This window comes from Facklamia sp. P13055 (assembly GCF_050409445.1).
In the GTDB taxonomy this organism is placed as follows: Bacteria; Bacillota; Bacilli; order Lactobacillales; family Aerococcaceae; genus Facklamia.
On the sequence record NZ_JBNUPL010000004.1, the window covers coordinates 1 to 57671 of the forward strand.

A 57671-nucleotide genomic window follows, 5' to 3' on the forward strand; every position below is an offset into this window, starting at 1 on the left:
TTGTTTAAACAACGTTTATAGTGGTTTTTCGGTTTGAGACTTATGATACAGCCCCCTCCAATGAATTATTATTCTGCTTCAGCTTTTTCGTTTGATTCAACTTTCTTATCTTTACTATCCTCTTTGTGGATTGAATAAGTAATGATTACCGGAGTCCCTTCTTCTGGTAAAATCTCACCATTTCCTGAAAACGCTACTTCCCCTCTTTTTTCAACGGCCCCGTAGGTATAAGTAGCATTTGAAATAAGTCCGACTGGGCATGAATCTAAACAAGTGATACAACCTGTATGTTTATCATGGGCACGCCCTTTATTTCCACCAAAGCGGAATTCAAAGTCATTGCCATTAGAATCAATAATTGTTTCACTTAGGTTGTATTCTTTTTCAGCACCTTCCCAAGTTACTTTAATATCCATTAAATCCCCTGCAACATGCGTTTCTTCCGCATTTTCAGCCGTCATATTATCGCCTGGTTCTGCCCCGATTTCTATTAAAGCTTCATAGAATTTATTTTGATTAGCAGTTGTTCCGAATACCGATTTTCCACCAAAATTACCATCATCGAAGACCACGGCATGACGGGTAGATGTTTCTAAGTATTTTCCATTTACGTAAGCATATATCGAAATGGTGCCTGCTTCCTTATCGACCACCATCGGGTTTTCCTCTGTCGGTAAATTTGCAGGAGCATCTTCCTTTGCAAGTGTTGGGACAGATAAAGATAAAACGGTAACGAAGGCAAAGACAAGTGTCATTAATTTTTTAATCATTTTGTTCATATTATTCATCCTTTCAAAATTAAACTTGCTGACTTTTTAGCTTTCGATCTTTCAACCAAAAGTAAATCATTAAAAGAGTCATGACTATCATCAAAATTAAAGTAATCATTTTAATTTGACCTATCTTCATATCTAAAAAAAACATATCGCGAACATTATAATAAAAAATATTAGGTGATTTAACAAGCATTAAAGTAACGACACTAATAAGTCCTAGGAAGTAAGTTATTGGTTTTATCTTGAACAAAAAACTTACCATGATAAATAGAACAAAAACTATCCAACACAAAACCCAAGTATGCACTCGCATTTCTAACCATACCCAATATGACATTAAAGCGCTTGCTAGAAGAGCAAAAATAAACCCTGAGCAAATTGCTATTAGTAAATTATGCCATTTGAACATCCAAAAACCTCCTTTGCTATTTAATCTTCCAATTTAACATTTAGCCAGCGCTGAAATAAATTCTTTCGTATTTGATCTGCCTTTTTAACAACAGGGGTATTAATTAAAGCTTTTTTTAAAGGTCTAGAGCTTGAGTAAGGACTGAAATCAAAATCTTCCGCTATTAAAGAACCCATTGAGAGACTATTAACAGAAACATTAAAAGAAGTCCATTGATCCTCAAATAATTCAGGATTTACTAAATAGACCGCTGCTAATGAATCCCAATTATAAAAGCCTTTAATACCATACTCATCTTCATTATCGACAAACCAAGGTTCTGCATAGTTTTGAATTAAATGAGCAATGGCCGATTGTTGGTTAGAAAAAGCTTCTTCATATTCTGATCGAGTAAATAAAAGATCTAAACAGTGATTAGCTGTTAAAATAGAAACATTTCTTCCCTTAGTTAAAACGGTAAAAGCAGCCTGCGGATCAATGGAAAAGTTCATTTCTCGCATTTCTTGCTTGTCAAAGATCAACGGCTGAGTAATCCCACCCATTAAGACAAGTTGTTTAACTTTTTTGAAGAAATTACTGTCTCTTAGATAGGCCCCTTGCAAGTTGGTCATTGAACCGACTGCAATAATGATTAACTCATCTTTATATTTATTAGCCAAATCTACCAATAGCTGGCTTGCTGGTGTTAAATAATCAGCTGTTTCACTTGCACCTTTTGCATAAGGAATTGAATGAAGGCCAAGTTTGCTTATTAATTGACGGGTCGATTGGTCTACTTGCTCAATGGTCGAATTCCCAAATGTCGAAGTGATACCCACTATAGCGACTTCTGGACTCCCTAATAAATACATCAGCGCCAAACCATCATCAATGTCGCGATTGGGTGTGAAAAAAGTATTATCAAAATCAATTAAAACTTTCATTATCCCTTATTCCTCCTCATCTACTTCAAGCTTTTGGGCTACTTCTGGATTTTTCTTCTTAATAAATTTCCCTAAAAAGGCTGTGCCGAATACTAGTAAAGCCACTAATATTATTGATAGTGAAAAAGAGGCATCACTAGGTTCTAAAGCCTTATCGCCAACATTTACAAAAATAAATGTCCCCGGCAAAATGCATATGAGAGAAATCCAAAGATAGTCCCAGAATGAGATATCCGTTAAGCCAAAAGCATAGTTTTCAACATTATAGGGAATTACAGGCATAATTCGAGCCAATGCAAGAACTAACTTTAAATGTTGGTTATCGGTGGTCAATATCCCTTTGGAACTAGGATATCTTTTAAATAAAAATTTTTGTGCCGGTTGCCTAAATAAATAGCGCGAAATTAAAAACATGAAAGTTAGATTCAAAGCCGCACCTATAAAAGTCAAGATGGAGCCTAACCATAATCCAAATCCCATACCTCCAGCAAAAGCTAGGAAAGGAACAGGGAAAAACCCCATCGGTAAGAAAACCCAAAGTAATACATAAATCCATTTTGCAGAAGACCCTGATTGTAAGATTATTTCTCGTACACGCTCGGTTGAAAAATTTAAGGTCAGCCAGATAGTTAAAGCTACTAAAGCAATCACTAAGCAAACCTTAAACCATTTACTTAGCTGCTTTTTTTGCATGGCGTTCATTATAAATCGATTTAACAATATAAATGACAATTGTTACAGCAAATAGTGACATTAATCCAATAAATAATTGTTTACCGCCACCACCGAAGTTTTGTCCAATATAAGAATAAACAAGAGTAGCCGGTAATTGACCGATTCCGGTTGCTAAAAAGAATGGCCAGAATTTCATAGAAGTTAAACCAGCTGCATAAGAGACTAGGTCAAAACTAACAAATGGTAATAAACGGCAAACTACAATGGTGTACTTTCCATATTTTTCAAAAAACACATCTAAAGATTTCAAGGCTGTTTTACTGGTAATCTTGGCAACTGCGTCGCGTCCCAAAATTTTAGCAATGTAAAAGCATAAGGTCGCTCCAGCCATTGAAGATGTCCAAGACAATACCGCTCCCCAAAACCATCCAAAAATGGCAGCATTAGATAGAGTGATTAAGAAAGCAGGAATGGGTGAAAGAATCGATTGCAAAATCATCAAGAAAAAGGAAACACCAGCAGCAACATTTCCGTAAGAACGAATATAAGCAATTGTCTCTTCTAAATTAACTGCTTTCATGGCTGAAATAGACTCGTTAATAAATGACTGCACCGAGGGAATAAAGAGATAAGATAAAAGTGATAATACAAGTACAACAATCACTGCCAATTTATTTTTTTTCATAAGAACCTCCTAAATATTAAACTCCACCACCATCAAAATTTTACATTTTTATAACAATTCCTCGATTTGCTCTAGTAATTGCTTTTCATTGATTAGGCCAATATGATGGTATACTACCTCTCCTTCTTCATTTATAAAAATAGTAGCGGGCAAAAAGGTAGCTTGTAGGGACATCATGGTTGAAAAGTTAACATCATAGAATACAGGAAGAGTCAAATTAAGGTCTTCTAAATATTCGTTCACTGCTTCTTTAGTTTCGCCAGGTTGCGAATTAGTGGCATTGATCATATAAAAATCAATATCTTCTTGGTAATCTTCCCAAGCCGTTTGAAAATAAGGCATTTCTTTTTTGCATGGTGGACACCAAGTTGCCCAAACATTAACAACCATAGGTCGACCAAAATTTTCAGATAAAGTCATTGATTTATCTACTTGATCTTTAATCCTTACACTATCTACATTAAGATGACCATATCGATCTTGTTTTTCTTCATTTGTGCTATTAAGCTGACTACTTTCTTCCCTTGAAGTTTGAAGAGATACTTCTTTTCCTTCAATAACCTCTTCGCTTGTTTTGTTAAATGTTAAATCGATCTCATTGACAGTTTCCTGAATTGTTTCTTTTTTATCGATAGATAAACTTTGATCTTGAACTTTGTTATAAATAAAGCCCCCCAGACCTATAATAACGATTAAAAGCAAACCATACGTTAATAACTTTTTCATTGTATTCCTCCTAGACTAGTTGTAGTAAAAGCGTTTCTAAGATGCCTGATATTGTTAATAAACCGAAAAGGATTAAAAACCAGCCTGAAGATAGATTGACTAAGTGATAATGTTCCTTGATAAATGTAAGGACTTTTTTACTTTCATCTACCAATAATGCAGACAGAATGAAAGGAATACCTAAACCTAAACAATAGCTAATTATAAGCAAAAATGAAGTCCAGCTAGTAGCGACACTGGCTATATAAGTTAATGCAGAAGCCAAAAATGTTCCAACACATGGCGACCAAGAAATGGCAAAGACTAGACCAAATAAATAAGGATTGGCCACATAGGAACCTCGCGAATGAGGCCTTAACTTAGTCATTAGCTTTTGACCATTAAGATAATCGACACCCATAATAATCATAATGCTTCCTGCGATAAAGTTAACGACTTGTCGGTGCATCATAAAAAAGGATCCTACAGTGGACACAAAAAGACTTAATAAGATAAATATCGTAGAAAATCCTAACATAAATAAAATTGCTTTAATGAGGGTTTGTTTAGTAGAGCTCTCCCCTTCACTGCCTGCAAAGAATGCAATATAAAGTGGAAGCATTGGCAGTAAGCAAGGAGAGACAAAAGTCATTAATCCCTCGATAAATAATAATAGATAGTCCATATTTTTAAGCTCCTTTCTCACAAAGATTATCATGCCATTGGAGTCATTCAACTAAAAGTAATCACGCTAGTATAAATAAATTAATTATTTGAAAGTAAGCCGCTATTCGCATTATGTGATTGAATAATTAAGCTTTTTTAAAAGGTCTTATCTCCTCTGCCCCACCTGATACAGCAAAATCTAAGAATTGATCCATAACTTGCCAATGCTTAATAGAATCATTCGCCTCTCCAAAAGTTAAACCTAAAGGAAAATCAATGGTAAACATTCTAGGTGGTCTCGATTTGGCTGCCACTTTAGGTAAGTGCATAATTGAAGCGGTACGGATCCCTTGCTTTTCTACTTCTCTTTGGATTAGCCCAACGGACTGATGGCAAATATATCAGCCAGGAGAAAGGAGTACCAAATCTACTTGATCTTCAACTAACTGACGGGCAATCGCAGGTGCTGTTTCATCAATTAGTAAATTTACTTTTGGTATATAACCCATTAGGCCATAATGGCGCGGTGCAACAGAGCCGATTTTGCCCTTTGTTGCCATCTCTTGAAGCATCTGTATGGGAAAGACACAGTTTAAATCTTCATCTGCCGGTCCATGATCATAATGATCATGAGTAATCATAATATTTTCCACCCGACTATCCCCAGGAATCATTCGGAAAGTATGATCTCCCTTAATATTAAAAGGGGCATCGCTTTTCAAATGGGTTCCTGCTGTTGTGATAAATGCTACCCTACACTCTGAAAGAGGTTTAGTTAATTCAACATTAGAGGGGGCTTCATCGATGGTAACCACCATTCTTTTGGCTATGGCTGCAATGATATTTTCTTTAATACTTCTCTTTTTCATTCGAATCCCCTTCTACGAATAATAGACTTGAGTGATTGCTTTCATTGAGTAACCCTTACGAAATAGATACTGGCAATATTGCATCTTAAGAAGTGTTCTAAAGACACCTTTTTCTTTAAAACGACGGTCCGAGGTATAAATGAACTGATCTGCTACAACTAATTCTTCACCCTTAGCCTTGTTTCGTAAAAATAAATCATAGTCTTCCATTAAAGATAAAGCATGAAAACCTCCTAGTTCCCAATAGTAATCTTTTGTCATAAAAATCCCTTGATCACCGAAAGCTATCTGTCGATGTTTAAGTCGCCAATTTGATCCATAAGCAATCGCTCTTAGCCATAAATTATCTGTTTGAAAGTCTAATGGAAAAGCTCCAATCTTTCCTTTCAGCAGACTACTCAGGATGACCTTTTTTGGAGAACGTTTAAAGTAGCTATCTGCATGTAAGAATAAAAGATAGTCTCCTTTGGCCTTTTTAGCCCCTACAGCTAATTGACTACCACGACCCTTTGGACCATTCAGGACTTTATATTGATTTTCGCTAATAAATTCTTGAGTTCCATCTTCACTACCACCATCTACAAACAGAATTTCAATTTCTTCGTCCTTTAAATGCTGTAGATGCTTTAAAGTTTGAGGTAAAATTTTTCTTTCGTTATAAACTGGAATAATCACACTGATCAAATAATTCATAAGGTAATATCCTCCAACTTTTCAATATAAGCTTTAATTTCTTGTAAGAAAACAGGGCTAATAAAGCGGGAGATGGTTTCAAAAGAGTGGTCATTTGACTTAACTTTTTGTGCTTCTAAATATTGAACATAAGCCATCGAACACCAAGTGACTCCTCTTAAACAAGTAAAATGAAGATATTGTTTAAGCTTATCTTTATTAATTTTCACCTGGGAGGACTTATCATACTCTTTAATGAAAGCGGAGATTTGCTCATATGAAAGTAAGTGGTCTGTTTTCCATAATGTGGTTGTGGGAGCTAGAAAATGAGCGATATCTTGTTCCCTCTCACCAACCAAAGGCTTCTCCCAGTCAATTAAATAGGAATCACCTTTAGAATTAATCAAAAAATTGTGTGAATTAAGTTCTGTATTAATAACGCAAGGATTGCTTAATTTATTATTGAACGAATATTTTTTCAGACCTGCCATCAATGCATCGATTAGATCAATAACCTCAAGATCTCTGCCCTTCCATTTTTGATAATGACTATACATGTCAACAAATTCCTGATACATCAGTTGGAAGGGATTATTAGCCTTAATAAGATGAGGAATGGTCTGGCTATCTACACTATGGATTCTAGCCAAAATATTAGCAGCTTTGGATAAGTCCTTTTGATAGTCTAAGGGATGACCGGGGAGGTATTCTTCAATTAAATAACCCTTACCTAACAACTTAGTATGAGGCTGGCATTGATATACCTTCGGCACAACCCCTGAAGAAGCCAAACCCTTCAGTGCTAAGTATTCATATTCAATTTGATTGTCTAAATTCATTTGCGAACCTAAAGCAATCCTAAAAATCTTTCTGCCCTTATCAATTAGAAAGTTGGCATTATATTCCCCCTGATTAAAATAAACTGCATCTGGATCTCCTGATAGATAACGCACCACATCTTCCCGCGTGTCTAGGTCACGAATGGTTTCTGTCAACGCATAGGAAAGTTTTGCTGCAGAAACTTTATTGATCGTCCTTTGGCATACTTCATCGTGTGAATAATTCTCTAAATCAAAAAGAGACTTAGAGAACAAACGGCTGGCTATAATGCCATAACCTCCATCTAAGGTAGGAGCTAAAACAACATCTTCAGTGTCTAGCATGTCAATCATTTGCTCAACCAAAGATTGCTTGATGTCAACTAGATCACAGCCTAATAAAAGAACTTTATCATAGCCACGGTTAAAAATTTGCTGCATGGCTCGCGACATTCGTTCTCCTAAATGAGCTGTTTCAAGCTGGCCGAATATCTTATCACTATCAATAGCTAAGTATTTTTGAATGGCTAATTTTTGATCAGCAGGTGCTACAAAAAGAAAGATGTCTGCATCCACCTTACAAATTTCTTTGTAAGTTTGTTGTAAAAGGTGAATCGATAGATGGTGAATATCTTCCTTAGGTAAAAACCCTTGTAATCTAGTTTTGTTATATCCAATTAAAGGTAATTTGACAAAATAAATAATTGCAGTCGACATTATATGGCTCCTATCTTAATTTCGCATTCTTTAGTCTGAGGATGGAATAAAAAAATTAATAAACAACCTATCAAATTTCCAACTCCTAAAAGTGGTAATCCTACTAGGAAATACGGATACATAATTAAAAGACTTTTATCTGTAAAAAAGCTCATAATAATTAGTTCAGACAGAGAAACGATCAACAGTATCGCCCAATGTGTTTTCCAAGAAAATTGATAACAAAATTGAATCCAGCTTTTAGTTTTAAATAGAGCAATAATAGCAATTAAAATAATGAAAATAGCTACAACATACCAAATCCAATGATAGTTTTCAGCAAACCAAAACTGATTAAATTGAAATTCTCGATAATACACATGGCGATAGAGTCCTATCCGCTTACTAGCATATTCATTCACAAAAAAACCACCTGTGACTATTAATATTTCAATCGCCCAATATATTTTACTTAACATTTTGGACCTCCTCTTATAACCTTGCTCATTATAACATACAGCTACTTTTTTTGAATGAATGTTTTATTGATATTACTAATAAATAGCCCGTATTTATTTAATAAGTCTATTTGTGATTAGATGACCATTTTAATAAAATAAAGACATCAAAATAAAGGAGTGGGTATAATGCAAAAAACACTTTTAAAATCTTTAAAACTTATTGTCACTTTTGTAGCAGTTTTTGCTTTGGGTCTTTCGAACGTTTACGCCCAAGCTGAGATAATGACAGGCGAAGAACTTGAAAAAATCCAACTAGATAAAAAGAAAAAGGAAAAATATTTGGTAATTGATGTCCGACCTGAAGAAGACTATGCAGAAGGACATCTTTCACATGCCATTAATATCCCTTTAGATCAATTAGAAGAACAATTAGAACGATTAGAAGACTACCAAAAGATGCCAATTATTGTTTATTGCAACACAGGTAATAAGTCTGCAGAAGCTGCTAATCTTTTAATCGATAATGGCTTTGAAGATGTTAAAGATGCTGTAGGGGTTAAAGACTTTGAATATACTTTAGTAACTTATGAATCTATCTTGCCAGATACCTTCATTGAAGCAGCCGAAGCAGGCAAAACCATTTTCATTGATGCACGTGATCTTAAAGACTTTGAAAAAGCAAGTGTAGAAGGAGCCATTCATGCTTCAGTTGATAAGCCAGAAACTGTTTTAGAACAATTACCTGAAGACAAAGAAGTTGAAATTATTACTTTCTGTTATTCTGGTAATAAATCCGCTCAAATAGCTAACTTCTTAACCGAAAAGGGCTATACTAATGTCAAGAATTCTCTAGATGGTACAAAAGAAAATAAAAAAATTCCAATTATTGAAAAAGCTTCATAAACGATTGTAAGCAAAAAGCCCAACTTATAATTGGGCTTTTTCTATTTAAATCTATCATTCAAAACTAATAATATCTGCATGATTAACATAAAGCCAATATTTTTCGCCTACTTTATAATCTTTTAATGACTGGTGCAAGACATTGACACTCCATTGTTCACTTGAATTGATTAATTGAAATTTTAAATCTACATACTCTGGGTATTCAAAAAAATGGGTTAGTTTAGCAGGGAAAATGAGACTGGAAGAGGAAAATAAACGTTCTGTCTTAACTTCCACACGAATTGGTCTGACAAAAATTTCTTTGCCAATATAGTCTTTTAATTTAACATTAAAATCCATCTCTAACCAGTCTTTTCTACTTTCTTCAATAACTTTTAAACGGTTCAACACTCCAAAGAAACTACCCACATATTCATTTTTAGGATGATCAAAGACATTTTTAGGATAATCCACTTGCACTAAATTACCCTCATGCAGAAAAGCGATACGATCAGCAAATTGTACCGCTTCTCGCTTATCATGTGTCACTAAGATGGTTACCAGCCCTTTTTTAACATGTAAGTTATGTACTAACTGGCCCATCTCCCTTCTAAGAGGCTCATCGAGTCCGGAAAAAGGCTCATCCAACAAAAGAACCTGAGGTTCATTGGCTAAGGCTCTTGCGAGTGCTACCCTTTGTTGTTGACCACCTGATAGTTTATGGATGGAAGAAGCTTGTAAACCAGGTAAATGCACATCATTCAATAAAGATGCTACCCGCTCATCGATCTCTTTAGCTTTCATTTTCTTTAACCTCATAGGAAAAGCAATATTTTCTTTAACGTTATAATGCGGAAAAAGTCTTAAATCTTGAAAAACCACCGAAACTGGACGGGAATGACTTGGTTCTTTCATAATAGAAGTTTGATTAAGTAAAATATCTCCCTCAGCATTTTCAATTAGTCCAGCTAGTGTTTTCAAAAAAGTAGTTTTTCCAGATCCAGAAGGCCCAAGTAAAGCTAAATACTCTCCTTTTTTAACTTCAAGATTAAGATCTTTTAAGACTTTGTTATGACCCAAACTCACTGATATATTTCTAATGATTAAAGACACGGTTCACCTCCTAATAATAGTCGAATTTTTCATATTTACTTTGATATAAATTGGAAAGCCAAGAGAGTAGTCCCATAACTAAAAAGCTAATAATTAAAAAGAACAAAGCGTATATGCTAGCAATTGTACGATCGTTTCTTTGTAAATAAGGAAAAATAATTACTGATAGGGTTTGAATCTTCCCCCCACCTATCATTAAAGTCAGGAAATACTGACTAAAAGAAACAATGAATGACGTAGCCAAACTGGTCGCAAGAACAGGGAGCAGCAGTGGAAAAGTTATTTTCCAGAATGCTTTCAACTTATTTGCTCCTAATACCCATGCTTGCTCTTCTAAATGAAGGCCAACCGCATGGTAGGCATCAATCACTAAGTATGAAGCATAGGGTAAGGAATAAATCAAATGGGCTAATATCACGCCCCAAAGCTTATTAGCCCAGCCCCATTCAAACATTTTTTGATGAATACCTGTAGCAAAAACAATCACAGGAATTAGAAAAGGTAGGGCGATAGTCAACTGAATAAAATTCTTAAAGAAGCCTTTAGCCATTACCGTCGCTCTAGCAGTCATTAAGGCAATCAAAGATGACAGCATGGCTACACATGACGAAATAAATACTGAAGATAGTATAAGTGTTAGTAATTGATTAGGTTGCCGTACCAGATTTTCAAACCCTCTTAGGGACAAATTGTGCGGGATCAAATGAGGCCATGGCCAGCGAGCAGTAAATGCCCAGATTAATAAAATACTAATTGGCAAAAAAATAACTATAAATATTAAGAAATGAATAGTCTTACGATACATCTCGACCCACCTTTTCTTCACTGAATAGTTGTTTCTTTAGTTGTGGATAAAATGCTATCAGATAAATTACTACAACGGCCATCAAACTAATGAGTATTAAAATTCCATTATATGCCATTGCCAAAGGACGTTGGCTTAAATCAGGATGCATATATGCTTGATAAGCTGCAATTGGTAATGCCTTAGGTAAAGTTGGTCCTAATAAAGCTGCTAGCTCGTAGGAACCAAAAGCGTACATAAATATAATGAAAAAGGCAGCTAAGATTGTGTTTTTTGATAAGGGTAGCACAATCTTAATAAAACTTTGTAAGCGACTGGCTCCAAGCGTCTGTGCAGCTTCGCCAAGTTTATTATTGATTGAACTTATTATAGGATAACAATAAAATAAAACAAAAGGAATTTCTTTCCACATAAAAGAAAAAATAATGCCCCAACCATTTGGTTGAAACATTAATGCATCAAACCAAGCTTGGGCATTTGAAATTCCCATTGCAAATAAAATTCGTGCAAATATTCCGGTTCGTCCAAACAGTTGTAAAGTAAACAGTGCGACCACTAAATGAGGAACAATTATAGGAATTTTTACTAGCGTCTGTTGCCATCTACTTAATTTTTCTTGAACAAGCCAAAAGTAAGCCCAAGCTAGACCCATAATCGTTGAAAGAAAAGCTGAATAAAAAGCAATTTTCAATGAAAAAAACACTGATTGCTTAAATTGTTTATCATTTAATAAATCTTGATAGTAAGTCAGACTGAACTCATTTAAATTTAAAGAAGGAATGTATCCAAAAGACTGCACTATTCCAATCATTACACCTAACAGTAAAAACAAACTTAAAATGAACTGAGGCATAAATAAGAGAACTGCATAAAAACGCTTCTTCTTCGTAAGCTCCATTTTATTTTCCTGCCACTTCATCTAGCCAAATTTCTTCGATCAAAGGCACTAATTGTGCGGGCATTTCTGGCAGTCGCTTAGATAAAAGTTGTTCTTGTGGTATTATCCCCTCGCCAATTTCTACTTCCTCAAAGTCTGCTTTTAATTGATCATTTAATTTATCATTATCGATTACTGGAATTAGACCGAGGTGTTCGTATTTTGATAATTGCATTTCTGGCGATAGCATTTCATTTATTGCTACCATAGCGGCTGCTTTGTGTGATGCATTTTTACCAATTGCTATAAAGTTAGTATTACCTATTGTGCCCTTTTCAAAAACAAATGATTGGGCAGTCGATGGATACATTCCCTGTTCAATTGATCGAGCAATTTCATAAGCGTTATAGTTGATATGAAAAGCAACTTCTCCATCCATAAATAAATTGTTTAAGGCAGGACCATCGCTTGGATAAGTTTTCCCCTCACTCCATAAATAAGGAGCCAATTCATTTAAGTAATCCAAAGCCGGTTGAATGAGAACTTTCAGCTCTTCTTTATCTGTTTCCATCTTTTGAAATTCTTGATAATCAACAAATTCATAGATAATATTCCGAACAAAAGCGGAACCGGTAAAATCTGGCAATGCCGGATAAGTAAAGCTTCCAGGATTTTCTTTTACGTATGCTAACAAGGATTCAGCATCTGTAGGAGTTTCTTTAGTTACTTCTGAATCTTTAATTAAAACAAGCTGAGATTTTGAGTAAGGAGCTTCAAAACCTTCAATTGGATAGCCAAAATCCTGATTGTTTTCTATATCTTCTATATCTAGAAATTCTTGATAATTTGGTAAAATTTCTGTGAATGGACCATATAAGAGTTCATTTTCTCGAGCAGATTTAAAATTCTCGCCATTGATCCAAATCATATCCATTTCACTTTCGCTAGTTTGAGCTTGCTTCTCACTCACTAATTGACTCAAAATTTGATCGATATCCATCGGAATACGGTTTAACGTAATATCATATTTTTCTTTAAGTCTTGGTCCATATACTTCATCTAACCACTGGTTAAGCTTTTCATCGCCGCCCCATCCATAAAAATTAACTTCACTTCCTTTTGCTTGCTCTACTATTTCTTCAAAAGATAAGTTGTTTAATGGGCCTCCCTCATTGGCAAAAACATATGTAGTATTGACTATTAAACTGGTTATAACAGCTAAACTTAATAATTTTAGAATTTTTTTCATTAATATTCTCCTTAATAAAAAGCATGCTCGTCGTCAATGGCGAGCACGCTTCCTTGTATTTTTGAAGATGCTTTCTAATTGGTTTCTTTTCCTTCTTCTAAATCTCCAACTGTTTTATATTTTACCGAATCTGATTGAGGATCACCAATTTGAACTTCCAAATCATCATTCATTTGCCATTCATTCCATCCACCATCAAACATGGTAACATCTAAACCCCGCTCATACATCAACAAGAATGGAAGGCTAGATCTCCAACCAGTTCCACAATAAAAGGTTAAATCATTTTCAACATCAAAACCTTCTTCTTGCCAAAAAGCCAAAATCTCATCGAAGCTTTTATTTGTACCGTCTTCATTTTTAAAATCTTCCATTCCTGAACTATTAGCTTCTCCAGAGCCCCTCAATAATGGACGTCCCCAAACTGCTCCTTTAGGTTCTCCCGCTTTAGGAATATAAGAGTATCCTGATTCTATACCTAACCATTCATTTTCAGAACGTAGAGAGACTAAGCGAAAGTTGTCATTATTAGCTAAAGCATCCACAGTATCATCTAAAGATATAAGATATTCAGAATGAGCAGGCACTTCGACTCCAAATTCTTTAACAGCTGCAGGGACCACTTCACCTTCTTCTATTTCGTAACCTGCTGCTTCCCAAATAGCTAAGCCGCCATCTAGAATTTTAACGGATTCAACTCCTGTGTACAATGCAGCATAAGCTACACGGTCTACACCTGTATCAGGTCCATATAAAATCAACGTCGTATCTTTATCAATCCCATATTTTAATAAAGATTCTTCAATTTCTTCGGCAGATCGCAAATTCCATACAGGACCCTCTTCAACCGAATCCGTATTAATATGAATCGCTCCAGGCAAGTGTTTTCTCAAATAATCTGGACTTGCATCGGCTTCGCCCCAAGTGACTTCCGCCAATACATATTTTTCAATGTCTGAATTACCATCTAAGACATTTTTAATCCATTCTGCATCAACATAAACTTGTTTGGCCGGATCGACAGGGTATTGCTCCTCACTTGAAGCTTCGGTAGTGTTTTCTTCAACTTCATCTTCAGCATTAATTCTAGCAAATGGTTGCATAAGCCCAACAAATAATACAGTCAACATCAACCATGAAAACATTTTTTTCATAAGACACCTCCTTATATATATTTTTTTACTGGCTAATCATATCACTTCAAATATGCACCGACAAGCTTTGTTAGAACAGCCTTGAGCATTTATCAGAATAACTGATGAAAGCGATATCAATTCAAATTAACCATGAAGGCCCTTATCTATTAAGATATAATGGGAATGATAATATAAATTTTAAAGAGGAGAAGATCTTATGATTTATTTAGATAATGCAGCCACTTCCCTAAATAAACCTCAAGTAGTCATTGACGCGGTCATTGACGCCATTCAGCATTCTGGCAATGCTGGCAGAGGTTCTTCGGATTCAGCCATGCAAGCTTCTCGAAGCATTTTTCAAGCCCGTCAATCTTTGAATCAATTGATTAACGGCAAAGACCCTCGGCAAATAATTTTCACTCATAACGCTACAGATAGTTTAAATACAGTTATTAAAGGATTATTTAAGAAAGGTGACCATGTTATTACGACTGTCATGGAACATAATTCCGTTCTAAGACCTCTCTATGAACTAGAAGAAAATGGTCTTGAACTGACTATTTTAGGCATCAATTCGAAAGGAATTATTGATCCGGCAACAGTAAATAATACCATTCAAAGCAACACTAAAGGAATGGTCATCACTCATGCTTCCAATGTTACTGGTGACATTAATCCGATCAAGGAAATCACTCAAATTCTACACCAACACAATCTTTTAGGTATTGTAGATGCCTCACAGACAATTGGCTGTATACCTATCGACGTAGAAGCTTTGGACATAGATGTTCTTTGTTTTACAGGACATAAAAGTCTTTTAGGTCCGCAAGGAACTGGTGGTATATATGTTCACCCAGATGTAGAGATTCATCCACTAAAATCAGGTGGAACAGGCATTGATACCTTTAGTCATCATCAACCTCTTGATTACCCCTCACGCTTAGAAGCCGGAACTTTAAATAGTCATGGAATTGCTGGTCTTGCAGCAGGTGTAAATTATTTAATTGATTATGGAGTGAATAAAGTAAGAGATTATGAAAGGAATCTCTTAAACATCTTTTATAAGGAACTTCAATCCATTCCCCAAATAAAATTTTACGGTCATTTTAATCCTACTGTAGACCGCTGTGGAATTCTTTCAATTAATCTAGGCGATTTTGACTCGGCCATCGTAGTTGAAGAACTGATTGACCGAGCTGAAATTATAACACGAGGTGGTGGTCACTGTGCTCCTTTAATGCATGAAGCATTAGGAACCAAGGAACAAGGAGTTGTGCGATTCTCACTATCGCATTATACGAAAAAAGAAGACCTCATGGTCGCCGTTGAATGTCTTAAAGACATTCAAAAAGATCTATTTGAGTAATTTTAAACGATTCGACAATTATTTATTATTTTTTCTAATAAATACCTCTCTCACCTTAAAATCAAAAATAAATATTAAATCGATATCAGAAAGTAGTGACTTTTGTGGAATTAAAACAAATCCAAACCTTTATAACAATAGTAGAATGGGGTAGTTTTTCAGAAGCTGCTAACCAACTCTACCTCTCTCAACCAACTGTCTCTTTGCACATTAAACAATTGGAAAATGAATTAGGCATCGAATTAATTTCACGCACAACTAAAAGCCATGAATTAACTACCCAAGGACAGGAATTTTATAAGTACGCACAATCCTTATTAAAAATGTCACGTAACATTGAAACCACCTTTTCTCAAAGAAACAACCATGAAATCACAATCGGTGCCTCATCCATTGCTGCTTCTTATCTTCTTCCGTTAGCTCTTTCGGAATTTGCCAAAGATAATAAAGAGATGCGGGTCTCCCTTCACCAAAGTGATACCATTGATATTATTAATGATATTGCCCTAGGGTCTTTAAATATTGGTATTGTTGGCTCTCAATCGATGAATAGTAACTTGACTTTTGAGAAGCTCTTTTCGGATAAATTAGTCATTGTTACCCCTTATAATCAAGAATTCATACAATATAAAGAAACAGCTTATCCAATTAAGAAGATCTTAGAAAAACCTTTCATTACTCGCGAGGAAGGTTCAGGAACACTTAAAGAATCAGCATTGATACTGAGAGAGTTGGATATCGATCCACTCAAACTGAATAAAGTTTTTGAAGTAAATAATAATGAAACGATAAAACAATTTATTAAGTTGGGGGTTGGGATTTCCATTCTATCAGAGCTAGCTGTTCAGCCTGATGTGAAACATAAAGAAGTTTTAACCTTCGATATTGAAGGAGTGAATTCTATACGAAACTTTTACTTGGTTTATCGTAAAAATACACACCTTCCTGAATCCGTTAAAAACTTTATCAATTATATTCGTAACTATCAATTATCGGTTGAACCTTTTCAGTCCGATCAATCAATTAATTAAGACTTAAGTCTGTCTGATTTTGGTTAATTTTCATCTATGATTGTCATATCATCAACATATGTTAAAATGTTTTTGAGGAGTGTGACCCGATGGATGAAAAAAGACAAATTTTAACCCGAAAATGGATGCATTTCCTCAATATTTTGGGACTCATAATTACTTTCATATTAGTTATGTGGGGAATTCAAGCAGGTGTTTTTACCGACGAGAGAAAAATGCTAGTAATGATTAAAGGTTTTGGCTTTTGGGCGCCCTTGATTTTTATTATCATTCAGATAGCTCAAACCATTATTCCAGTTATGCCGGGAGCGATTACTATTCCCATTGGAATCTTAGCCTTTGGTCCCTTTTGGGGTTTCGTCCTCAATTTGTTACCCATCTATCTCGGATCTTGGGTCAACTTTTGGATTGGTAGAAGATATGGAAAACCTACTGTCCGAGCCATACTCGGTGATAAGTCTTATGGTAAAATGATCAGACTTTACGAAAGAAAAAACATGGGAAATTGGCTTTTTACTTTTTTAATGTTTTTTCCCTTCTCGCCAGCTGATATTCTCTGTTATGGAGCTGGAATCACTACTATGACTCGCAAGTACTTCATTTTATCCTTGCTATTTGGCAAACCTGTTTCCTTAGCTTGTTATGGTTTTGGAACAACTTATATTTTACATTGGTTAACATCATTCTTTTAAAAAAGAGGCTATCACTATATAGTTGATAACCTCTTTTTATGTTTTAAGCTTTGTTAATTTCCCACACTCGGTTAATTATTTTTAAATTAGAACCACTACTTGCCTTTTCTTTTTCAATTAAAAATGGTCTTTTAATTAGCATACCGTTTTTACTCATTAGCTTTAAAACTTCTTCAGAAGACATACTATCTAAACGGTCTTTTAATTTCATATCTCGGTAGACCTGTCCAGAAGTATTTAGCATTTTGCGAATATTGCCATCTGTCGATTGATAAGCCACTTTTAATTCCGAAAGAGAGGGGGGATTGTCGCGAATATCTTCTATCTCAGTCAATTCCAAACCATTTTCCTGCAAATACTTCATAATCTTGCGACAAGTTGAACATTGCTTTAAACCATATACTTTAATCATCATTTTCCCTCCGTCATTCATAAAAGAATACATAGCATAATTAGCTCACAGTATTATAAAATTGACTCTAATTTTTATCTCGTCCAAAAAATCGCCTTCCAATTTTGAAGACGAGTTCTTTTATTATTCATCGTAAAAACGGCGATTTTTATTATTAGGATTATAAAAAGTAAATCCTTGTCCAATAACTTCTTGAACATCACTAACTGTAACAAAAGCATTTGGATCAATTGAAGCAATATGTCGCTCTATTTTCACCACTTGCTGTTTAGATACAACAATATATAACACTTCTTTTTCCTTATGGGTGTAATAACCATAAGCTCTGAAAACAGTGATCCCTCTTGCAATTTCTTCGGTAATCATCTGACAAACTTGTTCTGGTTCTTTAGTAATAATTAACATTGCCTTCCGACGACTAAAGCCATCCGTAACAAATTCTAAGGCAGCTGAGGTTAAAAATTTCATAAAGATAGTAACAATAGTGTTTTCAGCACCTATAACAAACCCAGAAGCTAAGACAATTGACATGTTTAATAAAAAGGTAGCTGTGGCAAAATTAATCCCAAGGTATTTCTTTAAAATCATGGCGATAATATCTGTTCCGGCCGAAGAACCATGTCCTTTAAGAATTAATCCTAAACCAATACCCATTACAACTCCGCCTGCCATTGCCGAAATTAGCCGGTTTTCTGAAATAAAAACAGGTGGAAAGACAGTGTTTAAAGCCCAGGAGGTTACAATCATGGCATAAATTGTAAAAATTAACGTACGTTTTTCAAGAAATCGATAACCAATCAATAGAATAAAAGAATTTATAATGAGGTTTGTGGTCCCAGTAGGAATATCCTTGATATATTTTAAGATAATCGCGATACCTGCCACTCCACCATTACCAAAATGATTGGGGATTACAAAACTGTTTACCCCAGCAGCATAGACGAGACAGCCTAAAGTAACCATAAAGATGGAATAGGCAAGTGCCCATGGTTTCACCTGTAGCTGAAGTTTTGAAATTGACGGTTTCATTTATTCGCTCCTAATTTTATATTTCATTATCTATTATAGCGTTTATTCGATTTAAAAAACAGAACCTTCAGATGACTTTTTAATTAAATTTCTGTGGATAAAACCTCAGTCATTTCTCATCTTTTTTTATAAATTACTCCACCGTTACCGATTTAGCTAAATTACGTGGTTTATCTACATCAAGCCCCCGTTCAACAGTTGCTAAATAGGCAATCATTTGGCAAGCAACCACACTCACAATTGGAGTTAAGAGCGGATGCACAGATGGAAGAACAAAGTCTCCTTCACTTGCGTATGGTTCACTTGCTATTACAAACGTTTTGGCTCCGCGCGCTTTCACTTCTTCTAAACTAGACCGCGTAATGGAAGCTGTTACTGGGTCAGTTATTAATGCAGTAACAGGCGTTCCCTCTTCTATTAAAGCAATTGTTCCATGTTTTAATTCTCCTGAAGCAAAAGCTTCGGTGTGAATGTATGAGATTTCTTTTAGTTTAAGAGCTGCTTCCATGGCTACTAAATAATCCATATGACGCCCTAAATAGAAAGCATGCACTTTATCTGCAAGTCCATTTTTTACCCAAGAATTTAAAGCATCTTTTTGAGTAAGGACCCTTTCAATGGCTTGAGAAACTAATGATAACTCATGTTTCATTGAGAAATCCTTTTGGCTTGCAAGAACATCTGCTAAAATCGCTAAGACTGTTAATTGAGCTGTATAAGCCTTTGTAGAAGCCACAGCAATTTCCGGTCCTGCATTCAATAAAAGTGTATAATCCGATTCTCTCGAAAGAGTAGATCCCTTGACATTAGTTATAGTTAAAGATGGATAGTTTAATTCATTGACTTTCACTAAAGCTTGTCGACTATCAGCTGTTTCGCCTGATTGAGAAATAAATATAAAGAAAGGTCTTTGACTTAATAGCGGCAAGTGATAAGAAAACTCTGATGAAAGATGAACTTCCACTGGTGTTTTCGCCAAGTCTTCAATCATCACTTTACCTACTAAACCTGCATGATAAGAAGTCCCACAAGCTAAAATATAAAGACGATCCGCTTGCTTAATTTCAGATAAAAGGTCAGCTTCAATAGTAAATTCACTATCTTGATTCTGATAATAAAGAATATTTTTACGAACTACAGCAGCTTGCTCATCCATTTCTTTAAGCATATAGTGCGGATAAGTTCCTTTATCAAGATCACTAGCATCTAAGTCTGCAATATAAGAAGAACGGTCAATGACTTGACCCGATAAGTCCTCAATTAAAATGCCATCCGATTGAATCATCAATAATTCACCGTCGTGAATTTCAATATATTCACTGGTCAAATCAATCGTTGCCATTGCATCCGATGCAATTACATTGAAGTCGTTTCCCATGCCCACTAATAATGGTGATTTTTTCTTAGCAGCATAAAGAGTTGTGGGGTCTTCTTTATCAATTAATCCAATAGCATAAGAGCCTTCTATCAATTGAAGCACCTTTTTTAATGCTTCTTTGGTAGATATTCCTTCTTGTGAGAAGTAAGCAATTAAAGCAACAATTACTTCTGTGTCTGTTTGTGACTTTAATGATACTTCACTTAAGTAAGTTTTCTTTAAGTCTAAATAGTTTTCAATCACACCATTATGAACTAAAGTAAAGCGATCAGAATTAGATTGATGGGGGTGAGCATTTTCTCTATTAGCAGGACCGTGGGTTGCCCACCGTGTGTGACCAATACCAATACTAGAGTTAAATTCTTGATTTACTGCCCTTTCAAGGTCGGCAATTCTACCTTTCTCTTTAAAAAGATGACCCCTACCTTCTTGATCTAAAAGATAAAGTCCGGCCGAATCATAACCACGGTATTCTAATTTTGCCAATCCATCAAGTATAATTCTTTGTACATTTCCTTCACCAATAAATCCAACAATTCCGCACATAAAATACGCCTCATTTCTTTCAATATTTTATGCTTTCGGTGCATAGAATAGACTCTGTCCAAGTTCTCGCGATCTTGTTTTAACTATTCTTAAAGACTGCACAGCCTTGAGTCATCCGCCGAAAATTCGATAAACTCATCCTCGTCACCTATTTCAATAGGTCTGGCGCTATCCAATTTTAGTCTCCTTTTATATTTTCTGAAAGCCTATTAAACTTACACTAAGCACGACTAAATGTCAAAAACTTCACACAAAAAAGCGTAAGGATTAAAAGGATCTTCACGCTCTTTTGAATTATATTTATTTTGTTCTCTTTTTTAAACGTTTAATAACCGTCGTTGAATATGGAAGCAAATTAATCGATTTAATTTGATTAAGATATTCATTTTCTTCAAGATCAACAACATCATCGTAAACTAACATCGTATAATTGCCTAAAGGAACATTAAAGTGCGCATATTCTTCACCACCATTAAACATTAACAAGAGATCATAGCTTTTACCGGCATAACGAACCGCCATGATTTGGTCTGAAGCTTGAATTACTTCTGTCGAACAGCGTAAGCTCTCATAGCTAGTTTGGCGTAGAAGAGGCTCTTCTTTTCTTAATTGAATTAAACCCTTTACGAATTCCACCGTTTTACAATGTTGAGTCATTAGAGACCAATCGATTTGATTAATAGCATCTGGTCGGTTATAAGAATCTCTGACTCCTTGCTTGCTTCTTAAAAATTCTTGACCAGCATGAATAAAGGGAATCCCTTGGGCTAGCAAGACTAAAGCCAATCCTAATTGCTGTTTTTTTATAATAATTTCCGGTAGATGATAAGGGTCAGCCATCATTAACCGATCATAGAGTGTATAATTATCGTGTGCTTCACAATATTGAATCACTTGCATGGGATTATTAAATTTTTCAGAATCATAGCGAGCTAGAAAATTATTAACTAGTGGTTCTTCCATGTACCAAGCACCATTAATAAACCCCCTTGCCTCAGGATTAAAATCATTCCCTTTTATAGCCTCTCGGATCCCATCATTAAATTGAGCTATTCTAGGCATTTTATAAGCATTATTTAAATTAGCTTTTTGATCTGGTGGAATGGGACTAGCCATATCCCAACCCTCACCTAAAATAATTATACTAGGGTCAATTGCATCAAGAGCTTCTCGAACAGCTTTTAAACTCTCAATATCATGCAAACCCATTAAATCAAAGCGAAATCCATCGATATGAAATTCACTTGCCCAGTATTGAACAGAGTCTACGATGAACTTTTGCATCATCACACGTTCAGATGCTGTATCATTTCCCACGCCACTGCCATTAGTTAACTGTCCAGATTGGTCATAGCGAAAATAATAGTGCGGGACTGTTAAGTGGAGAGGATGGTTTTCAACTTGGTAGACATGATTATAAACAACATCCATAATGACACGCATCCCTTTTTGATGAATAGCATGAATCATTTGTTTTAATTCTTTAATTCTAACAATAGGATCATAAGGATCTGTTGCGTAAGAGCCTTCTGGAATATTGTAGTTATAAGGATCGTAACCCCAATTATATTCATTTGGTTGCTCAAAGGTTTCATCGATAGAGTCAAAATCGAAAAGAGGTAAAAATTCTAAATGGGTCACTCCCAACTCACTTAGATAGTCTAACCCTGTGGAATCCCCTTCAGGATTTCGTGTGTCGGTTTGAGTCAATCCTAGATACTTTCCTCTATCAGTAATGCCAGATTCGCCTTGAATCGTTAAGTCGCGTACATTCACTTCATAAATAACCATAGCTTCGTCTCGAGGAAAAGACGGCATCCTTTTCGACCAGCCTGCTGGATTGGTTTTTTTCAAATCAACTACGACTGATCTCCTACCATTAACTGTACATGCTCGAGCGTATGGATCGATTGTTTCCTTTTGGCTCCCGTCTTTGAAATCAATACGAAAGCGGTAGGTTGTTTGATGATGGTCCCCTGCTAATTCTATTTGGAATACAGGGCCTTGCTTAACCATGAGGTGTTCATCTTTAACTTGACCATAATAACCTTCAAAAACAATTAATTGGATGGAGCGAGCAGTTGGTGCCCATACTTTAAATACTGTTTTATCAGGTGAATAGATAGCTCCTAATGCACCTAAATATGCCATTTGATCTAATTCTTTAATCCTCTCTTTTGTATACATACCTTCACTCTCTCATCCTTTATTTTAAAAAAAAGCAATAGAATAACGATTTACTATCGCTTCTATTGCGTTTTACACAAAATCTCTCTCAGTGAATTCTACTATTAACTATTTATAACGTTTGCGATGTGACAATTGACAATAACGTTCATACCAAATATCGATAAAGGCCGGATTAAAAGGACCTTTTTTTTCCTCAATCCAACGGACCAGCTCTTGAATGTTATATTTCAAAATGCGATCAATTTCGACTGGATAATTATAACGTCGACTATGTACTTCATACTCATCTAAATCCAACAATCGCTTCTCACCATCTGGAAACATTTTAATATCAAGATCATAATCAATATATTTTAACGCTTCCTTGTCCATAACATATGGAGAGGCAAGATTACAATAATAAGTGACACCTCTTTTACGAATCATCGCTACAATATTAAACCAAAAATGTTGATGGTAATATACAATTGCTGCTTCTCGTGTCACCCATCGACGACCATCTGATTCGATCACTAAAGTATGATCATTGCACCCAATAATAGACTGCTCACTGGTCTTTAAAACCATCGTATCGCGCCATGTTCGATGCAAAGAACCATCGTGTTTATAACTTTTAACAGTAATGAATTCACCTTCTCTGGGCTGCTTCATCACTGAACCTACTTTCTATTGTGTAAATAATTAGCCATTCGGCTATCAACTTTTCCTTGAATATTATATCATACTCGCTTGTCTTTATGGGAGCAAATTTCATTTTATAAGAGAAAGCTTATTCTCTCCTTAAAATAAATTATTTCCTAAAATTCGAGATTTATGCTATAATTTGTTCAATAAAAAAAAGAAAGGAAGCTTATTATGAATTCAAGCACTTCCCCCAAAAAACCACTAGAAATTGGTATATATACTTTAGGTGATCATGTACCTCATCCAATTACTGGCGACCGTATTTCACAAGAACAAAGAGTCAATGAAATTATTCGTTATGGTATTGAAGCAGAAGCGGCTGGCTTAGATCTTTTTAGTGTCGGTGAAAGTCACCAACCTTATTTTACTAGCCAAGCGCATACAGTTATCTTAGCAGCTATTGCTCAAGCAACTTCTAAAATTAAACTTTCTTCTGCTGCAACCATCGTTTCAACTTCAGATCCCGTTCGCATCTTTGAAGATTTTGCTACCCTGGATCTTATTTCAAAAGGAAGAATGGAGATCATTGCAGGACGCGCTTCACGTGTAGGTCTTTTTGATTTATTAGGCTATAATATGCGCGATTATGAAGCCTTATTCGAAGAAAAATTTGAACTTTTACGTCAGATTAATGAAGATTTAATTATAAATTGGGAGGGAGAATTTAGAGCACCTTTGAAGAATGCTTCCATTCTACCTCGACCTTATCAAAATCGTAAACTGACAATTTGGCGCGCAGTTGGTGGCCATCGCACATCTGCTATTCAAGCCGGACGTCAAGGAGCCCCTATCTTCTTAGCACATTTAACTGGACCAGTCGATATTCATTTAGCTAATATTCAGTCTTATCGGGAAGCCTTAGAAGAAAGTGGCTATCAAAGCCAAGATTTCCCTGTGGCAACTGCTGGAATGCTATACGTAGCTGAAACTTCACAAAAAGCCAGACAAGAAGCCTATACTTTCATTTCTAAAGGCTTTACCTTCTCAAATGGTCAAGAATTTCCTAAGCGAGCTTTTGCCCAATCAGAAAACCTTAATGATATTCTTAACGTTGGAAGTCCGCAAGAAATCGTTGAGAAAATTCTCTATCAATATGAAACTTTCGGTATCAGCCGTTATGTGGCTCAAATTGATTTTGGTGGAATTCCTTTCGAACATCTAATGAAGAACTTAGAACTTTTAGAGGCTAAAGTTTTACCCGCTGTTCGCCGCTATACTGGTCAAAAAGCTGCCGATCAAGCTGAGCCAACCGATCACGCTAAATTTAGAGAGACGGTCCAAGAATTGACCAAGGAAAAGGAAGTGGAATAATGAGATTAATTTTACTTTCTGGTTCGAAGATGGGTAGTAAAACTCGCATTGCTATGAACCTCACTAAAGAGATTATTCAAACAAACTATTCAGACTTTGATGTGGAGTTGATTGATCTAGCTGAAAAAGATATTGAATTCGCGGATGGTCATCACTATGTTGAACTTACTGGCGATAGTGCTTATGTTACAAAAGCAATCATGGAAGCTGATGCTATCATAATTGGTAGTCCAATCTTCCAAGCCTCCATCCCAGCCACACTTAAAAATATTTTCGATCTTTTACCACAAAATGCTTTAAGAGACAAGACAGTTGGAATGGTGATTACAGCAGGTAGTCCTAAACACTACTTAATTGCCGAATATCAATTGAAGCCTATACTTTCATATATGAAAGCTATGGTTATTCCTTCTTATGTCTTTATTGAAGAAGCTGACTATCATCAAGGTGAAATAATTAATCAAAACATCCATTACCGTTTAGATGGTTTAATTAAAGATACTTTATTATTTAGCCAAGCTATGGAATTAAAACGCCAAAAAGAAGAAGAAGCCTATGACTTTTAATAATTAAAATATATCGTTTGTAATCAAAAGACCTCTAGCTCTTTTTGCTAGGGGTCTAAATTTTTTAAAACTTATTTGTTTGATGCATCATTTAAAAAAGTCGTAAGTCATCATTAGAAGATGCTTTATTACTATCTAATAATTTTATCTGCAGTGAGGACAAGGCCAATTGACTTATATCACTCTCTGCTACCCACCGAAAGCTACTATCATTTAGATGAAGCTGATCAAGTAATTGCTGTCCACTACTTTCAAAATTGACCGCTAAAATGCCAACTTGCCAAATTCGATGGCTAAAAACATGTTTTATTGCTGGAGTAAGCTTTTCTATCTTGACTTTAAAGTATTGCTGAATTTCTTCTACAACAGATTCCATTACCATTTCATCTGGCTTGAGATAAGTATAAAAGAATGCCTCTTTAACTTCATTTGCATCTTTTAAAGCTAGCAAATCGACTTCTACTAAAGGATAGTGCCATAAGCCGAACAATAATTCTCCGGTTTGATGCTGACGCATTAAAACTTTCCCTTCTTTATTTATAATTTTATAAGCAAGCCATTCTTGTCTTATCTGCTTAGTCTTCTTATGTTTAACTGGATAAAGATGACTCGTTCCATTTTGATAAGATTGATCAAATTCTTCTAAGATATGGTTTTCAGGCCGGTAATTGCTTGGTGTCATAACGGTAGCTCCAATATCCATCAAAGCTTGATTAAAGTCACCCGGTCGTTTGGGGTCAATCAGAGGGTCTAATATGGCTTTAAAAACTTTACGGTTTTTTGCTTGACCAATATCTTCCTCTACTTCAAATAAGCGAGCGATAATACGCATTAAATTGCCATCAATGGCAGGCTCAACTAAACCAAAGGCAATCGAGCCGATAGCTGCTGCTGTATAAGGTCCAATACCTTTTAAACTTAATAGCTCCTTCATGGTTTTTGGCATGATGCCATCATAATCATTCATAATTTGTTTAGCAGCAAATTGCATATTTCTTACCCTTGAATAATAGCCTAAGCCTTGCCATAGCTGATGCAGTTGTTCTTCAGAACTTTGAGCTAAAGCTTGAATAGTTGGTAACTCGTCTATAAAACGCTCATAGTAAGGGATAACCGTATTCACTTGCGTTTGTTGCAGCATAATCTCACTGACCCAAATTTGATAGGGATCTTTGCTGTGGCGCCATGGTAAGTCTCGCCCTTCTTCATCGTACCAAGTTAATACTGTTTTGCGAAACTTCTGAATTTTTTGAGGAGACCAATCAAGATAACTACTTATAAATTTACTCATTTAACTACTCATTCTCCCCTTTCATATTCATCACACTTTCATTATCCTCTAGCCAATTTTGAATGTCTTGATATTCAAATCCCTTTTGGCGCAAGTCGACAATTAGACGCTGCTTAAGTTCGTAGCCTTCATGTTTTTTGGATCTTTTGCGAAAAATTTTTTGCCCCTCTTTATCCAGCAGATCCTCCTGAAGTTCAGGATCGACTTCCATTTTATAATTATCTAGAAAGGTTTGAATGATTGTTCGATCATAGCCCTTTTGGTTAAGGTGTTGGTATAACTTTGTTTTTTGCATGGCTAAAGACAATCGTTTTTTACTTTTAATAAACTTATCCGCTAACATTTTTAAGTTTTCTCGTTGCAAATTTTCTGGATACTCCATTAAAGCTTCTTCAATTAATAGATCATTTAAACCTTTCATTTTCAGCTCATAAGAAATGTTTCTTGGCCCTTTACGGTTGATATTGGCTTGAGTGCGTACATAGGCTTGGCCATAAATAAGATCATTAATTAAGTTTTGTTCTTTTAGTTTGTCAATAATTTGATCAATCAAACTTTCTGAAATGTCAAAAGATGCATAGTCAACATTCCTTTGTTGTTTACTGGGATTAGCTAGTGGCGTTTTGCAGTTACTAGATTCCATTTCCTTAGAAAAATCCTGCCTTTCTTCCATCTTCTCACTTTGTGACTCTTTTATCATTTTATCAAGATAATCACGTACTTCTTGTTCAGATTTCAAACCATAAGACAGATAGTTTAGCGTTTTTTGATAAAAACGATAATGAAATTCAGCTTCTAAAATTTTTCTAATTAACTCTTGATCGACTGCTAAACCTTTTCTGATAGCAAACTTAATTAAAATTGCCTCATCGATTCCAAAAGCAAACTGATTATCTATAAAAATAGAATAGCGTTGCTTATTCTTTTTTTGAACCTGAATTTTTGATATTTTCAAATCATCACCTCTATTTATTATTGTAACACGATTTATCCAACTTCTCTGATTCAGACTTCTATTCTGTTATCGAGAATATGCTATAATAGACAAAAAACTAAAGGGGCTTGCTCATGGATAAAAGAGAACAGTCAATTCTTCAACTAGCCACTCTTGCTGGGACCCTCTTGATTCAATCAGAAGCTGAAGGTTATCGAGTTGAGCGAACAGTTAACCAAATTCTCTCATTAAGTAACTTTGACCAACCCGCTGTCTTTTCATCTGCTTCTGGCCTATTTTTAGCTTTACAAAATAGTCAGTTTAAAGAAGAAAGCCCGGTGGGAAGCACAATTATTGTAAGGGTGAAAAACCGCAAAAATCACATGCGCATCATCCATCAAGTCAATGAAATCATTGGTCAATTATTAGACAAAAGTATTAGTCCACAAGAAGCCTATTTGAAACTAAACAGCATTCAAGACCAGGAATATACCACCCATAACCAATTTGTTTGGACAATTCTTTTGATCATGTCCTATGTTATCTTATTAGAAGGTGGTTTAGGCGATTTGGTGATTGCTCTAATTCCAACCATCATGATTCTATTTTTTAAACTATCAGAAGATAACTTTGGTCTCAACCGTTTTGCTGTCAATGTCTTAATGACAAGTTCACTAGCCTTTGTTTTACCCATTATCCATTGGTATGTAACCACCCGCTTTAACCTAAATATTGTTATTGGTGCCACTTTAATGCCACTTTATCCCGGAACGGCTTTTACCAATGGAATCCGTGATTTGCTTCACGGGGATTACTCTACTGGTATAACTCGTTTAATAGATGCTTTTAAGGAAGGATTGAGCCTTGCTTTGGGTGTCGGAATTGGCTTAGCTATCTCATATGGAGTGATTAACTTATGGAATTAAATCATTTAATATTAAGACTCGTTGCTAGTTATCTAGCAACTGTAGCAGCAGCTATCAATGTCAATGCTCCACGTAAATTCATTTATTGGTCAGGTATACCGGGAATCATTTCATATGCTGTTTATTTATTTGTTCTAAGTCACACCAATACCTTTATCGCTACTTTTATTGGTAGTCTTATTGTAAGTATTATGGGCCAGTGGATGTCACGTAAGTTTAAAACCGTCGTTAATGTTTTTTACATTCCTGCTTTCTTTCTTTATGTACCGGGAATTGCCATTTACGAGACTGCAGAATACTTTATGCAAAACAATTTGATTGCAGCTAGTCAGTCCTTTTATCAAGCCTTGGTGACTGCTCTTGCCATTGGTTTAGCGGTCTTTGTCGTGGATTCAGCTATGGATACTTATAAATATCACCTTAATAAAAGGTCACAAGCCGATTAAATTTTATGCTCAATCGGTCAGTCTATGGTCGGAGTAATCTTTCTATTTAAAATGTTAAACTTATAAAATCGAGGGGTGATTTTTTGAATAATTGGCGCCAATGGCTGAAAGTAGTAGCCTCAACTTTTTTAATTATAACCATTATTTTTATTTTCAATCAATTTATGCAATTATACCGTAATTTAGCTTATATCCATCCTCTCTTAGCACTCACAGTCATTTTTATTCTAGCTGTTATGTTAATTTATTTTACATTCCTAACTGTGAGAGAACTAATGAAGTTGCCTAAAGAAATAGATTTAGCAGATGGAGCAGGTCCAGAAGAATACGATCAGTATGTAAAAGATAGTTTAGTCAAACTAATTAAGAACCCTACTTTAAAAGAGCTGAATTACGATTGGCTTGCTCACGAAAACTTATCCGCAGAAGAACAAATTCACTTGGCCCATCATTCTTTAAGAGAACATGGCTTAATTGAAATCAAAAAACAAGCTCAAATGGTTTTCTTAACAACTGCTATCTCACAAAATGGTTCCTTAGATGCCCTTACAGTTCTAGTTGTTTTAATGAAAATGGTTTGGCATTTGATCAAAGTGTATGATACGCGTCCGAGTTTCGGAAAAGTTCTTTCCATATACACTAATGTTGCAACCACAATTTTAATGGCTAGAGGGATTGAAGACTTAGATCTTATTGAAGCTCAAATGGAACCTTTCATCTCTTCCATCCTTGGAGGCAGTCTATTATCCATGATTCCAGGCTCTGTTTCGATTACTAATTTAATAGCCAACTCGATTTTAGAAGGATCCATTAATGCCCTACTAACCTTAAGAGTGGGAATTGTTACTATGGATTATTTGGGCAGCTTGAAAGATGCTGATAATCAAGTTATCAAACGGTCTGCAACCATTGAAAGCACAAAATTGCTCGGTCAAATTATTAAAGATGGCAGTTTAAAAGTTATCCAAACCATCGTTAAATCTGTTAAAAAAACAGGTATCGAAAATAGTAAGAAATGGAATCCGTTTACAAAGATATAATAACAATGCTAGCGATTTACGCTAGCATATTTTTCTGAAAAAGGTTAAATTACAAGTAAGGCTGTGCTATAATGCACTAAGTAAAAATAAGTATCTGGATTGGGGTTGATTTTATGTCATTTACAAGTTTAAAAGGTTTAATTGATGAAGCTAATGAAAGAAAACTAACCATTTCTCAAGTAATGATTCAAAATGAAATGGAATTACGAGGAATTACTGAGGAAGAAATGTTAGTTGCTATGGAAGAACAGTTTGATGTCATGGTCAATTCAGTAAGAAAAGGTACTTTGGAGTCTGTTATGAGTCATACAGGTGTGACTGGTGGAGATGGTCATCGTGTCTTTGAATATACCCAAAAGGATGACTCTTTAATCGATTCCTTCACATTAAGAGTTGTCGCAAATGCGATGGCAGTCAATGAAGTGAATGCTTCAATGGGAAGAATTGTTGCGACCCCTACGGCAGGTTCTGCCGGTATTTTACCTGCTTGTTTAGTTCATATGCTTGATACTGGAAATTTTGAAAAGGAACAATTAGTCCGTGCGATGTTTACCGCTTCTGCTTTAGGCTTAGTTATTGCTAACCGTGCTTCTATTTCCGGCGCCCAAGGAGGTTGCCAAGCCGAAGTGGGTTCTGCCACTTCTATGGCAGCTGGGGCCCTAGTTGAATTGAAAGGTGGAACACCTGAGCAAGTTGGTAATGCAGTGGGATTAGCACTTAAAAACTCACTCGGACTTGTTTGCGATCCTGTTGCAGGTTTAGTAGAAATCCCTTGTATCATTCGGAATGGACTTCATGCACTGACTGCAATGGCTGCTGCTGATATGGCATTAGCTGATGTGGTATCCATTATTCCTTCGGATGAAGTTATTGACGCTATGGATGCTATTGGTAATGAACTCCCTGAATCATTAAGAGAAACAGGCATTGGTGGTGTAGCGGGTACTCCTACTGCCCGTCGTATCAAAGAACAGGTCTTTGGTAATTCAGATGAATTAGTAGCTGATGTTGAGGTTGAGTTATCTGGAACAGGTGAAAAGATTTTAGAGGATGGAGTTAGCGCGTCTTACCAATCTGGTTTCGAAATTATTGGTCCAGTAATGGTCGGTCCTTCATCTTCTCATACTGCCGGTGCCGTTCGCCTCGGTAATGTTGCTCGTCAACTTCTAGGAGAAGAACCTGAGGAAGTCGTATTCACCCTAATGGATTCTTTTGCTAAAACTTATCAAGGTCATGGCACTGACCTAGCATTAATAGCCGGCGTTTTAGGCTATACGACTCGTGATTCAGAAATAGCTGATATACGTGATATTGCTGAAGAACGTGGATTAAAGATTAATTTCCTCGAGCGTAATCTAGGAAACTATCACCCTAATACTGCTCGTATTCATATCTTCGGTCCAAATAACCACGTCACCATCATTGGCTCATCAGTAGGTGGTGGAAAAATCGAAATCAACAAATATGATGAATATGATGTTCGCTTTTCTGGCGAACGCCCTACTTTAATTATCCGTCATAAAGATAAAATTGGAACAATCGGTCGCCTTTCAACCTTCCTACAAGATCATGATATAAACATCTCATACATGACACACCAAAGAGCTAAAATTAATGGCCCCGCTATTACTATCTTTGAAATGGACCAAGAGCTTAACCAAGAAGATACAGATGAGCTTCTTCTTCGCTTTAGCTTTATTGATGATTTAAAGGCTATCTATGTAAAATAAATTAAAACCTATTCCCAGTCATGGGGATAGGCTTTTCTCATAGTATTTTTACTCCTCGTCATTTCGTAATAAATGGCCATCTTCGTTCTTGACCAAAAAGTGAACAGTAGCAAAGACAATAAAGATAGCTATGGATCCTAATACCAAATCTTCCATTGTTTGCGCATAAATCAGCATTTTTCTAGCAATTACAAATAAGATCAGTTCTAAAACTGCTTTAGGAGAGTGAAAAAGCAACATAAAAATTAACTCAATTCCCACTAAAAGCAACAAAGCATAACCTAAAAAATTTTGAAAAACAGAATAGGTTTCTATAACATCTGCTTGTAAAACTAAATAACCGTATTTAAATAAGTCAATCATTCCTACAGCGACACTTAAAGTAATAGCTATAACTATTACCATTTCAAGTAAACGAGAATATTCTTCGAGAGTCTGTTTTAATCTATCAATATTAAATTTCATTTTTTCGCTCCCTATATAATCTTTAATCTGAACGCTTAGCCATCAATACCACGTTCAATTGCTTTTTTATATGAATCAACAATCTTCTCTTCTTGTTTAATTAACTGTCCTAAAGTTAAAGTTAATTGTTGAGAGTTCTCTAAACTATCTAATTGATCCTTCTGATAATCAATGTCTCGCCAGACTAATTCATGTTCCAACTTTTTCCCTATTACGTTTAACTTCTCAATAATTTGATGCTTGAGCCGTTTTTTCCGTCTACTCTCTTGTGATTCTATTTGAGGTAGGAGTTGATAAATTGTCTCGAGTGGAATTTTTCTTTGCATATGTCCGTGCTTGACGATACAATATTCTTTACTAAAAGGACTGATTCCAGGATAGATTCCATGAATTTGATAAATACCATCGTATAAATGATACGTTCCCTTTTTAAACTCAGGAAGAAATACTCTTTTCAGTCGATAGACTGGATCTTCTCCCACAATCTCAGCTATCCACATTTTTTCATCACTATTTGGGCTTAAAGTTAGTTTTTGGGCTTTAAATTCTTCGTTCAAATCGATTACCTTTCAATTCAAATAAATCTTTCATAAATTCAGGAATTTGCTTTATTAATCTGGATGGTAACACAATAAATTCTTTTTGATTAATTTGATTAGCAATCGCTGTGTGCATATAAGCAGCTATCAATACAGCACCCAAAGGGGATGAAGACTGTCCCATCAATCCAGATATCATACCAGCTAAGGTATCGCCCATTCCCCCTATTGCCATGCCTGCATTGCCCGGGATATTGCTATAAGATAAGCCGGAAGGCTGATAAATCTCAGTTTGATGCGATTTTAATACGAGGATAGCTTGATATGAATCTGAAAATTCCTGAGGATCATTGATATTGTTCGCTTCTTGCATTTTTAGCCATTCACCCAAGTGAGGGGTAAAGATTAATTGGCCTTTACAAGAAAATGGACCTTCTTTCGCCCACAGGCTAATGGCGTCTCCATCAAGAATTAACACTTGATTAGGTTGGATACTTGATAGCGTTTCACTTAATATCTCAATACTTTCTTGACTCCTACCAAGGCCCGGACCAATTAACACGTGATTTGCTTTAGAAATCCACTGTTTCCTCAAATTTTGATCTGCCCAATTCCCAACCATCATCTCTGGAGTATGCAAATGACAAACATTTATATTAGTCTTTGCAGTTAGCAAACTCGTTAAGCCCGAACCAACATGAACACAGGCGCTAGCAGCTAATATTGCAGCCCCCGCCATCTGTTCATTACCTGCTATAATCAAACTATGTCCGTAGTTCCCTTTGTAACTATCAAATGGACGAGGATCTATAAGTGATCTTATTTTAGTCAAGCTTAATTCAATCATCGTTTTCCTCATTTCCTTGAATATAGTATTATATTAAGCTGAAATCTAATAACAAGCAAGTCAAAATAATACGCTTACAAAGTAAAAACGATGAGGCTAGGAATTTCTCATCATTTTTTATTTTTTTTAATCAATAACAAGAATTGAAATACCTACTGACTGAGGTCCGGCATGTACTCCTAAAACGGGAGTTAATTCAGTCACAATGGATGTTTCAGCATTAGCAATTTCTTCAGCCAAATCTTTTTGTAATTGAGAGATTTCTTCGTTATTATTGCCGGCAAAAAGAGCGATTTTGTAGCGTTTAGCTCCTTGCAATTTTTCTTTAGCTGCTGCTAAAAGGGTTGCATAAGATCTTTTCTTCCCTCTTGCCTTATTAATGATTTCAATTTCACCGTTATGAATAGTTAATAATGGATTAATATTAAAGAAAGCACCAATCATACCAGCATACTTATTAAACCTCCCACCCTTAATAACATATTTCAATGTTCTAAACAGAGCGTAAATACCAGCTTTATTTTCCACTCTTTCTAATTCAGCTAAAATTTCCTCAGCTGACTTACCATCTTCTCTGAGTTCAGCAGCATAGATTGAAAGTAAACCAGTGATTGAAGCAATATAATTGGATTCATAAATGAAAATTTCTAAGTTTTTATACTGTTCTTTAACTACTTCATATAATTGACGCATACCGGTTAATTTTAAAGATGCTGTAATTACTACTGCTTGAGTATAACCCTTCTCTACTAAACGATCCAAAAGATCTATAATTTCTTGGATAGGCGGAATACCAGTCGATAAGACGTCATGATGTTGCATCTGTTCGTAGAATTCCCTAGAATCAATATCAATCAAGTCACGATAGTGTTTATCTCCCATTTGCAACATATAGTGAATGATTTCAATACCGTAATGTTCAGCAAGATCTGCCTTTAAGTCTTGTGAAGTATCTGCAATAATAGCTAATTTATTCATTATAATCTCCTATCTGGTCATAACCACCTGATTCAATAATCAATTCGGCTAGTAATTTAGTAGCAAATGCATGTGATACTGCATTAATACCTTCGGTTTTTTTACTTATTTCAATTCCTTCAACAACAAAGGGACGATTTTGACCTACCGTTTTAAAAACACGTTGAACAGCATTGTTAATTGACTCTGAAAACAAATCAAACCCTTCTTCGATCGTTACCCTCTTCGTTTGGAGTTCAATGCCCCTTCGAACGGTTTCAATAGGCAAAATACGTTTATAGATAGCAATAATTAAAAGAAAGGCTATCTGTTGACGTCCATACTTCCTACCCTTGATTTTAGGGATGACACCCCATTTAGAATAATTTTGAATCATCGTGGAAGTCATTGCTACTTCGTCATTCATGATTGGGCCCAAACAATCTTGAATATATTCAACCACTTCTTGGTTGAACATGGACTGTTTAGGTAATTCATCCCATGAAGGACAATGGAAAGCTAATATCTTCTCAATTTTTATCGTCACTTAGCACCCCTTTTATCTAGTTATCACCACTATATGTTACCATCTAAATACATTCTGTCAAGCAAAAAAACATATTAAAAAAACTCGAGAAAATATCTCGAGTTTTTTATTCATCAAGTTGACCATTATGAAACACTTCAGACACATCGTCATCATCTTCTAGAGCATCAACAATGGTTGTCAGTACCTCATAATCTTTTTTTGATAGATTGACAAAAGTTTTGGGTATTAAGGTTAATTCAGCTGTATAAATCACTAGCCCTTCTTGCAACAATTTATCTCTTACCTTGGCTAATTCACTGGGATCCGTATAAATCTCAAAAACTTCTTCAGAACTTTCTAAGTCTTCGCCGCCCACTTCTAGAACAAGCATCAACATTTCATCTTCATCTAGATTGTTCTTTTCTCTTTCTAAAACAATATAGCCTTTGCGATCAAACAGGTAATTAACCGTTCCGGATTCTCCAATATTACCACCATTTTTATTATAAGCAATCCTGACATTGGTCATAGTTCGGTTACGATTATCAGTCAATGCTTCGGTCAAAATAGCTACCCCTTGAGGGCCAAAGCCCTCATATATCACTTCATCATAATTCTCTCCTTCAGAGGAGGTCGTCGCCTTTTTAATGGCTCGATCGACATTATCATTTGGCATATTATTGGCTTTAGCCTTGTCCATAGCTAAACGCAAAGCGGGATTAGTGTCTGGATCCCCTCCGCTCTGTTTAGCTGCCATATAAATTTCCCGTGATAATTTTTGGAAGAGTTTCCCTCTTTTAGCATCCTGGGCACCCTTACGATTTTTTATATTATTCCACTTAGAATGTCCTGCCAATGTTATCGACTCCTTTCACTTTTATAAATCTATTTCTAATAAGATGGGGGTATGATCTTGACGCTCGCCTGAATCGATCATTTCAGATCTTTGAACTTTATCAGCGATTCGATCACTCACTAAGAAATAATCAATTCTCCAGCCTGAATTATTCTGTTTACTTGTTCGAACCCTTTGGGCCCACCAAGTATAAACGCCTTCTACTGGACCATGTAAATGACGAAAAGTATCCGTGAAACCTTTGTTTAAAAGATTAGTAAATCCTTGACGCTCTTCATCTGTAAAGCCTGCAGAAAAGTGATTTCTGTCTGGATGAGCCAAGTCAATTTCTTTATGAGCTACATTAAAATCACCTGTCGCAATCACAGGCTTTACTTGGTCTAAACATACTAAATAATCAGCATACTTTTCATCCCAAATCTGACGATCCTCTAGTCTCTTTAACTCGCTTCCAGCATTTGGAGTATATACATTAGTAAGGTAAAAATCAGCAAATTCCAATGTCATTATTCTACCTTCATAATCCATTGGATGAGGACAAGAAATTTCTGGATAAGAAACTTCAGCTTTCAAGTCTTTCTTATACATAAACATCGTTCCAGCATATCCCTTACGAGCTGGTTCTTGAGAAGAACGCCAAGCTATTTGATAATTAGGGAATAGTTCCTCTATAACCTTTTTATGTTTTTTGGTTGGTCCCTTAGCAGATAACTTAGTCTCTTGAATAGCTATTACATCTGCTTGCAAAGCGTTGAGTTTAATCAAAACTTCTCGAGACAGGATAGCTCGATTAGAATCACTGGTCAATGCAGCGTTTAGTGAATCAATATTCCAAGATATAATTTTCATTTCATTCTCCTTTTTAAATATTAGCCTCTTTATTTTATCATATTTAGCCTTGCTTCTCGAATGGTCTATAAATCTCTCAACTGTTTCAACTCATAGTGTTTACGATAGAATGCTAGTATTAAAATAATTAATGAACCTAACCAAGCCATCGGATTAGATAAGACCGTTCCAGAAAATCCAATCATAGGAGTTAATACAAAAGCGGCAATAACCCTCATGACTAATTCCGCAATACCAGCTAATCCAACTCCTGCTAAAGCATTTAAACCAATACTTCGCCCCACTATAAAAGTGTCTACCATATTGTAAAATAATTGGAATAAATTCCCCATTATTAAAGGAATCGAAAAACGAATAATCTTTTTAATGGAGGATCCGGTTGTCATATCATTCAATGGCCTACCTCCTAAGTTTAAATACCTACTCAGTATAGGAAAAACTAAAGATTGCTTCAATGAAATGAAAACACATTCTTTAGTAAAAAAGCCGAACATTTAAATTTAACAAAAGATTATATATTTTTATGCTCTTCCGAAAGACAATTATCTTTGTTACAATCATTTCATCAATTTGAGGAGGAATTCAATGGAAGCCATTCGCAATTATTTTAAGTTTTCTGAGAACAATACGGACCTAGGAACAGAGATACAAGCAGGAATCACTACCTTTCTTGCTATGTCTTATATCATGTTCGTCAATCCAGCCATTTTGTCACAAGCAGGTATGCCGGCACAAGGAGTATTTCTAGCTACTATTTTTGCTGCTGCTATTTCAACTTTATTCATTGGAATATTTGCTAATGTTCCTTACGCCTTAGCTCCCGGGATGGGATTAAATGCATTCTTTACCTATACGGTTGTTTTTGCCTTAGGATTCACTTGGCAAGAGGCACTATCCATGGTATTCATTTGTGGAATCTTGAACGTTTTAATCACTATCACTAAAATTCGTAAATTATTAATCGTTTCAATTCCTGCATTTTTACAACATGCTATTTCTGCTGGTATCGGTATTTTCATCGGCTATATCGGTTTAAAAAATGCTGGTCTTTTACAATTCACCTCAGGTGCCGGGAATATTATCTCTGTCAATAATGGAGATCCTATGGTGGAAACAATCTCTGGTGGAGTATTCAGCGTTGTAACTGATGGTGGTATTGTCCCAGAATTGGTTAATTTCACCCAACCAGGTGCCTTAATTGCAGTTGTTGGTATAATTGTCACCATTATCCTAATGATGAGAAAGTCTAAAGGAGCCATTTTAATTGGTATCGCTGTTACAACTGTATTAGCTTTCCTAACCAATGTGGTTGACTTAGGACAAGTTTCATTCGCCGATAATTCTCTCTCTTCTGCTTTTGCTGACCTTGGGCAAATTTTTGGCGTAATTTTCACCAGTGCAGGAATCCCTTCTCTATTTGGCGATCTTACTCGCTTACCAATTGTTTTAATGACAATCTTTGCTTTTTCACTTTCTGATGTTTTTGATACAATTGGTACCTTTATTGGTACTGGTTTACGCTCAGGTATCTTTTCAAAAGCCGATCAATTAGCTTTAGAATCCGGTTCAGGATTCACTTCTAAGATGGATAAAGCCTTGTTCGGCGACTCAGTAGGGACAATTTTTGGAGCAATTCTAGGTACTTCCAATACTACAACCTTTGTCGAGTCATCTGCTGGGATTGGAGCTGGAGGTCGTACAGGCTTTACTTCAGTGGTAACAGCGCTTTGCTTTGTTCTTTCTGCTTTCTTATCGCCAATCATCTCTTTAATTCCTGCACAAGCAACAGCACCAGCCTTGATTATTGTCGGGATTTTGATGGTTAGCTCTCTATCCGATATTGACTGGTCGAATTTTGAAGATGCTGTGCCGGCATTCTTCGCATCTGTTTTTATGGGTTTAACCTACTCCATTTCCAACGGAATTGCAGCAGGATTCATTCTCTATGGAATCATTAAAACAGCTAAAGGACAAACTAAAGAAGTTCATCCAATTATTTGGGTATCGATTGTTCTCTTTATCATCAACTTCATCGTGCTAGCTATTATTTAAGAATAATACTTAAAACACCTGCTTTCTTTTTAAAAAAAGCAGGTGTTTTTATTTAATCTTCTTGATTGATAATGCGGTAGTATGACCGAGAAGTTAGATGGTAGAAAATCAGATAGAATAGAATAAATCCCGATAGGACCATACTGAAGCTAAACAAATAATCATTAAAATTATTAACACCTAATAAACCTAACAGTTTGAATATAATTTGACTCGCAAACAGATTATGAACAACTGCAATGATTAAAGGTAAGAAGAAAAACCAAAGTACTTGAGAGCGGATGGTTTTCTTAATTAATTGTAAAGGTAAGCCCACTTGTTTCATAATTTGATAATTCTTTTTATCTGCATAACCTTCTGATATTTGCTTGAAGTAAAGCATCAAGATCATTCCTATTATCAGTACACTTGAAACGATAAGACCGATAAATAATAAGCCACCATTAAGCTGATAGAGCAACTCCTTTTTATAGGCCTTACTCTCCATGAAAAAGCCTTGCTCATCAACCAATTTTTGAACTGTTTTTTCAAACTGAGGCTCTTTCAAATCAAAATATAAAGAGCTTACAGTGGATAATTCTATATCGGACTTATCTAATAAATACCTTTGCATCGCTTGTAACTCTGCTAAAGAATTGACACCAAAATACAGTGCATCAACACCAATGGTATAAGGAATAATTTCACCTTTACCAATATAGACCGCGCGTTCTAATCCATCTTTCCAATAAATTTTTTCCCAATGTGATACATCCTTTAAATTAGAAGCAAGAACCCACTGATCTTCTGGAACAGATTCATCGGGATATCTAGCTAGATAATCTGCCTTTAACCCGAGAATAACAAAGCTATGCTCTCCTTCTTCCACTTTTTGCTTTTGACCAGGCTCTAACAAAGGATAAATATGATCTTCTTTAATCAAGACAGCCTCCATCGCATTTGTCTCAATTAAATTGTTCGAAATCAAATCAGTTGATTGAAGTTCTGCTTGAAAATTTCGTAACAATTCTAATTGTTCCTCTGTTGTTTTTTCATAGGCTTGAGAAGGAGCAAAAGTTATTTCATACTCTCTTGGCATGGAACCTTCAGCAGCTGCTTCCATATTGCGATAGGTGGTTAAGGTCATTGCCAAGACCATCATAATACCAGTGGCTAAAATGGTTATCGAGGCTAATGATGTGGCATTTTTACTTATTCTCTGCAACATGCCTGAAGTACTTAAGAAATGAGTGGGTTGATAATAATAGCGCTTATTTTTTTGCATCAATTTCAACACAAACACCATAAAAGCCATGAAAAAAGAATATGTTCCGATCATCACTAAGAAAATAGCGATAAAAATCATAGACAGTGAATCTAAAACACCTTGAGTAGTAAGGGCAATATAATAGCCAGCCGCTAAGGTGATTAAACATATCGCCAAAATAATCCAACGGTTCTTAACTCGCCCTTGTCCCTTACGACTATCCTTCATCAAATCCAGCGACTGTAAACGATGAATTTTTAAGATGGATAAGAGATAGATAATAGCGTAAGTTCCCACCATCAATACTAAGGTTTCTAGGGCCGCTTTAGGATCAAAAGGATAATCCATAAATCCGGCTCCGGTATCCTTCATTAAACGATTAAATAAGACAAACAAAAAATTACCACTTAAATAACCTATTAAAACACTAAATAAAGCATTAACTAAGAGGACAATCGTAAATTGAATGAACGAAATACGACCTACATGCTTTTTGGCTAATCCTAGAATGGAATAGAGACCAAATTCTTGCGTTAACTTTTTTCGTATAAAGCTAGAAGCGTACAAAACAATAATAATATTCAAAAGAGTCGCAAAGAAAACACCAATCATCAATATAGAATTTAAACTGGCTGACCGTTCGATAATATATTGATTGCCAGTGAGCGATAAAATAATATATTCTAAAGCAAACAGAATAATGGAAGCAAGACTGAAAGGTAAAAAAAGTTCTTTGTTCGACTTCATTGATTTTATAGCTGACTTACGGATAACAGTCGACATACTTAGCATTTTGCTTCCCTCCGTCCATTCAACATCGCTAAGGCGTCAGCAATCGCATCTTGAAAATCAAGTGATGATTGTTGGCCTCGATATATTTCATGATAAATGACGCCATCTTTGATAAACAAAACTCGGTTAGCAGAAGACGCTGCCTTTATCGAGTGAGTGACCATCAAAATCGTATTACTTGCTTGATTTAATTTTACAAAAATTTGCATAATCTGTTCAGAAGTCTTTGAATCTAAGGCCCCAGTGGGTTCATCAGCTAGAATAATATCCGGTTGATTGATTAGAGCACGAGAAATTGCAATCCGTTGCGCTTGGCCTCCTGATATTTCATAGGGATATTTATCTAATAGTGCCTCTACCCCCACCAAACTAGCTACCCTTTTAAGTTGTTCTTCCATTTCAACCACTGATTTCTGTGATAAAACCATTGGTAAGAGGATATTGTCCCGGTTGGTAAATCCATCTAATAAATTAAAATCTTGAAAAACAAACCCTAGCTTCTCACGGCGAAAACTGGCAATTTGCTCTTCTTTAAGCCCCGACAAATCAAAATCATTTATCAAGACACGACCGGCAGTCGGTTGATCAAAAGTCGCTAAAATATTCAGTAAAGTTGATTTCCCCGACCCTGACTCTCCCATAATAGCTACATATTCCCCTTCATTAATAGCAAAATTAACATCTCTTAAGGCGATAGTCTTATTGCCTCTCCCACTGTATATTTTTTCAACATGTTCTACACTTAATAACATAAACTAGTCCCCCCTCTATTTCTTAAATCAAGTCTATAGGAATATTTAATTATCAGCCTTTATCAAAACTTACAAATTGTAAAAGAACCTTACATTTTTGTAAGGTTAACTCATCTCTTGATTAAATTGTATGATAAAACGGCTTCCTTCACCCTTTTTTGACTGAACACTTACGGCTTGGTTGAGACGCTTACTAATTAACTGCACCATGTATAAACCAATACCAGAAGATTGCTCGTTCAGTAAACCATTATGGCCCGAATAACCCTTATCAAAAATCTTAGGTAAGTCTTGAGAATGAATACCTCTTCCATCATCTTCAATGACCAAGTCATAACTAGCTTGTCTCCATTTAATCCATATATTCCCTTTGGGGCTGTATTTTAAAGCATTGGATAAGATTTGTTCGATCATAATCTGACACAGATTAGCCTCCGTTAAAATTGCTTGATCGATCGGTTGATAGTGTAAAGTAATCTCCTGATTGATGAACTGATGGCGGTAACGTTTTAAGAGCGGTTGGATAATCTCATTCAATTGAACCCGGCTAAAGACCATGTCTCTTTTAGGGTTAGTTACTTTAAGATAATTTAAAGCTAAATTAGAATAAGATTCAATTTTGACTAACTCTTGATTAAGTAGCCCTTTCGACGGATCATCGCTTTCTTCTAAGAGCATTTTACTTGCCGCAATCGGTGTTTTAATTTGATGGACCCATAATAAGAAATAGTCTTCCAAATCTTTCTCCCTATTTAATTGAATATTCTTCTCAACAAGTGAACTCTCCAATAAAGTTTGAAATTTTACTTGGTAACTTACTTCCATTTGAAAATAAAACCATTGCCTCCCTAAATATAAGACTAAAATAAGCACAATCAGTAAAGAAGGGATGAGGTAATGCATCCAGTTTAGATGAAATAAGTAAAAAACAAGAGCAAAAAGAGCTAAGATAAAGAGAACAAATAATATCAGACCGCGATATTCATTAATGAAAGCTTTCATTTTTTGCCTCTTTCTTTAAAAGACAATAACCGACTCCTTTTTTAGTACCAATTACCGGCCCACGATTAAATGCTATCAATTTTTTTCTTAAGCGTGAAATATTGACCGCTAATGTATTATCATCAATAAATTGGTTTTCTTGCCAGCAGGCATCAAGTATTTCATCCCTTCTTGCATAATTCCCCTTTTTCTTAAATAAGACTGCTAATATTTGGTATTCAGTGGCGGTTAAGTCAATAATTTCTTCTTGGTATCCAAGGCTTAAAGCTTGTGTATTTAAAGTCATCCCATCAAAACTAAGATTAAGACTGTTATCTGGTTGATAGTTATAACTTCTTCTTAAAAGAGCCTGGATTTTTGCAACAGTCAGCTGACGATCAATTGGCTTGACTAGATAATCATCTCCCCCCATCTGTAAGGCTACTAGCTGGTCCATACTTTCAGATAAAGAAGAAATAAAAATAATTGGAATTTGTGATTGAGCCCGCAACTGACTACACCAATAATAGCCATTTTGATAAGGTAAATTAATATCTAAGAGGACCAGATGGGCTTGCCAAGAGAGGCATTCTTCGACAACATTTTCAAAGTCTAGACACTTTCTAACTTCAAACCGATGCTTAATTAGTGTATTCGCTAAACCCTCAGCAATAATCGGGTCATCTTCAACGATAAATACTCGCATACCCTTCTTCCTTTCTAAAATTGATCACGCGCTTTTCTTAATTGGATGAAATCTTTCAAGCTTTCAGCTTGTAGGAACAGATTAATTTCCTTTTCAACAGCTAAACTAGTCGGGAGGCTCGGTAAGCCTTTGGACCTTAAAACTTTGACAGCTTGTTGCTGGTTCATTAAGTTTTGGTTGTCAGGTTCGATGGTTAAAGCAAAGGCCAAGTTGGTTAAAGTGTATTCGTGTCCAGCATAAAGTTGCGTTTCATCAGGCAAGTCTTTTATTTTTTGAAGACTGTCATATTGCGCTTGATAATCATTAGTAAATACACGCCCACAACCCGCTGAGAATAAAACATCACCACAGAAAAGATGCTTCCCCAGTAAATATGACACATGCTCAGCACTGTGCCCTGGTGTTTTAAGCACCTCAAACTCTAAACCACTTATCTCCAACCGGTCACTCCCTTTGACCACTTGATTAACTCTTTCTTCAACTTCAATCGGTCCGTAAACGGTCACCGCATGCTTTTGACTGGCTAACAATTCGCTCAATCCACCGACGTGGTCCTCATGAAAATGCGTTAAGAGAATCGCTTTGACTTTTAAGCCTAATGTTTTTAAGTAATTTATTAAAGGTTCACTTTCTCCTGGGTCCACGACAATAACTTCATCTTCTTTTTCAATTACCCAAATATAATTATCTTCTAAAGCAGGAATTGCTTTTATTTGCATCAGTCTCATCCTTTCTAAACTTTTTCGTAATTTAATAACCAAATCTTCCTATCAGTCCCTGCACTATAAGCAGTCAAAGCATTTGTTGCTGAGATCACTCGATGACAAAAAATGAGCAACAAAATAGGATTGGCTCCCACTGCCCCTCCTACTGCTTGAGCAGATACCTTTTGCTTAGTTTCGGCTTCAATAGTTTTCGCTATCTCTTTATAAGTCATTGTCTTTCCGTAAGGAATTTTCTTTAATATTCGCCAAACGTTTTGCCAAAAACAGTCTGGTTCATTGGATTGAGAGGAAAAAATAATGGCAGAGTTAGTTTGTCCGCGGAAATAGCTTTCTAACCAATTGATATAGGGTTTAAATTCAGGTCTCGACCAGGAAATAAAGTGCACATTGTCCGGTAAATTTTCTTCCACCCTTCCTTTGTTCTTGAACCATCGGCCAATGAGCGCTTCTTGGTCTACTAAAAGTTGTAATCGTCCAATCGGACTATCATAAATCGTAGAGATCAACAAAACTCCCCTGATCTTTCATTCAATTTATCCTAACAAATTAACATCTACAAATGAATAAAAACCGAATCTTAATTGAAGATACTGACATCCTTTAAACCTTCTAAGTTAACTCGGTAAGTCAATCCAATAACGATTTACCCTTACACCCTTTTCTATTCTTTGGTCTTCCAATACACCCTTCCACTTTTTAATGGTCGCTTGAGAGGCTTTATTACTGGCTCTACAAGTAATTAGAATGCGTTCATTTCCTAGTTCATGGGCTTTCTTCAAGGCCTCACCTAGCATCCAACTTGCTACACCTTTAAACCGATAGTCTGGATGAACCACATAACCAATCTGACCCCCAGAATGAAGTAAATAGTCATTCAGATGAGGACGTAAATTAATGGCACCGATCATTGTTCCTTTTTCATCAAGACATAGCCATTGAATCACGGGTACTCTACCGACAGGTAGTTCCTTCCCTTGAGACCAATTCTTCATTAAATTAATCCACTGGTCTAATTTTCCATGATATCGGTGAAGACTAGAAGTCCCAGCAATCCATTGATCAGATTCAGGATAACTGTCTAAAAATGCTTCAATTCTATCTATATCTTTTAAATCAGGTTGTTTTAAAAACATTTGATTATCGTTCCTTTTCTTATAAATGTTAATAGCTTATTGCTTTCAAGAATGGTATAGTTATTTTAAGGCAAAATTTAAGGAGTGATCTTTTGAAAGACATTGTATCCATACTCTTGACTATCGCTTTAATCGCTGGTAGTAGTTATCATTTTTATAAAAGAAGTCGCAATCTTTTTGTAGAAGTAACTCAAAGCTACTGGATTTGGACTCAATTAATAACCATCGGTTTGTTAGTTTGGATTGGTTTTCAATTTGCAACTAGTAGGTGGCATTATTTATTGATTGCTTCAGCCATTCTTTATTTTATCTCGGGCCCATTAGCTAGAGGTATCTCAAAAAATGATTTTTCTATTTTCAGAGGAACTTTATCCGTAATGATTCCAATTTCTTTTGCAAAGGTCGATCGTGTTGTTTTAACTAGAGATCTTAAAAAAAACCGTATCAATTTATTAGGAAAAGCCAATAAGCAGTATTTTGCCCAATCTTTTCCTTTAAATGATGAAGGCAAACTAATCGCCCATTTAAAAGAAGCAAATATTGAAGTAGATGTTCAAGATGTTACACGTCCTTAAAGTAAAGTCAGACAATCATTGTCTGGCTTTTTGGAAGCTTAATTATAAATAATCTTTAGATTTTAACCAAAACACAACAACGATACTGATTATTAAGCTTAATAGAATTGTCATAAAAAATCCCGCTTCGCTATTTGCAAACGGAAGTGGTACATTCATTCCCCACAGTCCTCCAATAATTGTCGGAATCGTAAGAATAATCGTAATCGAGGTCAAAACTTTCATTACATTATTCAAATTATTGGAAATTACATTCGAGAATAGATCACTTAATTGACCGGTGATTCGCATCCCTTCATTAACCATTGATTCGGCCTGATACGACTCAATCAAGACATCATGCATTAAAGACTTCAAAGCAGGCACAGACTGAAATCTTTCATCCTGACTAATTTTTTCCAGAATTATTCGATTATTATGCACGGCTGTTTTTATATATGCCAAGCTTTTATCAAGTCTCATAAGACGGTAAAGTTCTTTATTTTGAGAAGAATACTCAATATCTTTTTGCATGTCTTCAATTTCTTCATGCACCCAAGCTAAAACTTTAATGGTTTCGTTTTGAATTTTCCAAAAAACTTTCATTATCATCTCTTCATAGCTTAATTGAATATTTCGATCAAATTGTTTAAAAAGATCTGAAAAATACTGAGGATCTTCATTGAGACTCACAAAAAGCTGGTCTTCCACTTTTACTAGCGAAATAGCTCGTGTCTTGTATTCGCATTCTTCCAAATTATTAGATTGTGGTAGTAGGTACTGTAAAACGACTAGGTAAGTCGAATGCCCTTTGATATTAACCCCATCTTCTATACGCGCTATTTCAAAAGGATCGTTGACGCTTGTAAGGTAGTCGTTAGGAATTTTTAACTTTCCACAGATATTCTCCAACTCTTGCTCGGCTAACCCTTGAAATAATTGCCAATGAACATCTTTCACCATCTATTCAGTCTCCTTTAAATTGTTTAGAAATTTCATTTACTTGGTTTAAATTGCTCAAGAATGCTCTTTTTTATATTCAAACTATTTAATCGTTGACCCCACTTTATTATAAGTGAATTTTCACTTCAAATACTATTATATCACTCGCTAAATGTATAACCTTCAATTAACAAGCACTTGTCAAAAAAAATAAGATGCCCTAGAATAAAAAAGGAGGTTTTTTATGAAAAACACTTATACTTCAATCAAAACGCTCTTGCTCTGCGCCCTTACCGGATTAATAACTGGCTGTGTAATAGCAGCTTTTAATCTTCTTATCAATCATCTTGCAAATTTTTCATACTCCTTATTATCACTCTCGCATCAAAATATAACAAATCTTATTATTTATGCTTTGTTTATGCTAGGTCTGGGATTTTTTACCGCCTTTAGCTTAAAAATGGAACCAGCTATCGGAGGGTCAGGTGTCCCACGAATAAATGGCCTTCTTCACAAGCATTTAAATCAAAATGGGCTCACCGTTTTAATTTACAAATTTTTTGGTGGAATTGCTGCTATTGGCTCCGGCTTAACTCTAGGAAGAGGAGGCCCATCTATTCAAATCGGCTCTACTATCGGGCAAGTTGTGAGTAAGTTTTTTCATAGCGATTCTTCTATCAGTCGTTACCTAATAGCTGGTGCAGCAGGAGGAGGAATGGCGGCTACTTTCAATGCACCTTTATCAGGGCTATCTTTTATCTTAGAAGGTTTATTCTATAAAACAAGTAGGCAATTATTTATTTATGCCGGTATAATCGTGCTGCTTGCTAATCAAACAGCTAATAGCATTTTAGGAAATCAACCTTCTATTATTCTGCTTAGACAAGCAGAACTTCCAGATAATTTATTGATAACTTGTCTTGGTTTAGGGCTTATTACGGGTCTTTCTGGTGTATTGTTTAATTGGATAATAATCCAGGGAAAAGGTCTTTCACAGGTTTTAGCAATTCCTCAATGGCTAAAATCAATCCTACCTTTTATATTAACCGCTATTATACTCTATTTTGACCGTAATTTATTTGGTTCTGGAGCTAATTTAATAAGTTTCCCAATCGGCGCGAACCCTAATCCTAACTACCTATCTTATTTATATTCAATGAAGATATTATTATTAGCATTCGCTTTTTGTTCAGGCATGCCCGGTGGTATCTTTTTTCCATTATTATCTATTGGAGCTATATTAGGTAATCTCTATGGCAGTTTATTGTACAATTTAGGATTGATTCCCTCTGACCTTATCATCTATCTTTCTTTATTTGCAATGAGTGGACATTTTGCTGCAATTGTCAGAGCACCCCTTTCTGGTATTTTTTTAATTCTTGAAATGACAGGTGTTTCTCTCCCATGGTTATTTCCTATCACCTTGGTTACTTATCTTAGCTACTTAGTCGCTGAGTTACTAGCAAGTCCTCCCATTTGTGAAAGCCTACTTGATCTGATATTACTTAATCAAACTCACTTCAATCATACAAAAAAGTCTGTTCCTCAATAAAGAGAAAACAGACTTTTTATATTACATGGTACATTTAAGGGGACCCCACTATGTTTGCTCAGTTTAAACGAACTATTCGTTTTAATGGATTAGTGATACTCTTTCCACAATAAATAAACTAAGGCAACAAAGAAGAGTAAGCCTGATACCTGCCATATAACATAGTTCATAATTGAAGCAATAACTAATTTACCAAAATCTTTACCTAGAGGGTAAAATCCTAAAAATTGGGTATCTGCGGTTGACCTCAAACGTTCTTTTAAAATATAAATAATTAACATAATAGCTAGTGGAAATAGAATGAAATTACTTAAAGCATCAAAGCCATTAATAGCAAAATAAATAAAAGAAGCAACAAAATTATAAATCCAAAAATTCTTTTCAACACTTTGCACATATATATTTAGTGGGATCATATTCATCTTCCTTTCTATGGTTTAATTATACTATTTTAAGTTTTCAAGCTAATCAGACTTAGGACCTAAAAGAAAAAGAAGCCATTATTTTTTTTAATTCAACCACTCCTTGCGACTTTGCCAACTATAGTTGCTAGATAAGCAACTAAGTCTTTTGATAAAATTAAGGAAAGTTTAAATAGGAGGAATTTATTATGACTATTGGTGAGCGTATTCAAACTTTAAGGAAGAAGCAAGGCTTGTCTCAAGAAGAACTGGCAAATAAAATTGATGTCTCGCGACAAGCTGTTTCTAAATGGGAAAGTAATCAAAGTAATCCAGATCTCAAAAACATTGTAGCTTTGAGTGAAGTTTTTAAAACTTCAACAGGCTCCATCCTAAAAGATAGTCTAGGCGATTTTCAAGCTTTTCAAAGTAACAATCCACTCTTTATTCTAGCCTTTGCCTTAACTTTTTTCATTTTAGTTGGCGTTTGGGCTTATTCAGCGAACCGTTTTCGTGAGGATGAGATCTTTTGGATGGCTTTCTTGTCTGCTATAGCTGGGGGAAGTTTAGGGTATATTGTACAAGTCATTTTACACAAGAATCGTAAAAATCAATAGAAAGACAACATTTAAGAAAAATCTTTAATGTTATCTTTCTTAATGAAACTCGCTTTAAAAATCTTTTTTGCTATAAGATCGAGCAGCTAATATGTAAGAAAGACTGAGTGATAGAATGATATAAACAGACAATGGCATGAGTAGTTCTTGAAAAGAAAATTGATTGGAAAAATTGGTAAATGGAGCAAATAATGGTTCATTTAGAGTTCCTTCACTTTTAGCTAAAAAAAAGAAAAAATAGAAAGACATTAAACTACATATTTGGTAAAAAAATTTACCAATAACATAATATGCAAAGTATGAAAATGAGATCGAACCTATTGAATAAGTAAAGGCAATTAAAACTTCATTAGGAGAGTAGGCCTTGAATTCGGGTAAAAGATAATTTGGTAAAATAAAACTAATAAAAAATAGCGTCCCCATCAAAATAGTGTAAACATATTTAGCTAAGACGATTTTTTCAGCCTCAATAGGTAAACTATTTAAAAGCACTCCCGATTTCTTAAAATTTTCCTTTTCATTCATAATTAGTGGGTACCAAACTGTCAAAACAACGGGACAAATGATTGGAATTTGAAATGAATCGGATAGAACACATCCCACAAAAAATATAGCCATAAAAATCAGTAAATTTTTTTTAGAATTTAAAATAAATTCTTTATGGATTAAAGCCTTCATACTATCTCCTTTCATCAAATAAATTAACCATTATCTCTTCAAGATTAGCCGGATCGATAATCACTTGTTCTCCAAATAATTCTTTAAATAGCTCATAGTTTGACGAAAGGCCCTCAAATCCGACTGATGTTTCTCGGCAATTAATTAATTGGCTCCTGAGCTCGTCGTCTAAAATTTCTTTAGGTCCCTTCACTAACCTGTATTGGTTGAGGAGATAATCTTTTTCTTTATTAATAATCAGTTCTCCATAATGAATCATTGCAATATGATCAGCTATTTTTTCTATATCTGTCATAATATGACTTGAGAAAAAAACAGACTTTTCAGAGTCTTGGATATAGTCAAACAAAATATCTAAAACTCTATTTCTTACGATAGGATCCAGCCCAGAAGTTGGCTCATCAAGAATAATCAACATAGGATCATGTGATAAGGCAATGGCTAAAGAAAGCGCTACTTTCATACCCGTTGAGAGTTCTTCTATTTTTTTAGCTTTTGATAATCCAAATGATTGGGTGTAAGACCAGTAGGTTTCCCAATCCCATTTTTTATAAAAAGGGGCGATCATTTTTCCCGTTTCTTCGACTGTTAAGTGATCATAGAAATAATTTTCCGCATAAACAAAGCCTATCTCTTCCTTAATGGCTACCACATGCTTTTTAAGATCCTTACCAAAAACTTTAATCGATCCACTTTCTGCTTTCATAAGTCCCATAATTAATTTTATGATCGTGGTTTTTCCAGATCCATTCGGTCCCACAAAACCAGTCACATAACCTTTACGAATCTTTAAATCTAAGTTGTTAATTGAGAAATCAGTAAATGTTTTTGATACTTGATTCATTTCAATCACAAATTCTCCCATTATTTACCCTCCTTATAGATCCTTTCCACCAATACTTTTATTTCTTCCAAACTGAGGTCAATCATCGCACTTTCTTCAATCAGATTTTTAATTAATGCTTCCATTCTTTTTAAGTATTTCCTTCTAATGAAATCATGGTCTTGCTCAGCTATATAGGTACCTTTCCCGACCACTGAAGTTACATAACCTTCTCTTTCAAGGTCTTCATAAGCTCTTTTGGTCGTTATTACACTGACTTTTAAGTCTTTTGCTAAGCCCCTTACCGAAGGAAGTAAGTCTCCTTCTTCCACATCCCCATTTAAAATGGCTTGGATAATCTGTTCTTTTATCTGTTCATAAATAGGCTTGGGATTTAACTTAGATATTAAAATGTTCATTGATTCACCTCACCTTAGTTGTTGTGTATATATACAGTATATACACAACGGTTGTTTTTGACAAGTTTTTTCCATAAAAAAAGCCTCCATTCTTATAATAAAGAATTGGAGACTTAGACTTTTATTTCATATAGGTTACTAACTGATACTCGTCTGTTCTAAATAAACCATTTTTCTTATAAAAACTTTGTGTTTTATCAGTATCGTCAGTCATCAATATAATTTGCCGCACCGCTTGGTATTCTTTTAATATCTTCTGCAATAACTGACTACCAATACCTTGTCCTTGATAATCTTCAAGTACTAAAATATCTTGAATATAGATAATGGTTAGCCCATCCCCTACTACACGTGCTAGGCCAATTAGTTGATCACCCTCCCAAGCTGTCCAAACTTTTAAGCTGTTTTGGATAGCTTTTTCTAAAAGCTCTGGTTCTTTAGTATAGGCTGTCCAACGAACATTTTCATAAAGAGCTAAAATTTGCTCAAATGGAAGCAGTCCCTCTTCTCTAATTTCAATATCGTTCATTAAAATCCTTCCTTACTTTATAAACTTAAAAAATCGGCTTAGTTTAACGACGAAAAATAATCATCACAAAACTGATTCCATTGGACTTGATATTCATCATGTGTCAAAACTTTTAAGTCATAAGGTGATAATATGTCACGAGCTATTGCCTCTTTGACAAAATATTCCAAACCCTCATCAGCAGCTGTTTCATAAACTTGAATCGTTTTAAAGCCATTTTCTACAGCATAAGCCAAACGGCTATGCCCGTCTAAAGAGACCCATCTCTTGTTCATTTTTGTAACTGGTATGATGATATCTGTCTGTTTTCTGATAAAAGATGAAATAGCCTGCAATTTGTCCTTATCTACATAGAACTGCGAAGGCTGAATGTGATCCAGTTCCAAATAAAAAAGTTTAACCGGTTGAAATTGTTTAATTATTTGATTGTTTTTATCGAGAAAAGTATCTATATGTTCAGCATAAAAGCGAAAAGCTTCAATTAAAGCTGGAAAATGATTGGCCTCTTTTCCTAGCACTCGGGCCGTATGTCCATTGATAATATGGACACTATAGGGCTGGTTATCAATCAAAAAGGCTCCGTGCTGACTTAAGACTTCCTCATTAAAGCGGTCATCTAGATAATGATTGACCCGTTTAACTTCCAATATACCCCTCCTATAAAATATCCAAATAAAATTGATTCCCAATATCTAAGCCTTTCTCAGTAAACCAGATACCCTGGTTATCGTAATCTATCAAGCCTAACTTTTTATGTTTAGACAGGACTGCTTGGTACTTGGTTAAAAAATCAATACCAAAGCGCTGATTAATTTCACTAAATTCAAACCCTTTTAATAAACGTAGGTTCAACATAATATATTCCTTTTCGCGATCTTCCAAAGAAAGCTTTTCACTGATCTGAATAGGATATTCGCCTTGATCAATCATGCCGTAGTAATCATCAAAACGTCGATGATTAACAAAACGCACGAAATCAATATTAGAAGAAGCTCCTAAACCAATTCCTAAATAATTCTTCAACTGCCAGTATTTTTTATTATGGCGACTTTCAACATCACCTTTGGCAAAGTTGGAAATTTCATATTGGTGGAAACCATGTTTTGTCAGTTCTGATTGGATATAATGGTACATTTCTCTTTCAATTTCATCATCTAAAACGCGCATCTGTCCGGTTAATACCCAACGTTGAAAAGGAGTGTTCTCTTTAATCATTAGGGAGTAATAAGAAATATGATTAAGCGGTAATTGCATAGCTAATTCTATGTCCCTTTTTAAAACATCCATGTCCTGTTTAGGGTTAGCAAACATCAAATCAATTCCCAATTTCTTAACACCTAAGTCTTTTAATAAAGCAATCTTTTGATAGACTGTTTCACGATCATGTAAACGCCCCATCATTCTTAAGGTTGCATCATCAAAGGACTGGACTCCCATAGAAAAGCGATTAAACCCATATTTTAAATAGGTTTTTACTTTTTCTTCCGTGACAGATTCGGGATTCATTTCAATCGAAATCTCACAATCTGAAAGAATCACAAAATGACTCTGGATGGCTTCCATAATCTTAACCATCTGTTCAGCTTCTAAATAAGAAGGTGTTCCGCCACCAAAATAAATTGTGTCTAATTGATAGTTTCCACTATAAAGAGCCATTTCTTTAATTAAGTAGGTAACATATTCATCCATTCTCTCTTCCATATCCACAAAGGTTAAAAAGTCGCAATAATGGCATTTCTTTTGACAGAAAGGGATATGTATATAGAGTCCAATTGTTTCTTGCATAGCTTCTCCCACCTTTAATTCTCTCATTCTACTATAACGAGTTTGATTTAAATTTAATAGTACTTATTCTTAAAAAAGAGAAGACGATTGCCTTCCCAAATACTCTACCAATGAAGAGTCACTTGATGTTCCATTTCAATTGAAGCATCCCCAAACAAATCGAGCAACCAACGGCCATAATCATTGAGTTGGTCCAAAATTAAACGCGCACGGTATATTTCAATCTCTAAAGGACGGCTATCTCCTAGGACATCCCATAAAGCATCTAAATTATGACCCGTGTAGTGGGGCAAATTTAATCGATCAATCAAATAGCAATAAGTCGTCTCCTTGTCTGTAAAGGCTTGGCCATCTAATATAATTTTCATACTCTTCATCCTTTCAATAAAGCTGCTTAAAACTATCATAATGATCGTCAGTGTAATAAATCAGCCCATCATTAGAATACACGATTCGTTCAGATCCACGATGGTGACTGTACCCTGCTTGAATATCAGCTTCATAGTATTGCCTTCCTTTTTTCTTAGGTAATTTACCCTCTCGATTGCCAAATCGATTGCCACCAATCACATAAATCGGATCAGCAGTTGACCAGTTTTGCTTAGTTGCCTCTTCCTTAGTTATATAATTAGCTGGCAATCGATTATATTGATGAATATAGGCAGCGACTTGTTCTAGATTATAATAAAACGCTTCTTCTTGAACGACCTCGCTCGTATTTTCTTGGTTAAGCCATGGATCTGTTTCAACTTTTAATTCTGTAAAACCCTCTCGGCTTGTTTTACTGGAATCACTTGCTAACTGTTCACTGACTGGTTCTTCAGTGAATTCTTGCAAAAACTCTTCAACTTGTAAGCAGCCACTTAAAGAGATGGCTAGAAAAAGTATTAATAAGCTTAATAAATAGTTACATTTCGTTTTCATGCATTCCTCCAAAAATATTTCAGCAACATATAGATACTAGCATACTTTTCGCATATTTATTCTTTTTATTTAAGAGTTAAAGTTTTTTAATTATCGGTAGATTCTGGATTACTTTCAGCAAACACCACCACATAGATCTTGATTTTTGCAAGACAGGATATATTTGCTACTCATATCCAATTACCATATAAAAAACGGTCGAGTATAAATACTCAACCGCATTTTATTCTCCCTATAATATAATCTACCGAACACCTCATGCATCCGATGAACGTGTATAAGTAGAATGTTTCTTAATTTCTAATATATCCTAAGCTCTCCCTAAGATAAATGTAGTTAGTTCTGTTAGCAAATCTTATAATTATTCCGTTTCAAGAATACCACTCACAATATGGTCAACATTCCATTTGATCATTGTGATGTATGTATCTCCTTCTTCGCCTTCATTTGCTAATGAATCTGTAAAGATTTTCGATTTAACAGGAATTCCTGTTTCTTGAGAAACTGTCTCCATTGTTTTAGGATTGATTGATGTTTCAACAAATAAGGCTTTCACATCACGCTCATTAATAATATCTAAGATACGCTTCATTTGGTCAGGTGTTCCTTGATTATCTGTATTGATTTCCCAAATATAAGCTGCTTCAAAGCCATAGGCCTTAGAAAAGTATTTAAAAGCTCCTTCTGAAGTAACTAAGATTCGTTGATCTTCTGGAATTTTAGCAATTTCATCTTTTGCATATTGGTCTAGATCTTCTAATTCTTTGGTATAAGCTTCTTTATTTTTTAGATACTCTTCTTTATGCTCTGGATCAGCTTCAATTATTTTTTCAGCAATAAGATCAACATATTTAATGCCATTTTGTACGTCTAGCCAAGCATGAGGATCTTGCTCATTTTCTTTACCTTCAGCTGTTAAATGCATAGGTTCTACTTCTTCAGTCACCGCAAAAGCTACATCTTTTTTATCAGTTACATCAAGTAAATCATCAAACCAACCTTTTCCTGTTTCGAGGTTAAATCCGTTATAAAAAACGAGATCAGCTTCAGATACTTCTTGAGCATCTCCTGGTAACGGCTCATAGCTATGAGGGTCTGTTCCAATTGGCACTAAACTATAGACTTCTCCATGTTCTCCAACGATATTCTTAACCATATCAGCGATGATTGAATAACTTGCTACGATTTTTAGGCTTTTATCTTCAGCGGCTTGGGCTTTTACCCCCCCTCCAATTCCTGATAAGATAGTAGATAATAATAGAGTCAATGCAATAAATTTTTTAAATATTTTCATGATACTTTTTCCTTTCTAAAAAAATTGTTTTTTGGTGAAGCAAAAAATGAAATTAAGAAAACTAGTGAACCCAACAAGACAATTGCTGAACTCGTAGGCAGATTATTTTGGAAACTTATATATGTTCCGATTAGTCCCATTGAAGCTCCAATTATTGAGGCTAATAGAATCATATGGATTAGTTTATTTGTCCATAAATAGGAAGTCGCAGCTGGTATAACTAACATAGCAATAACCAACACAATTCCTACTTGGGAGAGTGAGGAGACAGTTACAACGGACAACATAAGCATTAATAAATAATGATAGAAATCCGTATTGAGTCCATATGCTTTCGAAACAACAGGATCGAAGGATGAAATTAATAACTCTTTATAAAAAAGACTTACAATAATAATCACAGCAACGAGTACCCAAAAAGATTGTTCTAACTCAGAATTCGGAACCGCTAAAATATTACCGAACAAGACGTGATTTAAATCGATTCCACTTCGTGCTTGACTAATTAAGATAATTCCTAAAGCAAAAAATGAACTTAAAATGATGCCAATCGCAGTATCACTTTTAATGTTAGATTTTTTTGAAATATATTGAATTAGAACAGCAGCAAAAATCCCAAAAAGCGATGCTCCAAACAACATATTAATACCAAACATATAGGAAAGAGCTACCCCAGGTAATACCGCATGCGATAATGCGTCTCCCATCAAGGCCATCTTTCTTAAAACAATAAAGCTACCTATAATTCCAGACACTACCCCTAAAAAAATTGCGGATAAACCTGCATTAATAACATAGGAAGGTAGGTCAAAGAGTTGAGAAAACACTTCTGTCATTTTAATCACCTAACCCTTTTATTTGAACATTTCCTAATGAGCCTCCGTAGGCTGCTTGAATATTCGCATTAGTAAACACTTCTTTAACTGCTCCCTCAGCGATGACTGATTTATTTAAAATTAAAAGTCGATCAAAGTATGACTGCACCTCATGAAGATCGTGATGGACCACTAATACCGATTTCCCATCACTGCGCAATTGCCTCAAAATGTCCACAATAATATTCTCACTTTTGAGATCAATCCCAACAAAAGGCTCATCTAAAAAGAAAACTTCTGCTTGTTGAGCCAGTGCTCGAGCAATAAACACCCTTTGTAGCTGACCACCAGATAGATTACTAATTTGTTTTTTTCGAATATCCTCAATCACTACTTGCTCCAAACAGTAATCCACAATTTCTCTTTCCTTCTTACCTGGTCTTTTAAACAATGGTAAATTAGGGTAAGTTCCTGTTAAAACAGTATCTTCAACTGTAATGGGAAAAGTTAAGTCTAAGTCACTTTTTTGAGGAACATAGGCAATTTTTCTTAATTTATTTTTAATGTCCTCGCCATTATAAGTCACTTTTCCACTGCTAGGAATAATTCCTAACATTGCTTTCATTAAGGTTGATTTTCCAGCGCCATTCGGCCCTATAATACCCTCACTGTATCCAAATGGGATATCAAGGTTCACATCGACTAGTGCTTTGTGCCCAAAATAATCAACATTCAAATGTTTAATTTGAATCATATATATATACTCCTTTCTTCACTAGTAAGAGTGTACACTATTTTTTAACTTTAAGCAATAAATTATTTAGGAGGGTCTAATGTTTTTGTTTTGTGATTGCTATATCATAATTTTGTTTGGTGAAAAACTATTTTAGTCTAGTTAATTGTAGTTGTGTTATACT

Annotated in this window: 65 protein-coding genes and 1 pseudogene; 15 read left to right on the forward strand and 51 right to left on the reverse strand. The window is 35.3% G+C overall.

Annotated elements, in window-relative coordinates:
* Positions 1-68: 68 nt before the first annotated feature.
* The 11 genes from ACQV2O_RS02325 to ACQV2O_RS02375 form a co-directional block, all read right to left on the reverse strand.
* A complete protein-coding gene (locus tag ACQV2O_RS02325) occupies positions 69-779 on the reverse strand; it encodes a YdjY domain-containing protein (protein ID WP_428874878.1) in 711 nt (236 codons plus the stop codon).
* 19 nt (positions 780-798) lie between these two features.
* The gene (locus ACQV2O_RS02330; protein ID WP_428872798.1) at positions 799-1185 is read right to left on the reverse strand and encodes a hypothetical protein; all 387 of its coding nucleotides are present in this window, start codon (positions 1183-1185) and stop codon (positions 799-801) included.
* Positions 1186-1205: 20 nt separating this feature from the next.
* The gene (locus tag ACQV2O_RS02335; protein WP_428874879.1) at positions 1206-2108 is read right to left on the reverse strand and encodes a nucleoside hydrolase; all 903 of its coding nucleotides are present in this window, start codon (positions 2106-2108) and stop codon (positions 1206-1208) included.
* 6 nt (positions 2109-2114) lie between these two features.
* On the reverse strand, positions 2115-2801 hold the full coding sequence (locus ACQV2O_RS02340) for a TVP38/TMEM64 family protein (RefSeq protein ID WP_428874880.1): 687 nt from the start codon (positions 2799-2801) through the stop codon (positions 2115-2117).
* Positions 2779-3468 (reverse strand): TVP38/TMEM64 family protein, encoded by a 690-nt coding sequence (locus ACQV2O_RS02345; RefSeq protein ID WP_428872794.1) that lies wholly within the window; start codon positions 3466-3468, stop codon positions 2779-2781. Before ACQV2O_RS02345 ends, ACQV2O_RS02340 begins: the two co-directional genes overlap by 23 nt.
* A gap of 48 nt (positions 3469-3516) precedes the next feature.
* Positions 3517-4194, reverse strand: a complete 678-nt coding sequence (locus ACQV2O_RS02350; RefSeq protein WP_428874881.1) for a TlpA family protein disulfide reductase — start codon at positions 4192-4194, stop codon at positions 3517-3519.
* Between the two features lie 10 nt (positions 4195-4204).
* Positions 4205-4858, reverse strand: a complete 654-nt coding sequence (locus tag ACQV2O_RS02355) for a cytochrome c biogenesis CcdA family protein (protein ID WP_428874882.1) — start codon at positions 4856-4858, stop codon at positions 4205-4207.
* A 127-nt stretch (positions 4859-4985) separates the two neighbouring features.
* A complete protein-coding gene (locus ACQV2O_RS02360) occupies positions 4986-5708 on the reverse strand; it encodes a glycine/sarcosine/betaine reductase selenoprotein B family protein (RefSeq protein ID WP_428872790.1) in 723 nt (240 codons plus the stop codon).
* Between the two features lie 12 nt (positions 5709-5720).
* On the reverse strand, positions 5721-6401 hold the full coding sequence (locus ACQV2O_RS02365) for a TIGR04283 family arsenosugar biosynthesis glycosyltransferase (RefSeq protein ID WP_428872789.1): 681 nt from the start codon (positions 6399-6401) through the stop codon (positions 5721-5723).
* Positions 6398-7915, reverse strand: a complete 1518-nt coding sequence (locus ACQV2O_RS02370; protein ID WP_428874883.1) for a TIGR04282 family arsenosugar biosynthesis glycosyltransferase — start codon at positions 7913-7915, stop codon at positions 6398-6400. Before ACQV2O_RS02370 ends, ACQV2O_RS02365 begins: the two co-directional genes overlap by 4 nt.
* Complete coding sequence (locus ACQV2O_RS02375; protein WP_428874884.1) at positions 7915-8373, reverse strand: hypothetical protein; 459 nt, start codon at positions 8371-8373, stop codon at positions 7915-7917. Before ACQV2O_RS02375 ends, ACQV2O_RS02370 begins: the two co-directional genes overlap by 1 nt.
* A gap of 168 nt (positions 8374-8541) precedes the next feature.
* Between ACQV2O_RS02375 and ACQV2O_RS02380 the strand changes: the two genes are divergently transcribed.
* Positions 8542-9258 carry a rhodanese-like domain-containing protein gene (locus tag ACQV2O_RS02380; protein ID WP_428872786.1) on the forward strand — a complete coding sequence of 239 codons (717 nt, stop codon included), beginning with the start codon at positions 8542-8544 and terminating at the stop codon, positions 9256-9258.
* Positions 9259-9312: 54 nt separating this feature from the next.
* On the opposite strand, the gene ACQV2O_RS02385 is transcribed toward ACQV2O_RS02380, so the two are convergent.
* The 5 genes from ACQV2O_RS02385 to ACQV2O_RS02405 form a co-directional block, all read right to left on the reverse strand.
* Complete coding sequence (locus ACQV2O_RS02385) at positions 9313-10353, reverse strand: ABC transporter ATP-binding protein (protein ID WP_428874885.1); 1041 nt, start codon at positions 10351-10353, stop codon at positions 9313-9315.
* Between the two features lie 10 nt (positions 10354-10363).
* Positions 10364-11158: an ABC transporter permease gene (locus tag ACQV2O_RS02390; RefSeq protein ID WP_428874886.1), complete on the reverse strand. Its 795-nt coding sequence runs from the start codon at positions 11156-11158 to the stop codon at positions 10364-10366.
* Positions 11148-12056, reverse strand: coding sequence for an ABC transporter permease (locus ACQV2O_RS02395; RefSeq protein WP_428874887.1), 909 nt, complete (start codon positions 12054-12056; stop codon positions 11148-11150). Before ACQV2O_RS02395 ends, ACQV2O_RS02390 begins: the two co-directional genes overlap by 11 nt.
* Position 12057: 1 nt before the next feature.
* The gene (locus ACQV2O_RS02400; protein WP_428874888.1) at positions 12058-13284 is read right to left on the reverse strand and encodes an ABC transporter substrate-binding protein; all 1227 of its coding nucleotides are present in this window, start codon (positions 13282-13284) and stop codon (positions 12058-12060) included.
* Between the two features lie 74 nt (positions 13285-13358).
* Complete coding sequence (locus tag ACQV2O_RS02405; RefSeq protein ID WP_428874889.1) at positions 13359-14438, reverse strand: sulfurtransferase; 1080 nt, start codon at positions 14436-14438, stop codon at positions 13359-13361.
* Positions 14439-14637: 199 nt separating this feature from the next.
* On the opposite strand from ACQV2O_RS02405, the gene ACQV2O_RS02410 reads away from it, so the two are divergent.
* The 3 genes from ACQV2O_RS02410 (at position 14638) to ACQV2O_RS02420 (ending at position 17509) form a co-directional block, all read left to right on the forward strand.
* Complete coding sequence (locus ACQV2O_RS02410; RefSeq protein ID WP_428874890.1) at positions 14638-15786, forward strand: aminotransferase class V-fold PLP-dependent enzyme; 1149 nt, start codon at positions 14638-14640, stop codon at positions 15784-15786.
* Between the two features lie 104 nt (positions 15787-15890).
* Positions 15891-16817: a selenium metabolism-associated LysR family transcriptional regulator gene (locus tag ACQV2O_RS02415; RefSeq protein WP_428872777.1), complete on the forward strand. Its 927-nt coding sequence runs from the start codon at positions 15891-15893 to the stop codon at positions 16815-16817.
* Positions 16818-16906: 89 nt separating this feature from the next.
* Complete coding sequence (locus ACQV2O_RS02420; RefSeq protein ID WP_428874891.1) at positions 16907-17509, forward strand: TVP38/TMEM64 family protein; 603 nt, start codon at positions 16907-16909, stop codon at positions 17507-17509.
* A gap of 43 nt (positions 17510-17552) precedes the next feature.
* On the opposite strand, the gene ACQV2O_RS02425 is transcribed toward ACQV2O_RS02420, so the two are convergent.
* The 5 genes from ACQV2O_RS02425 to ntdP form a co-directional block, all read right to left on the reverse strand.
* Positions 17553-17921, reverse strand: coding sequence for a Spx/MgsR family RNA polymerase-binding regulatory protein (locus ACQV2O_RS02425; RefSeq protein WP_428874892.1), 369 nt, complete (start codon positions 17919-17921; stop codon positions 17553-17555).
* Positions 17922-18044: 123 nt separating this feature from the next.
* On the reverse strand, positions 18045-18950 hold the full coding sequence (locus tag ACQV2O_RS02430; protein WP_428872773.1) for a YitT family protein: 906 nt from the start codon (positions 18948-18950) through the stop codon (positions 18045-18047).
* A gap of 133 nt (positions 18951-19083) precedes the next feature.
* On the reverse strand, positions 19084-20874 hold the full coding sequence (gene glmS, locus ACQV2O_RS02435) for a glutamine--fructose-6-phosphate transaminase (isomerizing) (RefSeq protein ID WP_428874893.1): 1791 nt from the start codon (positions 20872-20874) through the stop codon (positions 19084-19086).
* A gap of 300 nt (positions 20875-21174) precedes the next feature.
* Complete coding sequence (pulA, locus tag ACQV2O_RS02440; protein WP_428872769.1) at positions 21175-23061, reverse strand: type I pullulanase; 1887 nt, start codon at positions 23059-23061, stop codon at positions 21175-21177.
* A 108-nt stretch (positions 23062-23169) separates the two neighbouring features.
* Positions 23170-23715 carry a nucleoside tri-diphosphate phosphatase gene (gene ntdP / locus ACQV2O_RS02445; protein ID WP_090289229.1) on the reverse strand — a complete coding sequence of 182 codons (546 nt, stop codon included), beginning with the start codon at positions 23713-23715 and terminating at the stop codon, positions 23170-23172.
* A gap of 204 nt (positions 23716-23919) precedes the next feature.
* Here ntdP and ACQV2O_RS02450 point away from each other — a divergent pair, with 204 nt between their 5' ends.
* Positions 23920-25059 carry an LLM class flavin-dependent oxidoreductase gene (locus tag ACQV2O_RS02450; RefSeq protein ID WP_428874894.1) on the forward strand — a complete coding sequence of 380 codons (1140 nt, stop codon included), beginning with the start codon at positions 23920-23922 and terminating at the stop codon, positions 25057-25059.
* Positions 25059-25625: an NADPH-dependent FMN reductase gene (locus tag ACQV2O_RS02455; RefSeq protein ID WP_428872767.1), complete on the forward strand. Its 567-nt coding sequence runs from the start codon at positions 25059-25061 to the stop codon at positions 25623-25625. Before ACQV2O_RS02450 ends, ACQV2O_RS02455 begins: the two co-directional genes overlap by 1 nt.
* Positions 25626-25716: 91 nt before the next feature.
* Here the strand turns inward: ACQV2O_RS02455 and mutY are convergent, their stop codons facing one another.
* Positions 25717-26916 carry an A/G-specific adenine glycosylase gene (gene mutY / locus ACQV2O_RS02460; RefSeq protein ID WP_428872766.1) on the reverse strand — a complete coding sequence of 400 codons (1200 nt, stop codon included), beginning with the start codon at positions 26914-26916 and terminating at the stop codon, positions 25717-25719.
* Positions 26917-26920: 4 nt separating this feature from the next.
* Positions 26921-27871, reverse strand: a complete 951-nt coding sequence (locus ACQV2O_RS02465) for a RecX family transcriptional regulator (RefSeq protein WP_428874895.1) — start codon at positions 27869-27871, stop codon at positions 26921-26923.
* Between the two features lie 113 nt (positions 27872-27984).
* Here ACQV2O_RS02465 and ACQV2O_RS02470 point away from each other — a divergent pair, with 113 nt between their 5' ends.
* The 5 genes and pseudogenes from ACQV2O_RS02470 to sdaAB all read left to right on the forward strand — a co-directional run bounded on the left by ACQV2O_RS02470 (position 27985) and on the right by sdaAB (position 31992).
* Positions 27985-28776, forward strand: coding sequence for a threonine/serine ThrE exporter family protein (locus ACQV2O_RS02470; RefSeq protein ID WP_428872764.1), 792 nt, complete (start codon positions 27985-27987; stop codon positions 28774-28776).
* The gene (locus ACQV2O_RS02475; protein ID WP_428872763.1) at positions 28767-29222 is read left to right on the forward strand and encodes a threonine/serine exporter family protein; all 456 of its coding nucleotides are present in this window, start codon (positions 28767-28769) and stop codon (positions 29220-29222) included. The genes ACQV2O_RS02470 and ACQV2O_RS02475 overlap by 10 nt, the downstream gene beginning before the upstream one ends.
* A gap of 83 nt (positions 29223-29305) precedes the next feature.
* Positions 29306-30262: a DUF697 domain-containing protein gene (locus ACQV2O_RS02480; RefSeq protein ID WP_428872762.1), complete on the forward strand. Its 957-nt coding sequence runs from the start codon at positions 29306-29308 to the stop codon at positions 30260-30262.
* A gap of 113 nt (positions 30263-30375) precedes the next feature.
* A pseudogene (sdaAA, locus tag ACQV2O_RS02485) lies at positions 30376-31245 on the forward strand (L-serine ammonia-lyase, iron-sulfur-dependent, subunit alpha); the annotation flags it as partial.
* A 57-nt stretch (positions 31246-31302) separates the two neighbouring features.
* The gene (sdaAB, locus tag ACQV2O_RS02490; protein WP_428874941.1) at positions 31303-31992 is read left to right on the forward strand and encodes an L-serine ammonia-lyase, iron-sulfur-dependent subunit beta; all 690 of its coding nucleotides are present in this window, start codon (positions 31303-31305) and stop codon (positions 31990-31992) included.
* 48 nt (positions 31993-32040) lie between these two features.
* Here sdaAB and ACQV2O_RS02495 read toward each other — a convergent pair whose 3' ends face one another.
* The 8 genes from ACQV2O_RS02495 to ACQV2O_RS02530 form a co-directional block, all read right to left on the reverse strand.
* Positions 32041-32457, reverse strand: coding sequence for a hypothetical protein (locus ACQV2O_RS02495; protein WP_428872761.1), 417 nt, complete (start codon positions 32455-32457; stop codon positions 32041-32043).
* Between the two features lie 35 nt (positions 32458-32492).
* The gene (locus ACQV2O_RS02500) at positions 32493-33014 is read right to left on the reverse strand and encodes a hypothetical protein (RefSeq protein ID WP_428872760.1); all 522 of its coding nucleotides are present in this window, start codon (positions 33012-33014) and stop codon (positions 32493-32495) included.
* A complete protein-coding gene (locus ACQV2O_RS02505) occupies positions 32998-33843 on the reverse strand; it encodes an NAD(P)H-hydrate dehydratase (RefSeq protein WP_428872758.1) in 846 nt (281 codons plus the stop codon). Before ACQV2O_RS02505 ends, ACQV2O_RS02500 begins: the two co-directional genes overlap by 17 nt.
* Before the next feature lie 126 nt (positions 33844-33969).
* Positions 33970-34821, reverse strand: coding sequence for a DegV family protein (locus ACQV2O_RS02510; protein ID WP_428874896.1), 852 nt, complete (start codon positions 34819-34821; stop codon positions 33970-33972).
* Positions 34814-35347 (reverse strand): DUF1836 domain-containing protein, encoded by a 534-nt coding sequence (locus tag ACQV2O_RS02515; RefSeq protein WP_428872756.1) that lies wholly within the window; start codon positions 35345-35347, stop codon positions 34814-34816. The genes ACQV2O_RS02510 and ACQV2O_RS02515 overlap by 8 nt, the downstream gene beginning before the upstream one ends.
* Positions 35348-35453: 106 nt before the next feature.
* On the reverse strand, positions 35454-36185 hold the full coding sequence (locus ACQV2O_RS02520; RefSeq protein ID WP_428872755.1) for a YebC/PmpR family DNA-binding transcriptional regulator: 732 nt from the start codon (positions 36183-36185) through the stop codon (positions 35454-35456).
* 21 nt (positions 36186-36206) lie between these two features.
* Complete coding sequence (locus tag ACQV2O_RS02525) at positions 36207-37034, reverse strand: exodeoxyribonuclease III (RefSeq protein ID WP_428872754.1); 828 nt, start codon at positions 37032-37034, stop codon at positions 36207-36209.
* 65 nt (positions 37035-37099) lie between these two features.
* The gene (locus ACQV2O_RS02530; protein WP_428872753.1) at positions 37100-37429 is read right to left on the reverse strand and encodes a hypothetical protein; all 330 of its coding nucleotides are present in this window, start codon (positions 37427-37429) and stop codon (positions 37100-37102) included.
* Between the two features lie 190 nt (positions 37430-37619).
* On the opposite strand from ACQV2O_RS02530, the gene ACQV2O_RS02535 reads away from it, so the two are divergent.
* Entirely contained in the window at positions 37620-39086 is a 1467-nt protein-coding gene (locus tag ACQV2O_RS02535; RefSeq protein ID WP_428874897.1) for an NCS2 family permease, read from the forward strand.
* 52 nt (positions 39087-39138) lie between these two features.
* Here ACQV2O_RS02535 and ACQV2O_RS02540 read toward each other — a convergent pair whose 3' ends face one another.
* The 7 genes from ACQV2O_RS02540 to ACQV2O_RS02570 all read right to left on the reverse strand — a co-directional run bounded on the left by ACQV2O_RS02540 (position 39139) and on the right by ACQV2O_RS02570 (position 45421).
* Entirely contained in the window at positions 39139-41124 is a 1986-nt protein-coding gene (locus tag ACQV2O_RS02540) for an FtsX-like permease family protein (protein ID WP_428874898.1), read from the reverse strand.
* On the reverse strand, positions 41118-41876 hold the full coding sequence (locus ACQV2O_RS02545) for an ABC transporter ATP-binding protein (protein WP_428872750.1): 759 nt from the start codon (positions 41874-41876) through the stop codon (positions 41118-41120). The genes ACQV2O_RS02540 and ACQV2O_RS02545 overlap by 7 nt, the downstream gene beginning before the upstream one ends.
* A gap of 105 nt (positions 41877-41981) precedes the next feature.
* The gene (locus tag ACQV2O_RS02550) at positions 41982-42878 is read right to left on the reverse strand and encodes a sensor histidine kinase (RefSeq protein WP_428872749.1); all 897 of its coding nucleotides are present in this window, start codon (positions 42876-42878) and stop codon (positions 41982-41984) included.
* Positions 42862-43563 (reverse strand): response regulator transcription factor, encoded by a 702-nt coding sequence (locus tag ACQV2O_RS02555; protein WP_428872748.1) that lies wholly within the window; start codon positions 43561-43563, stop codon positions 42862-42864. Before ACQV2O_RS02555 ends, ACQV2O_RS02550 begins: the two co-directional genes overlap by 17 nt.
* Positions 43564-43577: 14 nt before the next feature.
* On the reverse strand, positions 43578-44282 hold the full coding sequence (gene gloB / locus ACQV2O_RS02560; RefSeq protein WP_428872747.1) for a hydroxyacylglutathione hydrolase: 705 nt from the start codon (positions 44280-44282) through the stop codon (positions 43578-43580).
* A 14-nt stretch (positions 44283-44296) separates the two neighbouring features.
* Positions 44297-44794: a methylated-DNA--[protein]-cysteine S-methyltransferase gene (locus tag ACQV2O_RS02565; RefSeq protein ID WP_428874899.1), complete on the reverse strand. Its 498-nt coding sequence runs from the start codon at positions 44792-44794 to the stop codon at positions 44297-44299.
* Between the two features lie 108 nt (positions 44795-44902).
* Positions 44903-45421 carry a GNAT family N-acetyltransferase gene (locus tag ACQV2O_RS02570; protein ID WP_428872745.1) on the reverse strand — a complete coding sequence of 173 codons (519 nt, stop codon included), beginning with the start codon at positions 45419-45421 and terminating at the stop codon, positions 44903-44905.
* A gap of 92 nt (positions 45422-45513) precedes the next feature.
* Here ACQV2O_RS02570 and ACQV2O_RS02575 point away from each other — a divergent pair, with 92 nt between their 5' ends.
* Positions 45514-45996 (forward strand): hypothetical protein, encoded by a 483-nt coding sequence (locus ACQV2O_RS02575; protein WP_428872744.1) that lies wholly within the window; start codon positions 45514-45516, stop codon positions 45994-45996.
* Positions 45997-46038: 42 nt separating this feature from the next.
* On the opposite strand, the gene ACQV2O_RS02580 is transcribed toward ACQV2O_RS02575, so the two are convergent.
* Positions 46039-46938 (reverse strand): magnesium transporter CorA family protein, encoded by a 900-nt coding sequence (locus ACQV2O_RS02580; protein ID WP_428874900.1) that lies wholly within the window; start codon positions 46936-46938, stop codon positions 46039-46041.
* A gap of 223 nt (positions 46939-47161) precedes the next feature.
* Here ACQV2O_RS02580 and ACQV2O_RS02585 point away from each other — a divergent pair, with 223 nt between their 5' ends.
* Positions 47162-48469: a ClC family H(+)/Cl(-) exchange transporter gene (locus ACQV2O_RS02585; RefSeq protein ID WP_428874901.1), complete on the forward strand. Its 1308-nt coding sequence runs from the start codon at positions 47162-47164 to the stop codon at positions 48467-48469.
* A gap of 89 nt (positions 48470-48558) precedes the next feature.
* On the opposite strand, the gene ACQV2O_RS02590 is transcribed toward ACQV2O_RS02585, so the two are convergent.
* On the reverse strand, positions 48559-48885 hold the full coding sequence (locus ACQV2O_RS02590) for a hypothetical protein (protein WP_428872741.1): 327 nt from the start codon (positions 48883-48885) through the stop codon (positions 48559-48561).
* Positions 48886-49079: 194 nt separating this feature from the next.
* On the opposite strand from ACQV2O_RS02590, the gene ACQV2O_RS02595 reads away from it, so the two are divergent.
* Positions 49080-49487 (forward strand): helix-turn-helix domain-containing protein, encoded by a 408-nt coding sequence (locus ACQV2O_RS02595; RefSeq protein WP_428874902.1) that lies wholly within the window; start codon positions 49080-49082, stop codon positions 49485-49487.
* A gap of 54 nt (positions 49488-49541) precedes the next feature.
* On the opposite strand, the gene ACQV2O_RS02600 is transcribed toward ACQV2O_RS02595, so the two are convergent.
* The 11 genes from ACQV2O_RS02600 to ACQV2O_RS02650 all read right to left on the reverse strand — a co-directional run bounded on the left by ACQV2O_RS02600 (position 49542) and on the right by ACQV2O_RS02650 (position 57508).
* A complete protein-coding gene (locus tag ACQV2O_RS02600; protein ID WP_428872739.1) occupies positions 49542-50165 on the reverse strand; it encodes an ABC-2 transporter permease in 624 nt (207 codons plus the stop codon).
* A gap of 1 nt (position 50166) precedes the next feature.
* Entirely contained in the window at positions 50167-51030 is an 864-nt protein-coding gene (locus tag ACQV2O_RS02605; protein ID WP_428872738.1) for an ABC transporter ATP-binding protein, read from the reverse strand.
* A complete protein-coding gene (locus ACQV2O_RS02610; protein WP_428872737.1) occupies positions 51030-51407 on the reverse strand; it encodes a GntR family transcriptional regulator in 378 nt (125 codons plus the stop codon). Before ACQV2O_RS02610 ends, ACQV2O_RS02605 begins: the two co-directional genes overlap by 1 nt.
* A gap of 121 nt (positions 51408-51528) precedes the next feature.
* Positions 51529-51936, reverse strand: a complete 408-nt coding sequence (locus tag ACQV2O_RS02615) for a GNAT family N-acetyltransferase (RefSeq protein ID WP_428874903.1) — start codon at positions 51934-51936, stop codon at positions 51529-51531.
* Positions 51937-51974: 38 nt separating this feature from the next.
* Positions 51975-52583 (reverse strand): hypothetical protein, encoded by a 609-nt coding sequence (locus tag ACQV2O_RS02620; protein WP_428874904.1) that lies wholly within the window; start codon positions 52581-52583, stop codon positions 51975-51977.
* 10 nt (positions 52584-52593) lie between these two features.
* Complete coding sequence (hemW, locus tag ACQV2O_RS02625) at positions 52594-53721, reverse strand: radical SAM family heme chaperone HemW (protein ID WP_428874905.1); 1128 nt, start codon at positions 53719-53721, stop codon at positions 52594-52596.
* Between the two features lie 104 nt (positions 53722-53825).
* A complete protein-coding gene (locus ACQV2O_RS02630; protein WP_428872727.1) occupies positions 53826-54089 on the reverse strand; it encodes a barstar family protein in 264 nt (87 codons plus the stop codon).
* 13 nt (positions 54090-54102) lie between these two features.
* Positions 54103-54645 (reverse strand): ribonuclease domain-containing protein, encoded by a 543-nt coding sequence (locus tag ACQV2O_RS02635; protein ID WP_428872726.1) that lies wholly within the window; start codon positions 54643-54645, stop codon positions 54103-54105.
* 361 nt (positions 54646-55006) lie between these two features.
* The gene (locus tag ACQV2O_RS02640) at positions 55007-55939 is read right to left on the reverse strand and encodes a metal ABC transporter solute-binding protein, Zn/Mn family (RefSeq protein ID WP_428874906.1); all 933 of its coding nucleotides are present in this window, start codon (positions 55937-55939) and stop codon (positions 55007-55009) included.
* The gene (locus ACQV2O_RS02645; protein ID WP_428874907.1) at positions 55936-56775 is read right to left on the reverse strand and encodes an iron chelate uptake ABC transporter family permease subunit; all 840 of its coding nucleotides are present in this window, start codon (positions 56773-56775) and stop codon (positions 55936-55938) included. The genes ACQV2O_RS02640 and ACQV2O_RS02645 overlap by 4 nt, the downstream gene beginning before the upstream one ends.
* 1 nt (position 56776) lies before the next feature.
* Positions 56777-57508: a metal ABC transporter ATP-binding protein gene (locus ACQV2O_RS02650; protein WP_428874908.1), complete on the reverse strand. Its 732-nt coding sequence runs from the start codon at positions 57506-57508 to the stop codon at positions 56777-56779.
* Between the last annotated feature and the right edge of the window lie 163 nt (positions 57509-57671).

Bases quoted from the DNA above. Each gene is read 5' to 3' on its own strand.
- glmS (WP_428874893.1), bottom strand. From the start codon at position 20,874: ATGTGCGGAATTGTTGGATTTATTGGTGAAGGAAATGTACAAAGAATT.
- ACQV2O_RS02470 (WP_428872764.1), top strand. From the start codon at position 27,985: ATGGATAAAAGAGAACAGTCAATTCTTCAACTAGCCACTCTTGCTGGG.
- ACQV2O_RS02325 (WP_428874878.1), bottom strand. From the start codon at position 779: ATGAACAAAATGATTAAAAAATTAATGACACTTGTCTTTGCCTTCGTT.
- ACQV2O_RS02610 (WP_428872737.1), bottom strand. From the start codon at position 51,407: ATGAACATTTTAATATCTAAGTTAAATCCCAAGCCTATTTATGAACAG.
- ACQV2O_RS02555 (WP_428872748.1), bottom strand. From the start codon at position 43,563: ATGCGAGTATTTATCGTTGAAGATGACCCGATTATTGCTGAGGGTTTA.
- ACQV2O_RS02570 (WP_428872745.1), bottom strand. From the start codon at position 45,421: ATGTTTTTAAAACAACCTGATTTAAAAGATATAGATAGAATTGAAGCA.
- ACQV2O_RS02650 (WP_428874908.1), bottom strand. From the start codon at position 57,508: ATGATTCAAATTAAACATTTGAATGTTGATTATTTTGGGCACAAAGCA.
- ACQV2O_RS02640 (WP_428874906.1), bottom strand. From the start codon at position 55,939: ATGAAAATATTTAAAAAATTTATTGCATTGACTCTATTATTATCTACT.
- ACQV2O_RS02350 (WP_428874881.1), bottom strand. From the start codon at position 4,194: ATGAAAAAGTTATTAACGTATGGTTTGCTTTTAATCGTTATTATAGGT.
- ACQV2O_RS02615 (WP_428874903.1), bottom strand. From the start codon at position 51,936: ATGAACGATATTGAAATTAGAGAAGAGGGACTGCTTCCATTTGAGCAA.
- ACQV2O_RS02405 (WP_428874889.1), bottom strand. From the start codon at position 14,438: ATGAAAAAAATGTTTTCATGGTTGATGTTGACTGTATTATTTGTTGGG.
- ACQV2O_RS02550 (WP_428872749.1), bottom strand. From the start codon at position 42,878: ATGAAAGCTTTCATTAATGAATATCGCGGTCTGATATTATTTGTTCTC.
- ACQV2O_RS02580 (WP_428874900.1), bottom strand. From the start codon at position 46,938: ATGGTGAAAGATGTTCATTGGCAATTATTTCAAGGGTTAGCCGAGCAA.
- ACQV2O_RS02430 (WP_428872773.1), bottom strand. From the start codon at position 18,950: ATGAAACCGTCAATTTCAAAACTTCAGCTACAGGTGAAACCATGGGCA.
- ACQV2O_RS02335 (WP_428874879.1), bottom strand. From the start codon at position 2,108: ATGAAAGTTTTAATTGATTTTGATAATACTTTTTTCACACCCAATCGC.
- mutY (WP_428872766.1), bottom strand. From the start codon at position 26,916: ATGAGTAAATTTATAAGTAGTTATCTTGATTGGTCTCCTCAAAAAATT.
- ACQV2O_RS02645 (WP_428874907.1), bottom strand. From the start codon at position 56,775: ATGACAGAAGTGTTTTCTCAACTCTTTGACCTACCTTCCTATGTTATT.
- ACQV2O_RS02545 (WP_428872750.1), bottom strand. From the start codon at position 41,876: ATGTTATTAAGTGTAGAACATGTTGAAAAAATATACAGTGGGAGAGGC.
- ACQV2O_RS02345 (WP_428872794.1), bottom strand. From the start codon at position 3,468: ATGAAAAAAAATAAATTGGCAGTGATTGTTGTACTTGTATTATCACTT.
- ACQV2O_RS02420 (WP_428874891.1), top strand. From the start codon at position 16,907: ATGGATGAAAAAAGACAAATTTTAACCCGAAAATGGATGCATTTCCTC.
- ACQV2O_RS02600 (WP_428872739.1), bottom strand. From the start codon at position 50,165: ATGAAGGCTTTAATCCATAAAGAATTTATTTTAAATTCTAAAAAAAAT.
- ACQV2O_RS02505 (WP_428872758.1), bottom strand. From the start codon at position 33,843: ATGATTGAATTAAGCTTGACTAAAATAAGATCACTTATAGATCCTCGT.
- ntdP (WP_090289229.1), bottom strand. From the start codon at position 23,715: ATGAAGCAGCCCAGAGAAGGTGAATTCATTACTGTTAAAAGTTATAAA.
- ACQV2O_RS02495 (WP_428872761.1), bottom strand. From the start codon at position 32,457: ATGAAATTTAATATTGATAGATTAAAACAGACTCTCGAAGAATATTCT.
- ACQV2O_RS02400 (WP_428874888.1), bottom strand. From the start codon at position 13,284: ATGAAAAAAATTCTAAAATTATTAAGTTTAGCTGTTATAACCAGTTTA.
- ACQV2O_RS02425 (WP_428874892.1), bottom strand. From the start codon at position 17,921: ATGATTAAAGTATATGGTTTAAAGCAATGTTCAACTTGTCGCAAGATT.
- ACQV2O_RS02540 (WP_428874898.1), bottom strand. From the start codon at position 41,124: ATGCTAAGTATGTCGACTGTTATCCGTAAGTCAGCTATAAAATCAATG.
- ACQV2O_RS02355 (WP_428874882.1), bottom strand. From the start codon at position 4,858: ATGGACTATCTATTATTATTTATCGAGGGATTAATGACTTTTGTCTCT.
- ACQV2O_RS02525 (WP_428872754.1), bottom strand. From the start codon at position 37,034: ATGAAAATTATATCTTGGAATATTGATTCACTAAACGCTGCATTGACC.
- ACQV2O_RS02375 (WP_428874884.1), bottom strand. From the start codon at position 8,373: ATGTTAAGTAAAATATATTGGGCGATTGAAATATTAATAGTCACAGGT.
- ACQV2O_RS02330 (WP_428872798.1), bottom strand. From the start codon at position 1,185: ATGTTCAAATGGCATAATTTACTAATAGCAATTTGCTCAGGGTTTATT.
- ACQV2O_RS02410 (WP_428874890.1), top strand. From the start codon at position 14,638: ATGATTTATTTAGATAATGCAGCCACTTCCCTAAATAAACCTCAAGTA.
- ACQV2O_RS02455 (WP_428872767.1), top strand. From the start codon at position 25,059: ATGAGATTAATTTTACTTTCTGGTTCGAAGATGGGTAGTAAAACTCGC.
- pulA (WP_428872769.1), bottom strand. From the start codon at position 23,061: ATGTATACAAAAGAGAGGATTAAAGAATTAGATCAAATGGCATATTTA.
- ACQV2O_RS02510 (WP_428874896.1), bottom strand. From the start codon at position 34,821: ATGAATAAATTAGCTATTATTGCAGATACTTCACAAGACTTAAAGGCA.
- ACQV2O_RS02475 (WP_428872763.1), top strand. From the start codon at position 28,767: ATGGAATTAAATCATTTAATATTAAGACTCGTTGCTAGTTATCTAGCA.
- ACQV2O_RS02340 (WP_428874880.1), bottom strand. From the start codon at position 2,801: ATGCAAAAAAAGCAGCTAAGTAAATGGTTTAAGGTTTGCTTAGTGATT.
- ACQV2O_RS02605 (WP_428872738.1), bottom strand. From the start codon at position 51,030: ATGGGAGAATTTGTGATTGAAATGAATCAAGTATCAAAAACATTTACT.
- ACQV2O_RS02585 (WP_428874901.1), top strand. From the start codon at position 47,162: ATGAAAAACACTTATACTTCAATCAAAACGCTCTTGCTCTGCGCCCTT.
- ACQV2O_RS02370 (WP_428874883.1), bottom strand. From the start codon at position 7,915: ATGTCGACTGCAATTATTTATTTTGTCAAATTACCTTTAATTGGATAT.
- gloB (WP_428872747.1), bottom strand. From the start codon at position 44,282: ATGCAAATAAAAGCAATTCCTGCTTTAGAAGATAATTATATTTGGGTA.
- ACQV2O_RS02635 (WP_428872726.1), bottom strand. From the start codon at position 54,645: ATGAAAACGAAATGTAACTATTTATTAAGCTTATTAATACTTTTTCTA.
- ACQV2O_RS02590 (WP_428872741.1), bottom strand. From the start codon at position 48,885: ATGATCCCACTAAATATATATGTGCAAAGTGTTGAAAAGAATTTTTGG.
- ACQV2O_RS02535 (WP_428874897.1), top strand. From the start codon at position 37,620: ATGGAAGCCATTCGCAATTATTTTAAGTTTTCTGAGAACAATACGGAC.
- ACQV2O_RS02380 (WP_428872786.1), top strand. From the start codon at position 8,542: ATGCAAAAAACACTTTTAAAATCTTTAAAACTTATTGTCACTTTTGTA.
- ACQV2O_RS02595 (WP_428874902.1), top strand. From the start codon at position 49,080: ATGACTATTGGTGAGCGTATTCAAACTTTAAGGAAGAAGCAAGGCTTG.
- ACQV2O_RS02365 (WP_428872789.1), bottom strand. From the start codon at position 6,401: ATGAATTATTTGATCAGTGTGATTATTCCAGTTTATAACGAAAGAAAA.
- ACQV2O_RS02630 (WP_428872727.1), bottom strand. From the start codon at position 54,089: ATGAAAATTATATTAGATGGCCAAGCCTTTACAGACAAGGAGACGACT.
- hemW (WP_428874905.1), bottom strand. From the start codon at position 53,721: ATGCAAGAAACAATTGGACTCTATATACATATCCCTTTCTGTCAAAAG.
- ACQV2O_RS02450 (WP_428874894.1), top strand. From the start codon at position 23,920: ATGAATTCAAGCACTTCCCCCAAAAAACCACTAGAAATTGGTATATAT.
- ACQV2O_RS02395 (WP_428874887.1), bottom strand. From the start codon at position 12,056: ATGGAGCTTACGAAGAAGAAGCGTTTTTATGCAGTTCTCTTATTTATG.
- ACQV2O_RS02390 (WP_428874886.1), bottom strand. From the start codon at position 11,158: ATGTATCGTAAGACTATTCATTTCTTAATATTTATAGTTATTTTTTTG.